This window comes from Mesorhizobium sp. M7A.F.Ca.US.011.01.1.1 (assembly GCF_003998295.1).
GTDB lineage: Bacteria > Pseudomonadota > Alphaproteobacteria > Rhizobiales > Rhizobiaceae > Mesorhizobium.
On the sequence record NZ_RZRT01000001.1, the window covers coordinates 1 to 56497 of the forward strand.

52 protein-coding genes and 2 tRNA genes (1 of these 54 cut by a window edge) are annotated in these 56497 nt (G+C 62.7%); 24 read left to right on the plus strand and 30 right to left on the minus strand.

Going from position 1 to position 56497, the window contains the following annotated elements:
* Window positions 1–109: 109 nt before the first annotated feature.
* The 7 genes from sufA to EOA13_RS00035 all read right to left on the minus strand — a co-directional run bounded on the left by sufA (window position 110) and on the right by EOA13_RS00035 (window position 7204).
* Complete coding sequence (gene sufA, locus EOA13_RS00005; protein WP_127288638.1) at window positions 110–490, minus strand: Fe-S cluster assembly scaffold SufA; 381 nt, start codon at window positions 488–490, stop codon at window positions 110–112.
* A gap of 103 nt (window positions 491–593) precedes the next feature.
* Complete coding sequence (locus tag EOA13_RS00010) at window positions 594–986, minus strand: SUF system Fe-S cluster assembly protein (protein WP_127288640.1); 393 nt, start codon at window positions 984–986, stop codon at window positions 594–596.
* A 21-nt stretch (window positions 987–1007) separates the two neighbouring features.
* Window positions 1008–2252 (minus strand): cysteine desulfurase, encoded by a 1245-nt coding sequence (locus EOA13_RS00015; RefSeq protein WP_127288642.1) that lies wholly within the window; start codon window positions 2250–2252, stop codon window positions 1008–1010.
* A 5-nt stretch (window positions 2253–2257) separates the two neighbouring features.
* A complete protein-coding gene (sufD, locus tag EOA13_RS00020) occupies window positions 2258–3526 on the minus strand; it encodes a Fe-S cluster assembly protein SufD (protein WP_127288644.1) in 1269 nt (422 codons plus the stop codon).
* Window positions 3527–3551: 25 nt separating this feature from the next.
* Window positions 3552–4307: a Fe-S cluster assembly ATPase SufC gene (sufC, locus tag EOA13_RS00025; RefSeq protein WP_127288646.1), complete on the minus strand. Its 756-nt coding sequence runs from the start codon at window positions 4305–4307 to the stop codon at window positions 3552–3554.
* A gap of 27 nt (window positions 4308–4334) precedes the next feature.
* Window positions 4335–5852: a Fe-S cluster assembly protein SufB gene (sufB, locus tag EOA13_RS00030; protein WP_127288648.1), complete on the minus strand. Its 1518-nt coding sequence runs from the start codon at window positions 5850–5852 to the stop codon at window positions 4335–4337.
* A 188-nt stretch (window positions 5853–6040) separates the two neighbouring features.
* Window positions 6041–7204, minus strand: coding sequence for a cysteine desulfurase family protein (locus tag EOA13_RS00035; protein ID WP_127288650.1), 1164 nt, complete (start codon window positions 7202–7204; stop codon window positions 6041–6043).
* Window positions 7205–7439: 235 nt separating this feature from the next.
* Between EOA13_RS00035 and EOA13_RS00040 the strand changes: the two genes are divergently transcribed.
* Both EOA13_RS00040 and EOA13_RS00045 read left to right on the plus strand, forming a co-directional pair.
* A complete protein-coding gene (locus tag EOA13_RS00040) occupies window positions 7440–8114 on the plus strand; it encodes an alpha/beta hydrolase (RefSeq protein WP_023669128.1) in 675 nt (224 codons plus the stop codon).
* A gap of 21 nt (window positions 8115–8135) precedes the next feature.
* Window positions 8136–8786 (plus strand): FMN-binding negative transcriptional regulator, encoded by a 651-nt coding sequence (locus EOA13_RS00045; protein WP_127288652.1) that lies wholly within the window; start codon window positions 8136–8138, stop codon window positions 8784–8786.
* An 11-nt stretch (window positions 8787–8797) separates the two neighbouring features.
* Here EOA13_RS00045 and EOA13_RS00050 read toward each other — a convergent pair whose 3' ends face one another.
* Both EOA13_RS00050 and EOA13_RS00055 read right to left on the minus strand, forming a co-directional pair.
* Complete coding sequence (locus EOA13_RS00050; RefSeq protein WP_127288654.1) at window positions 8798–9628, minus strand: phosphatase PAP2 family protein; 831 nt, start codon at window positions 9626–9628, stop codon at window positions 8798–8800.
* A gap of 63 nt (window positions 9629–9691) precedes the next feature.
* Window positions 9692–11335: a glycosyltransferase family 39 protein gene (locus EOA13_RS00055; RefSeq protein ID WP_127288656.1), complete on the minus strand. Its 1644-nt coding sequence runs from the start codon at window positions 11333–11335 to the stop codon at window positions 9692–9694.
* A gap of 287 nt (window positions 11336–11622) precedes the next feature.
* Here EOA13_RS00055 and tyrS point away from each other — a divergent pair, with 287 nt between their 5' ends.
* Window positions 11623–12876, plus strand: a complete 1254-nt coding sequence (tyrS, locus tag EOA13_RS00060) for a tyrosine--tRNA ligase (RefSeq protein WP_127288658.1) — start codon at window positions 11623–11625, stop codon at window positions 12874–12876.
* Window positions 12877–12882: 6 nt separating this feature from the next.
* Here tyrS and EOA13_RS00065 read toward each other — a convergent pair whose 3' ends face one another.
* Window positions 12883–16263, minus strand: a complete 3381-nt coding sequence (locus EOA13_RS00065) for a DUF3971 domain-containing protein (protein WP_127288660.1) — start codon at window positions 16261–16263, stop codon at window positions 12883–12885.
* Window positions 16264–16358: 95 nt separating this feature from the next.
* Between EOA13_RS00065 and EOA13_RS00070 the strand changes: the two genes are divergently transcribed.
* Window positions 16359–16826: a peroxiredoxin gene (locus EOA13_RS00070; protein ID WP_127288662.1), complete on the plus strand. Its 468-nt coding sequence runs from the start codon at window positions 16359–16361 to the stop codon at window positions 16824–16826.
* Window positions 16827–16977: 151 nt separating this feature from the next.
* Window positions 16978–18282 (plus strand): M23 family metallopeptidase, encoded by a 1305-nt coding sequence (locus EOA13_RS00075; RefSeq protein WP_127288664.1) that lies wholly within the window; start codon window positions 16978–16980, stop codon window positions 18280–18282.
* 49 nt (window positions 18283–18331) lie between these two features.
* Here EOA13_RS00075 and EOA13_RS00080 read toward each other — a convergent pair whose 3' ends face one another.
* Together EOA13_RS00080 and EOA13_RS00085 are read right to left on the minus strand one after the other, a co-directional pair.
* Complete coding sequence (locus tag EOA13_RS00080; protein WP_127288666.1) at window positions 18332–19561, minus strand: amidohydrolase; 1230 nt, start codon at window positions 19559–19561, stop codon at window positions 18332–18334.
* Complete coding sequence (locus EOA13_RS00085; protein WP_127288668.1) at window positions 19548–20726, minus strand: M24 family metallopeptidase; 1179 nt, start codon at window positions 20724–20726, stop codon at window positions 19548–19550. Before EOA13_RS00085 ends, EOA13_RS00080 begins: the two co-directional genes overlap by 14 nt.
* A 223-nt stretch (window positions 20727–20949) precedes the next feature.
* Between EOA13_RS00085 and EOA13_RS00090 the strand changes: the two genes are divergently transcribed.
* The 5 genes from EOA13_RS00090 (at window position 20950) to EOA13_RS00110 (ending at window position 25881) form a co-directional block, all read left to right on the plus strand.
* The gene (locus EOA13_RS00090; RefSeq protein ID WP_127288670.1) at window positions 20950–22116 is read left to right on the plus strand and encodes an ROK family transcriptional regulator; all 1167 of its coding nucleotides are present in this window, start codon (window positions 20950–20952) and stop codon (window positions 22114–22116) included.
* The gene (locus EOA13_RS00095; RefSeq protein WP_127288672.1) at window positions 22113–22877 is read left to right on the plus strand and encodes an ATP-binding cassette domain-containing protein; all 765 of its coding nucleotides are present in this window, start codon (window positions 22113–22115) and stop codon (window positions 22875–22877) included. Before EOA13_RS00090 ends, EOA13_RS00095 begins: the two co-directional genes overlap by 4 nt.
* A 38-nt stretch (window positions 22878–22915) precedes the next feature.
* The gene (locus EOA13_RS00100) at window positions 22916–23956 is read left to right on the plus strand and encodes a sugar ABC transporter substrate-binding protein (RefSeq protein ID WP_127288674.1); all 1041 of its coding nucleotides are present in this window, start codon (window positions 22916–22918) and stop codon (window positions 23954–23956) included.
* A gap of 145 nt (window positions 23957–24101) precedes the next feature.
* Window positions 24102–25097 carry an ABC transporter permease gene (locus EOA13_RS00105; protein ID WP_013532177.1) on the plus strand — a complete coding sequence of 332 codons (996 nt, stop codon included), beginning with the start codon at window positions 24102–24104 and terminating at the stop codon, window positions 25095–25097.
* Window positions 25098–25110: 13 nt separating this feature from the next.
* A complete protein-coding gene (locus EOA13_RS00110) occupies window positions 25111–25881 on the plus strand; it encodes an SDR family NAD(P)-dependent oxidoreductase (RefSeq protein ID WP_127288676.1) in 771 nt (256 codons plus the stop codon).
* Between the two features lie 61 nt (window positions 25882–25942).
* Here the strand turns inward: EOA13_RS00110 and EOA13_RS00115 are convergent.
* Window positions 25943–26018: transfer RNA gene (locus tag EOA13_RS00115), tRNA-Val, on the minus strand.
* A gap of 216 nt (window positions 26019–26234) precedes the next feature.
* Here EOA13_RS00115 and EOA13_RS00120 point away from each other — a divergent pair.
* Window positions 26235–26311 (plus strand) — tRNA-Asp (locus EOA13_RS00120).
* 128 nt (window positions 26312–26439) lie between these two features.
* On the opposite strand, the gene rbsK is transcribed toward EOA13_RS00120, so the two are convergent.
* Genes rbsK through ugpC form a run of 3 tightly spaced genes read right to left on the minus strand, consistent with a single transcriptional unit; the run spans window position 26440 to window position 28906 of the window.
* Window positions 26440–27369: a ribokinase gene (rbsK, locus tag EOA13_RS00125; protein WP_127288678.1), complete on the minus strand. Its 930-nt coding sequence runs from the start codon at window positions 27367–27369 to the stop codon at window positions 26440–26442.
* A gap of 4 nt (window positions 27370–27373) precedes the next feature.
* Window positions 27374–27826: an RbsD/FucU family protein gene (locus EOA13_RS00130; RefSeq protein ID WP_127288680.1), complete on the minus strand. Its 453-nt coding sequence runs from the start codon at window positions 27824–27826 to the stop codon at window positions 27374–27376.
* 21 nt (window positions 27827–27847) lie between these two features.
* Window positions 27848–28906 (minus strand): sn-glycerol-3-phosphate ABC transporter ATP-binding protein UgpC, encoded by a 1059-nt coding sequence (gene ugpC / locus EOA13_RS00135; RefSeq protein WP_127288682.1) that lies wholly within the window; start codon window positions 28904–28906, stop codon window positions 27848–27850.
* Between the two features lie 289 nt (window positions 28907–29195).
* Between ugpC and EOA13_RS00140 the strand changes: the two genes are divergently transcribed.
* The 3 genes from EOA13_RS00140 (at window position 29196) to EOA13_RS00150 (ending at window position 32994) form a co-directional block, all read left to right on the plus strand.
* Window positions 29196–30860 (plus strand): sugar ABC transporter substrate-binding protein, encoded by a 1665-nt coding sequence (locus tag EOA13_RS00140; RefSeq protein ID WP_127288684.1) that lies wholly within the window; start codon window positions 29196–29198, stop codon window positions 30858–30860.
* Between the two features lie 88 nt (window positions 30861–30948).
* Window positions 30949–32070, plus strand: a complete 1122-nt coding sequence (locus EOA13_RS00145) for a sugar ABC transporter permease (RefSeq protein ID WP_127288686.1) — start codon at window positions 30949–30951, stop codon at window positions 32068–32070.
* Between the two features lie 6 nt (window positions 32071–32076).
* Window positions 32077–32994: a carbohydrate ABC transporter permease gene (locus EOA13_RS00150; RefSeq protein ID WP_023810291.1), complete on the plus strand. Its 918-nt coding sequence runs from the start codon at window positions 32077–32079 to the stop codon at window positions 32992–32994.
* Window positions 32995–33142: 148 nt separating this feature from the next.
* On the opposite strand, the gene EOA13_RS00155 is transcribed toward EOA13_RS00150, so the two are convergent.
* Both EOA13_RS00155 and EOA13_RS00160 read right to left on the minus strand, forming a co-directional pair.
* Window positions 33143–33886 carry a creatininase family protein gene (locus EOA13_RS00155; protein WP_127288688.1) on the minus strand — a complete coding sequence of 248 codons (744 nt, stop codon included), beginning with the start codon at window positions 33884–33886 and terminating at the stop codon, window positions 33143–33145.
* A gap of 3 nt (window positions 33887–33889) precedes the next feature.
* On the minus strand, window positions 33890–34456 hold the full coding sequence (locus EOA13_RS00160) for an SIS domain-containing protein (RefSeq protein ID WP_127288690.1): 567 nt from the start codon (window positions 34454–34456) through the stop codon (window positions 33890–33892).
* Window positions 34457–34634: 178 nt separating this feature from the next.
* On the opposite strand from EOA13_RS00160, the gene EOA13_RS00165 reads away from it, so the two are divergent.
* Entirely contained in the window at window positions 34635–35657 is a 1023-nt protein-coding gene (locus EOA13_RS00165) for an aldo/keto reductase (protein WP_127288692.1), read from the plus strand.
* A gap of 85 nt (window positions 35658–35742) precedes the next feature.
* On the opposite strand, the gene hupB is transcribed toward EOA13_RS00165, so the two are convergent.
* The 4 genes from hupB to EOA13_RS00185 all read right to left on the minus strand — a co-directional run bounded on the left by hupB (window position 35743) and on the right by EOA13_RS00185 (window position 41231).
* Window positions 35743–36015: a DNA-binding protein HupB gene (hupB, locus tag EOA13_RS00170; RefSeq protein WP_023810287.1), complete on the minus strand. Its 273-nt coding sequence runs from the start codon at window positions 36013–36015 to the stop codon at window positions 35743–35745.
* A gap of 298 nt (window positions 36016–36313) precedes the next feature.
* Window positions 36314–38725, minus strand: a complete 2412-nt coding sequence (gene lon, locus EOA13_RS00175; protein ID WP_023810286.1) for an endopeptidase La — start codon at window positions 38723–38725, stop codon at window positions 36314–36316.
* 304 nt (window positions 38726–39029) lie between these two features.
* Complete coding sequence (gene clpX, locus EOA13_RS00180) at window positions 39030–40304, minus strand: ATP-dependent Clp protease ATP-binding subunit ClpX (protein WP_013532190.1); 1275 nt, start codon at window positions 40302–40304, stop codon at window positions 39030–39032.
* Between the two features lie 297 nt (window positions 40305–40601).
* On the minus strand, window positions 40602–41231 hold the full coding sequence (locus EOA13_RS00185) for an ATP-dependent Clp protease proteolytic subunit (RefSeq protein ID WP_023810285.1): 630 nt from the start codon (window positions 41229–41231) through the stop codon (window positions 40602–40604).
* Window positions 41232–41569: 338 nt separating this feature from the next.
* Here EOA13_RS00185 and EOA13_RS00190 point away from each other — a divergent pair, with 338 nt between their 5' ends.
* Both EOA13_RS00190 and EOA13_RS00195 read left to right on the plus strand, forming a co-directional pair.
* Window positions 41570–42160, plus strand: coding sequence for a hypothetical protein (locus EOA13_RS00190; protein WP_127288694.1), 591 nt, complete (start codon window positions 41570–41572; stop codon window positions 42158–42160).
* A gap of 49 nt (window positions 42161–42209) precedes the next feature.
* Window positions 42210–43589: a pyridoxal-dependent decarboxylase gene (locus EOA13_RS00195; protein WP_127288696.1), complete on the plus strand. Its 1380-nt coding sequence runs from the start codon at window positions 42210–42212 to the stop codon at window positions 43587–43589.
* 23 nt (window positions 43590–43612) lie between these two features.
* Here EOA13_RS00195 and EOA13_RS00200 read toward each other — a convergent pair whose 3' ends face one another.
* Window positions 43613–44716 (minus strand): FAD-dependent oxidoreductase, encoded by a 1104-nt coding sequence (locus EOA13_RS00200; protein ID WP_127288698.1) that lies wholly within the window; start codon window positions 44714–44716, stop codon window positions 43613–43615.
* A gap of 102 nt (window positions 44717–44818) precedes the next feature.
* Here EOA13_RS00200 and EOA13_RS00205 point away from each other — a divergent pair, with 102 nt between their 5' ends.
* Window positions 44819–46069, plus strand: a complete 1251-nt coding sequence (locus tag EOA13_RS00205; protein WP_127288700.1) for a cytochrome P450 — start codon at window positions 44819–44821, stop codon at window positions 46067–46069.
* Between the two features lie 323 nt (window positions 46070–46392).
* Complete coding sequence (locus tag EOA13_RS00210; RefSeq protein WP_127288702.1) at window positions 46393–47277, plus strand: AraC family transcriptional regulator; 885 nt, start codon at window positions 46393–46395, stop codon at window positions 47275–47277.
* Window positions 47278–47329: 52 nt separating this feature from the next.
* On the opposite strand, the gene EOA13_RS00215 is transcribed toward EOA13_RS00210, so the two are convergent.
* From EOA13_RS00215 to EOA13_RS00240, 6 genes are all read right to left on the minus strand, one after another.
* The gene (locus EOA13_RS00215; RefSeq protein WP_127288704.1) at window positions 47330–47680 is read right to left on the minus strand and encodes a cupin domain-containing protein; all 351 of its coding nucleotides are present in this window, start codon (window positions 47678–47680) and stop codon (window positions 47330–47332) included.
* A gap of 6 nt (window positions 47681–47686) precedes the next feature.
* The gene (locus tag EOA13_RS00220; RefSeq protein ID WP_127288706.1) at window positions 47687–48967 is read right to left on the minus strand and encodes an O-acetylhomoserine aminocarboxypropyltransferase; all 1281 of its coding nucleotides are present in this window, start codon (window positions 48965–48967) and stop codon (window positions 47687–47689) included.
* Between the two features lie 159 nt (window positions 48968–49126).
* Window positions 49127–49648: a CoA-binding protein gene (locus EOA13_RS00225; RefSeq protein WP_127288708.1), complete on the minus strand. Its 522-nt coding sequence runs from the start codon at window positions 49646–49648 to the stop codon at window positions 49127–49129.
* Window positions 49645–50421 (minus strand): AAA family ATPase, encoded by a 777-nt coding sequence (locus tag EOA13_RS00230; protein ID WP_127288710.1) that lies wholly within the window; start codon window positions 50419–50421, stop codon window positions 49645–49647. The genes EOA13_RS00225 and EOA13_RS00230 overlap by 4 nt, the downstream gene beginning before the upstream one ends.
* The gene (locus tag EOA13_RS00235; RefSeq protein ID WP_027162400.1) at window positions 50421–50843 is read right to left on the minus strand and encodes a VOC family protein; all 423 of its coding nucleotides are present in this window, start codon (window positions 50841–50843) and stop codon (window positions 50421–50423) included. Before EOA13_RS00235 ends, EOA13_RS00230 begins: the two co-directional genes overlap by 1 nt.
* Window positions 50844–50853: 10 nt before the next feature.
* Entirely contained in the window at window positions 50854–51675 is an 822-nt protein-coding gene (locus EOA13_RS00240; protein WP_127288712.1) for an enoyl-CoA hydratase, read from the minus strand.
* Between the two features lie 150 nt (window positions 51676–51825).
* Here EOA13_RS00240 and EOA13_RS00245 point away from each other — a divergent pair, with 150 nt between their 5' ends.
* The 4 genes from EOA13_RS00245 to rpsI all read left to right on the plus strand — a co-directional run bounded on the left by EOA13_RS00245 (window position 51826) and on the right by rpsI (window position 54546).
* On the plus strand, window positions 51826–52278 hold the full coding sequence (locus EOA13_RS00245; protein WP_127288714.1) for a PaaI family thioesterase: 453 nt from the start codon (window positions 51826–51828) through the stop codon (window positions 52276–52278).
* Window positions 52279–52428: 150 nt separating this feature from the next.
* The gene (locus EOA13_RS00250; protein WP_245490271.1) at window positions 52429–53262 is read left to right on the plus strand and encodes a class I SAM-dependent methyltransferase; all 834 of its coding nucleotides are present in this window, start codon (window positions 52429–52431) and stop codon (window positions 53260–53262) included.
* Between the two features lie 335 nt (window positions 53263–53597).
* Complete coding sequence (gene rplM, locus EOA13_RS00255) at window positions 53598–54062, plus strand: 50S ribosomal protein L13 (RefSeq protein ID WP_013532205.1); 465 nt, start codon at window positions 53598–53600, stop codon at window positions 54060–54062.
* 1 nt (window position 54063) lies between these two features.
* A complete protein-coding gene (gene rpsI / locus EOA13_RS00260; RefSeq protein WP_023810272.1) occupies window positions 54064–54546 on the plus strand; it encodes a 30S ribosomal protein S9 in 483 nt (160 codons plus the stop codon).
* A gap of 156 nt (window positions 54547–54702) precedes the next feature.
* Here rpsI and EOA13_RS00265 read toward each other — a convergent pair whose 3' ends face one another.
* Window positions 54703–55602 carry a LysR family transcriptional regulator gene (locus EOA13_RS00265; RefSeq protein WP_127288718.1) on the minus strand — a complete coding sequence of 300 codons (900 nt, stop codon included), beginning with the start codon at window positions 55600–55602 and terminating at the stop codon, window positions 54703–54705.
* Between the two features lie 91 nt (window positions 55603–55693).
* Here EOA13_RS00265 and EOA13_RS00270 point away from each other — a divergent pair, with 91 nt between their 5' ends.
* Window positions 55694–56497: the 5' portion of an aldo/keto reductase family oxidoreductase gene (locus tag EOA13_RS00270; protein WP_127288720.1), read on the plus strand. Its footprint extends 69 nt past the window's final position; 804 of the gene's 873 nt are visible here — the first part of the coding sequence; it begins with the start codon at window positions 55694–55696; its stop codon lies beyond the right edge, outside the window.

Genomic DNA, 56497 nt, shown 5'->3' on the forward strand with positions numbered 1-56497 from the left:
CGCCTACCAAGTCTCCCTCCCCCTTGTGGGGAGGGATTAAGGGTGGGGGTATTCGTAGAGCGCAAGCCAGTCATATGCGATCACCCCTGCCGCTTACGGGGCTGGAAGATCAGGCCGAGGCGCGTGCTTCTGCCAGCGCCTTCAGGTCGGCCGGCTTGAGTTCGACGGATTCGCCGCAACCGCAGGCCGAACTCTGATTCGGATTGCGGAATGTGAAGCCGGTGCGCAGCGTCGTCTGCTCGAAATCCATCTCGGTGCCGAACAGAAATAGCGCTGCCTCAGGCGCCACATAGACATGCGCGCCATCGCGCTCGATATGGTCGTCCTTGGTGTTGGGCTCGGTCACCAGATCGACCGTATATTCCATCCCGGCGCAGCCGCCCTTCTTGATGCCGAGGCGGATGCCGTGCGCGCTGTCGCGGGTGGCGACAATCTCGCGCACCCGGTCGGCGGCCTTTTCGGTCATCGTGATGACGGCGAAGCGTCCCATTCGTTTTCCTTCCATTCCATGCAGGTTCAAGGCCTGCCGAATGATTCCTCACCTAAAATGGTGAAGTTTTATCCCTGGCGCAAGTGCACCAGCCTCTGTCGCGCTAGTACCAACCCACCGCCACCTGCGCCTCTTCCGACATGCGGTCGGCCGACCATGGCGGGTCGAAAGTCATGTTGACCTCGACGCCGGACACGCCTTCGACGGCGCCGACGGCATTCTCCACCCAGCCGGGCATTTCGCCGGCGACCGGGCAGCCGGGAGCGGTCAGGGTCATGTCGATCTTGACCGACCGGTCGTCCTCGATTTCGATCTTGTAGATCAGGCCGAGTTCATAGATATCGGCTGGGATTTCCGGATCGTAGACGGTCTTCAGCGCCGAAACGATGTCGTCGGTCAGCCGCGCCAGCTCGTCGGCTGGAATGGCCGATCCCGAAACCAGCGCATTGGGCGCTGTTTCCGGAATGGTCTCGGCAGCGATGCTTGCATCATCCATGGTCGTCACCCAAAAAAATCATCATCCGAAGAATTTGCGCGCTTTTTCAAGCGCCTCGGCCAAAGCGTCGACTTCGGCCCTGGTATTATACATGCCGAACGATGCCCTGCATGTGGAGGTTACGCCGAAGCGTTTCAACAGCGGCTGGGCGCAATGCGTGCCCGCGCGCACTGCAACGCCCTGCCTGTCTATCACCATCGACACGTCATGCGCATGAATGCCTTGCAGCTCGAACGAGATGATGGCGCCCTTGCCGGGCGCATCGCCGAAGATGCGCAGCGAATTAATGGCGCGCAGCCGCTCATGCGCGTAATTCTTGAGATCTTCCTCATGCGCGGCGATGCGCTCGCGGCCGACCGATTCCATATAGTCCAATGCAGCACCCAGCCCGATCGCCTGGACGATCGGCGGCGTGCCGGCTTCGAAACGGTGCGGCGGCTCGTTGTAGGTGACGATGTCTTCCGTCACCTCCTCGATCATCTCGCCACCGCCCATGAAGGGGCGCATGCCCTGGAGAATGTCCTTCTTGCCGTAGAGAACGCCGATTCCCGAGGGGCCATAGACCTTGTGGCCGGTGAAGACGAAGAAGTCGCAGTCGAGATCCTGCACATCGATCGGCATATGCACGGCGCTCTGGCTGCCGTCTACAAGGACGGGAATTCCACGCGCATGCGCAATGCGCACGATTTCCTTGATCGGCGTCACCGTGCCCAGCGCATTCGACATCTGCGTGATGGCGATCAGCTTGGTGCGGTCGGTCAGGCGCTTCTCGAATTCCTCGATGTGGAAGACGCCGAGATCGTCGACCGGCACCCAGACCAGTTTCGCGCCCTGCCGCTCGCGGATGAAATGCCATGGCACGATATTGGAATGGTGCTCCATGATCGACAGCACGATCTCGTCGCCCTCGCCGATGTTGGGCATGCCATAGCCATAGGCGACCGTGTTGATGGCCGAAGTCGTGTTCGAGGTGAAGACGATGTTGTCGGTGCTTGGCGCGTTGAGGAAGCGGCGCACCGTCTCACGGGCCTTTTCGTAGGCGTCGGTCGCCGCATTGGAGAGGAAATGCAGGCCGCGATGGACGTTGGCATATTCCTGGGAATAGGCGTGCTGGATGGCGTCGAGCACCGCCTGCGGCTTCTGTGCCGAGGCGCCATTGTCGAGATAGACCAGCGGCTTGCCATAGACTTCCCGCGACAGGATCGGGAAATCGCGGCGGATCGCTTCGACGTCGTAGAAATCTCCGATCTTGCCTGGAGCGTTCATCAGGGTCACCCGTGTGCCACGAACCAGCCGTCGAGCCGTGCTTCCAGCGCCTCGACAATCGCCTCGTCGTCCAGTTCCTCGATCACCTCCGCGACGAAGGCCTTCACGAGCAACCCCCGCGCGCTTTTCTCGTCGACGCCGCGCGCCATCAGGTAGAACAGATGGTCGTGGTCGATTTCGGTAACCGTCGCGCCGTGGCCGCAAATCACATCGTCGGCGAAGATTTCAAGCTCGGGCTTGGTCGAGAACTCGCCATCGTCCGACAGCAGCAGCGTGTTGCAGGCCATCTTGGCGTTGGTCTTCTGCGCATATTGATGGACGTTGATGCGGCCCTGGAACACACCGCGCGCCTTGCCCGTCACCACATTGCGGATCACTTCCGTAGAGGTCGTGTGCGGCACGGCGTGGTCGAGCACCATGGTCACGTCTGTGTGGGTGTCGCCGGCCAGCAGGTTGATGCCGCGAAGCTTGAAATCGGCGCCTTCGCCAGTCGTCCTGACCATGATCTCCTGGCGCACGAGCTTGCCGCCGGCGTTCATGACGAACAGCGTCAGTTTCGCATTCTTGCCGATATGGGCCTTGAACTGCGCCAGATGCGTCGCCGTTTCCGGCTGCTCCTGGACGACCAGCCACGTTACCTCGGCGCCCTCGTTGAGCACGATCTGACTGACCGAGCTGCTCAAGGCAGCGCCATCACCCGTCTGCCGTTCGACGATGACGGCCTTGGCGCCGGCGCCGACGCGCACGGGCAGGCGCACATGCGTCTGGCCGCCGGCCTGCAGGTTCTGCAGTTCGATCGGCTTTTCCAGCTTCGTCCCATCGGCAATATCGATGAAATAACCATCGGCGACGAAAGCCGTGTTCAGCGCGCCGATGGCGTCGTCGCTGCCATAGGGATCGAGCCCCGGTGCGATGCTGCCGTCGATCAGCTTTTCCGAAAGGCGCTGGAAGGTGACGCCTTCGAGGACAGGCACCTTCGCGTCGGACTTGCCGTTCAGGATCGACACCACGGCAGAACCCTCGACGATCGGTGCGATGGCTTTAGCCATGGCGGCCGGGTCGAAGTCCGGCACGGTATTCAGCAACCGGCGCAGGTCGGTATAGTGCCAGGATTCGACGCGCCGCGTCGGCAGGCCGTGCTTGATCGTCTCGATGGCGTCGTCGCGCTTCAGCATCACCGCGCCGTCGCCCGGCAGCAGCGACAATCGGTCGCCGAACGCGTCGATCAACGCTGTTTCGGCCGGTGTCCGCTGGGGCTGTGCGTGCATATTCATTAGTTTGACCTTGCCCTCTGGCATCTCACGCTGCTTCGCCGATCACGCCGGCATAGCCATTGGCTTCCAAATCGAGCGCCAGCGACTTGTCGCCTGACTTGATGACCTGGCCCTTGTAGAGCACGTGCACGGTGTCGGGCACGATGTGCTCAAGCAGGCGCTGGTAATGGGTGATGACCAGGAACGCCCGGTCCGGCGCCCGCAGCGCGTTGACGCCGTCGGACACGATCTTCAGCGCATCGATGTCGAGGCCGGAATCGGTCTCGTCGAGCACGCACAATTTCGGCTCCAGCAGCTTCATCTGCAGGATCTCGGCGCGCTTCTTCTCGCCGCCGGAGAAGCCGACATTGAGCGGCCGCTTGAGCATCGCCATGTCCATGCTGAGCGAGGCGGCGGCTTCCTTCACCCGCTTCAAAAATTCCGGGATCTTCAGCGGCTCCTCGCCACGCGCCTTGCGCTGCTCGTTCATCGCCACTTTCAGGAATTCCATGGTCGCGACGCCCGGTATCTCCATCGGATACTGGAAGGCGAGGAAAATGCCTGACGTTGCGCGCTCGGCCGGATCCATTTCGAGGATCGACTGGCCGTTGTAGAGGATGTCGCCTTCGGTCACTTCATAGTCCTCGCGGCCGGCGAGGATGTAGGACAGCGTCGATTTGCCCGAGCCGTTCGGCCCCATGATCGCGGCGACCTCGCCGGCTTGCACCGTCAGGTTCAAGCCGCGGATGATTTCGGTGCCGTCATCGACGATGCGGGCATGCAGGTTTCTGATTTCAAGCATTTTTTCGTTTCCTGAATATATATCCGGTCAGCCGACCGAGCCCTCAAGCGAGATGCCGATCAGCTTCTGCGCCTCGACGGCGAATTCCATCGGCAGTTGCTGGATGACATCCTTGACGAAGCCGTTGACGATCAGCGCGATCGCTTCCTCTTCCGGGATGCCGCGCTGCATGACGTAGAATTTCTGGTCCTCGGAAATCTTCGACGTCGTCGCCTCGTGCTCGAACTGCGCCGTCGAATTCTTGGCTTCCATGTAAGGCACGGTGTGCGCGCCGCACTGGTCGCCGATCAGCAGCGAGTCGCAGTTGGTGAAATTGCGGGCGTTGGTCGCTTTGCGATGCGCCGAGACCTGGCCGCGATAGGTGTTCTGCGAGAAGCCGGCGGCGATGCCCTTGGAGATGATGCGGCTCGACGTGTTCTTGCCGAGATGGATCATCTTGGTGCCGCTATCGACCTGCTGGTAGCCGTTCGACACGGCGATCGAATAGAATTCGCCTTGGGAATCGTCGCCACGCAGGATGCAACTCGGATATTTCCAGGTGATGGCCGAGCCGGTCTCCACCTGCGTCCACGAAATCTTGGAGCGATGGCCGCGGCAGTCGCCGCGCTTGGTGACGAAGTTGTAGATGCCGCCCTTGCCCTCGGCGTCGCCGGGATACCAGTTCTGCACCGTCGAATATTTGATCTCGGCATCGTCGAGCGCCACCAGCTCGACGACCGCCGCGTGCAATTGGTTCTCGTCGCGCTGCGGCGCCGTGCAGCCCTCGAGATAGGAGACGTAAGCCCCCTCCTCGGCGATGATCAGTGTGCGCTCGAACTGGCCGGTGTTCTTCTCGTTCATGCGGAAATAGGTCGACAGCTCCATCGGGCAGCGCACGCCCTTGGGCACGAAGACGAACGAGCCGTCGGTGAACACAGCCGAATTCAGCGTGGCGTAGTAATTGTCGGAGGTCGGCACGACCGAACCGAGATATTTCTTCACCAGCTCCGGATGCTCGCGGATGGCTTCCGAGATCGAGCAGAAGATGACGCCGGCCTGCGCCAGTTCCTTCTTGAAGGTGGTGACGACGGAGACGGAATCGAACACGGCGTCGACAGCGACGCGGCCCGATTTGTAGACATTATCGCTGACCTCCTCGAGCTCCGAGGCATCGGTCTTCTGCACACCGGCGAGGATTTCCTGCTCCCGCAGCGGAATGCCGAGCTTCTCGTAGACCTTCAAGAGTTCGGGATCGACGTCGCTGAGCGATGACGGACCGGGCGTACTCTTGGGCGCGGCGTAGAAGTAGATGTCCTGGAAATCGATCTTCGGATAGTGGACGCGCGCCCAGGTCGGCTCGTCAAGCGTCAGCCAGCGGCCATACGCTTCCAGACGCCATTCCAGCATCCAGGACGGTTCGTCCTTCTTGGCCGAAATGAAACGGATGATGTCTTCGCTGAGGCCCTTGGGGGCCTTATCGACAGCGATTTCAGTCTGGAACCCGTATTTGTATTGGTCGACGTCGATCCTTCGGACCCGATCGATCGTGTCCTGCACAGCAGGCATATGCGTTCTCCATCCACGCCGGGGTCAAGGCCCGACAGTTTTCAAACTATGGCACCGCCAAAAATGAACGCCGAAGAAGCGGTCGCGGCAGCGTAAGTTTCATATAGTGCGTCTCGACCGGAAATTCACCCGGCCAGCATGAAACGCACGGCTCTACCAGGCCGAAAGGCCCGAAATTGTCCAACCGCTCACGCGGCCTTTTCCCTATCCGCCCTGCGTGCAGCGATTCCCGTCAGCGCAACGCGAAACAACTCGATGTCTTCCGCGCCGGTCGCCGGTCCGATGGACACCCGCAAGGCGCCGAGACTGTCGCCGTATCCCATGGCTTTCAGCACATGGCTCGGTCCGACCTTGCCAGACGAACAGGCAGAGCCGGCCGACAGCGCTACACTGGCCAGATCGAAGGCGATCTGCGCGGTTTCGGCTTTGACGCCTGCAATAGCGAAGAATGCCGTATTGGCAAGCCTTGGCGCACCGGTTCCGAAGATTTCCGCGTCCGGCACCAGCGATTTGACGATGGCCTCGATCTCGTCGCGGCGCTGGCGCACCGCATCCATGGCCGACAATCCGGCAAGGGCCTCGCGGGCGGCCGCGCCAAAACCGGCAATGGCAGCGAGGTTTTCGGTGCCGCCGCGATGGCCCTTCTCCTGGCCGCCGCCATTGATCAACGGCTTCGGCATCATCAAATCCGAAGCTGCGACGATGGCGCCGACGCCCTTGGGGCCACCGATCTTGTGCGAGGACAGAATCAGATAATCGGCGTAACCTGTTGATAGATCGATCGGAACACGCCCCGCGGCCTGCACGGAGTCGACAACGAGGATACCGCCCGCCGCCTTGACGATCCCGGCGATGCGATCGATCGGCTGGATGACGCCGGTTTCGTTGTTGGCGGCGTGGATGGCGACCAGCGGCAGGCCTTCGCTCTTGTCATGACCGCCGAGCGCCGACGCCAAGGCGCCGAGATCGGCGATGCCGTTGGCGTCGACGCCGATCCGCGTCACCTGCGCTGCCGGGAACCGTCCGCCGTTCAACAGGCAGGGGTGGTCGGCCTCGGACACATAAAGCCGGCTCATGCGCACCGTGCCGCGCCCCATCTGCCAGTCGGGTGACAGCAGCGTCGAGGCGGCTTCCGTGGCACCGGAGGTGAACACGACATGCTCCGCCTTGGCGTTGACGAGCGCCGCCACGTCACGCCTGGCGGTTTCGATCAGGCGGCGGGCCGCACGCCCCTCGGCGTGAACCGATGACGGGTTGGCCGCGACGTCAAGGGCCGCGACCATAGCCTCGCGGGCCGCGGCAAGCAGCGGCGCACTGGCATTATAATCGAGATAGGCGCGTTTTGCGGCCATTTTCGTCCGTCAAGTCCCGTCAGAAGCCATTCCGATGTCGTATGGCGTTATTTCCTTGAAATTCCAAGGCGAGCCGTCCTATTTACGCGGCTTGCGGCGCGGGTGGCCGGCTCAATGTCTTGCCACCCAGTTTTGAACAATTCTAAACTAGCTTCTAAGAAGACGCTCGCCCTGCGTCAAGGCCAGAGGAAACGTTCCAGGCACCGCGCGTTCGTATTACCAAGTGGAGTATTTTATGCCTGAGGTCATTTTCACCGGTCCTGCCGGCCGCCTGGAGGGTCGCTATCAGCCTTCCAAGGAAAAAAGCGCGCCGATTGCCATCGTCCTGCACCCGCATCCGCAATTCGGCGGCACGATGAACAACAAGATCGTCTACGACCTCTTCTACATGTTCCAGAAGCGGGATTTCACCACGCTGCGCTTCAATTTCCGCGGCATCGGCCGCAGTCAGGGCGAGTTCGACCACGGCACCGGCGAGTTGTCGGATGCCGCCGCGGCGCTGGATTGGGTGCAGTCGCTGCATCCCGATTCCAAGAGCTGCTGGGTCGCCGGCTACTCCTTCGGCTCCTGGATCGGGATGCAGCTTCTGATGCGCCGGCCGGAGATCGAAGGCTTCATCTCGATCGCGCCGCAGCCCAACACCTATGATTTCTCGTTCCTGGCGCCCTGCCCGTCATCGGGCCTGATCATCCATGGCGATGCCGACAAGGTCGCGCCGCCGAAGGATGTGCAGGGCCTGGTCGACAAACTGCACACGCAGAAGGGCATCACCATCACGCAAAAGACGTTGCCCGGCGCCAACCATTTCTTCGCCAACGATGCCGACCTGCTGCTCGAGGAATGCGCCGACTATCTCGACCGCCGGCTGGCCGGCGAATTGTCGGATCCGCGCCCGAAGCGGCTGAGATAGACAAGGAAAGAACGGACGGCGATGTACGAGCCTCCTCATTTCAGGGAAACGCGGCCGGAAATCCTGCACGGGCTGATCCGGACGCATCCGCTGGGCCTGTTGGTTTCCAACGGACCCGAGGGGCCGGTCGCCAACGCCATCCCGTTCCTGCTCGACGCCGAAATCGGGCCGAACGGCAGGCTGCGCGCCCATCTGGCGCGGGCCAACCCGCAATGGCGCCTGCTGGCCGACAACCCGGCATCACCTGTGCTGATCGTCTTCCAGGGCAGCGATGCCTATGTGACGCCGTCCTGGTACGAGACCAAGCGCGAGACCGGCAAGGTGGTGCCGACCTGGAATTATGCCATCGTGCAGGTTCGCGGCACCGTCAAGGTGATGGATGATCAGGACTGGCTGGCGCAGCAGATCGCCGATCTGACGGCGTCGCAGGAAGGCGCTCGCCAAGCGCCCTGGGCAGTGACCGACGCGCCGGAGCCGTTCATCCAGTCGCAGATCAAAGGCATTATCGGGCTGGAAATCGAGATCAGCGAAATCCACGGCAAGTGGAAGGTCAGCCAGAACCGGCCGGTCGCCGATCGCGTCGGCGTTGCCCAAGGGCTCGAAAGCGAAGACCACCAATCGCCCGGCATGGCCGGCCTGGTCAGATCCTATGGCGGGCTGGACGGCAACTGAACTTCGAATGCTCAGGCAGCCTTCCTTGTCGGTCCGATCAGCCGAAACGTCCTCTTGCAGACCGGCAGTCCCGACGGCATCGGACGAAAGATGAAGCCGAGCCGGGCAAAGACCAGCCCACAGGCAAGCGCGAAGGCGCAGCCGAGGCCGAAGCCGGCGACGGTGTCGCTGGGATAGTGCGCGCCAACGAAGATACGGGTCGAGGCGATGCAGGCGGTGATCGCCAGGGCGATGTACCAGCGCCGCGGAAACAACAGCAAAGCGACCCCGAACACCGCGCCCATCGTCGTGCCATGGCCGGATGGAAAGCCGGCGAAGCGCGCATCGAAGGCGAAGGGGTGCAGGGTAAGCACGCCAAAGTCCTCGAAATAGAGCGGGCGAGCCCGGCCGATGGCATATTTCAGCACATTGACGGCGAGCCCCGACAGGCCGGTGGCGCACAGCACCAGAAAAGCCAGGCAGGTCCAGTTGTAGAGCAGCATCAGCGAGCGCCGGGAGAGGCTTCGCCAATCCGTCAGGTTCGCGGCGACAAGCAGAAGCACTGACGGAATGAGATACCAGCCACCCAGGCCGAACTGGGTGAAAAAGTCGGCAGTCCGGGCAAATCCCGCCGACCACTTACCGTGAAGCATTCCGGCCGGGGTGTCGAGACGAACAAACGCCGCCGCCGTCAGCAAAATCCAGACCAGCACCCAGACCGACCACAAAACGTTCGGGTATCTGGCCGGACGGGTGGCAAGGCGGCTTTTGGCGATCTGCATCGTATCGCGAAAATTGTCGAGCGACCGGCGCCCTACCCCAAGGAGCAGGCTCGAAACGGGCGGGCGTGATTTCACCAGCATAGGAAATTCGACCCCATTGTTGCCGTCATGGGCATCGGCGAGCCGTCACTTGGTTACACCCCGTCACTGGGTTACACGATAGAGGCCGAGCGACAGCTTGTCTCCCGATGAATAGTTGAGGCCGTCGACCTCGGCAACGCGGTTCGCCGACTTGCCTTGCGCCGCCAGCAACCCATTCAGTTTCTGCTCGTCACCGACCTGCGCCAGCGCCAGGGCGCAGGCAGGATCGCCGAGCAGATGCTTGGCGACGCCATCGACATCGGTCAGGACGGTCTTGGTGCCGACCAGGAACACCAGGCTCGGCTCGTGATATTCCGCCGAAGCGAGCACCGTGGTGTCGCAAGGCCTGTTGGCCTGGAACGCCGCCTCGATCGCCGGGCTCAGCCAGATCGGCCTCAGCGAAGGCGCGATGACGCCGAACAACAGCCCATAGGTGATGCCCGCGCAAGCCGCGACGGCGCCGATGCGAGGAAGCGGAACCTGCAACTCCCGCGAGAAGGCAAGGTAGCCCGCCCCCAGTGCTGCCGCGGCTGCCGGAATGCTCCACCAGGAGAAGGCGCCGGTGAGATAGATCGGCGCTCCGACGCAGACCGCCGCCAGGCCAAGGCTGACCACGGCAAGACCGAATGCGGTCGACCACCACAACCAGTCCTGCCAGCGCCTGAGCGGCGCATTCGCCTCCTGCGGCGGCAAGGTCAGCAGCCAGCCGATCAGCAGCGCCATGCCGGGATAGGCCGGCAGGACATAGTGCGGCAGCTTGGTCGGGATCAGCTCGAACACCAGCCAGAACGGAATGTACCAGGCGAGGCAGAAACGCAGCCGCGGATCGTCACGCAGACGGTTGAGGGCCTGCAGCCCGGCGCCGACCGCGATCAGACCGAACGGCCACATGAACAAGGAATAGGTCAGCATGTAGAAGCCCGGCGGCAGGCCGTGCGATTCCTCGCCCGAGGCGACCTTGGCCATCATGTCCTTGCCGACGGCATCACTGAGGAACGCGCCGCCGCTCTTCCAGGTGATGAGGGCGACCCAGGGCAGCACGATGAGCAGCACCAGGGCGACACCGCGCACGAGCTTCAGCTTCAGGAGCCAGCGCCAGTCGCGCTCGAAGGCAAACAGGGCGGCGACCGTCAGCACCGACAGCAGCGGAGCCACCGGCCCCTTGATAAGGATTCCAAGGCCTTGAGCGGCCCAGAATATCCACGGCAGGTGGGCGGCTACCGGTTCGTTGCGGCGCGATGCCAGATAGATCTGGGCGAGTGCGCCTTGCGCCGCCACGCAGCAGGCCAGCAGCATGGCGTCGGTCTTGGCGTCACGGCCCTCGAAGGCTGTGGCGAAGATCGCCGCCATCATCAGGCCGGCGGCGAGACCGGCATTGGCCCCGAACAGCTTGGTGCCCGTCCAGGCGATGCCGACGACGGCCAAGGCAACGCCAAGCATGGAGACGAGGCGGTAGACCCAGATCGGCGCCGCCGCCCCCTCGCCGCTCAGCGCCACGGCCGCCGATTGCAGCCAGTAGATGCCGATCGGCTTCTTGTAGCGCGAGGCATCCTGAAAACGGATGTCGACATAGTCGGAGGTTTCGACCATCTGCTTCGTGGCCTGGACAAAACGGGATTCGTCGCGGTCGATGGGTGGAAGGCTCGCCAGTCCGCTGAACGTCATCAGCACGCTGAACAGAAAGAGAAAGAGATAGTTCCTGTTCATCGCGGAGCTTTCCGGATCTGATCTGCGGGATGGCCCCGTCGCGGCGCCTCAGGCCCTGCCCTGCGCGGCGCCTCAATACGCCAGCCCAAACGACGAAGCAAGGATTCGCAAACGCCATCCGCGCGGGCCGCAAAACCGGAAACCACTTTTGCTGATCGCGAGTTCTTTGTTGAAGCGCGATCAGACGCAAAACCGGAAACCACTTTTGCTGATCGCGCTTGGATGCTAAACGCCCGCGTTCATGCACACCCGAGCCACGCTGGCCGGGCGCTTTCGGGAAAGAAACAATGTCCGCCTTCAAATCCGATTTCCTGCGCACGATGAGCGAGCGCGGTTTCATCCACCAGACTTCGGATGATGCCGGTCTCGACAATATCTTCGCCAAGGAAACGGTGACGGCCTATATCGGCTTCGACGCCACCGCCAAGAGCCTGCACGCCGGCTCGCTGATCCAGATCATGATGCTGCACTGGCTGCAGCAGACCGGTCACCGGCCGATCGCGCTGATGGGCGGCGGCACCTCGATGATCGGCGACCCGTCCTTCAAGGACGAGGCGCGCAAGCTTTTGACCCCGCAGGACATCGAAGACAATCTAGCCGGCATCCGCCGCAACTTCATGCCCTACCTCAAATTCGGCAGCGGTCCGAACGACGCCATCATGGTCAACAACGCCGACTGGCTGATGGAGATCAACTACGTCAATTTCCTGCGCGACGTCGGCCGTCACTTTTCCGTCAACCGCATGCTGGCGTTCGATTCCGTCAAGCTGCGGCTCGATCGCGAGCAGTCGCTGTCGTTCCTCGAATTCAACTACATGATCCTGCAGGCCTATGATTTCGTCGAGCTCTACAAGCGTCTCGGCTGCCGCCTGCAGATGGGCGGCTCCGACCAGTGGGGCAACATCATCAACGGCATCGATCTCGGCCGCCGCATGGAGGACGCGCAGCTCTATGCGCTGACGACGCCGCTGCTCACCACCTCGTCGGGCGCCAAGATGGGCAAGTCGGCTTCGGGCGCAGTCTGGCTCGATGCGGAGATGCTGAGCCCCTACGAATTCTGGCAGTATTGGCGCAACACCGAGGATGCCGACGTCGCCCGCTTCCTGAAGCTCTACACGACGCTGCCGCTGGACGAGGTGGCGCGGCTCGAACGGCTCGGCGGATCCGAGATCAATGAGGCCAAGAAGATCCTCGCCACCGAGATCACCGCCCTGCTGCACGGCCGTGCAGCCGCCGAGCAAGCCAGCGATACGGCGCGCAAGACGTTCGAGGAAGGCGCGCTCGCCGAATCGTTGCCGACCGTCGAGGTTGACAAGGCCGTGCTCGAAGCCGGGGTCGGTATCCTGTCGCTGCTGGTCACTGCCGGACTGGCGGCATCGAACGGCGAAGCGCGGCGGCATGTGCAGGGCGGTGCCGTGCGCCTGAACGACGAGCCGGTGAGCGACGAGCGCCGCCTGGTGACTCCTCAGGATTTGAGTCCGGAAAACGTCGTAAAACTTTCTCTGGGAAAGAAAAAACACATTCTGGTCCGACCTGCCTGAACTCGATCACCGGTACTCGAAGATCGACCTGAATATTCCGGGCGCGATCACCGACAGCGGATTGATGTCCAGCAGCGGCTTGTTGGCATTGCCCCTGAGCCGGTAGGTGACGCCGATCAGGCCACGGTCGCGGCCATTGCCGAGCAGCGCGCCAACGATGGGCAATTCGCCGAAGATGCGATTGAGGCCATAGACCGGCATGAATGTGCCGGTCATGTCCATGTTGTTGTTCTGGTCGTAGAGCGTGCCCTGGAACGTCGTCCCGATGCGCGGTCCGCGCAGCACGCCATTGGCCAGTTTCAGATAGCCGCTGCCCTTGTCGATCTCGGCGTAACCGCGTTCGAACTTCACCCGCGACGTGTCCAGCTTGCCTTTGACCGCCTGGTTGAGACTGCGGTTGTCACCGGCCGGCGTGGTCGAGACGATGGAGGCGAGTTTCGGTTCGTTGACGACGAAAAAGTTGCTGGTGTCGACCTTGCCCTTGAGCGATCCGTCACTCGGCCCCGCCAGCGCCAGGGTGATCGTTCCGCCTTCCATATGCTCGTAGATGTTGAGGAACCTCAGAATGGCGCCGGCGTCCGCGGACTGCATGTTGAGCGTGCGCCGGCCGGCGCCGGTCGTGTTGCTGATCGATATGGCCGCACCTGAACTGGCCGTGGCGCTGACCTTCAGCCCGTTCACCCGCGAGCCGGCCGCGCTGTAGTCGAGCTTCAGATTGGACAATTGCTCGTCGTGGAAACCGGTCAGCCGGTCGACATCGGCGCTGACGGAAATGGCGTCGGAACCGGTGGTCTTGGTCGCCGTGTCGACGTCCGAGGTGAACTGCTTGATGAGCGAGCGGGCATCGAGCGCGTTGCCCGATATGTCGACCGCATAGCCCTTGCCGGATCGCTTCACCGACACGGCAACGTCGTCGCCCCTGTTCAAGGTGACCTTGCTGAACCGCGCCGACGACAAGGCGCCGTTGACCAGCACGATGCTGCCGTCGACGGAGAACGTCTTTCCGTCGAGGTCGAAATCGGACAGCGTCATGGTCTCCCCGGACCTGGTCATGACGAAGGTGACCTTGGCGGGAACCCCTGCCCCCTTGCTCCAGCCGGCCCAGGGAATGTCCAGCCTGGCGTTGGTCAGATCGGCCGAGACGTTCTGATCGCCGCCGCCGTTCTTGTCGATCGCCACCTTTACCGTTCCGGCAAGCAGCGGCTTCAGGCCGGGCATGGCGGCGGCGCGGATCTTGTCATCAAGCACCAGGGCCACCTTGCGGCTGCGCGCCGGCCCGTCATCCCTGAGCGGCTCGATCAGATCGAGTTCGGCCGGAATGCCGTTCAGCAACGCCTTGGCGGAGATCACCGCCTTCTCGGGATCGACCGTGATCGAACCGTCGGCATCCGTCACGATCTGGCCCTCGAAGGGCTTGGCCAAGGACATGCCGCTGTAGTCGAGCGACACCAGCCAATCGAGCTTCGAGGAGTCGACACCGGACTGCAGCGGAATATCCGCCTTGACGTGGCCGGTGACGCTTCCCGACAGGTCTTCCGGCAGGATGCCGACATGGCGCATGGCGTTGATCGGCTCGTAGGATGCGAGTTCGGCGACGGCCGACGCTTCGCCGTCGACGTCGATATCGAGCGCGCCGACGACCGGCGGGCGGTTGGCCGCCTTGACCGTCAGCGTGCCGTTGCTGGCCGCCACGGTGCGGCCGCTGGGCATGTAGACGGTGCCCGAGGACAGGGAGATATCGACATCGTTGCCGTGGAAACCGACGACACCGACCGCGTCGCGTATCGGCGGGATGCGGCCGGCGGTGTCGAAGCGCGATCCCTCGATCTGGAAGCGGCCGAACACCTCATCGGCCGAAAGCGGCACGCCGTTGCCAAGCCGGCCCGGCACAACCTGGAACTGAAGGTTGGCGTCGACGACACGGCCGCCGAACAGATTGGCCAGCACCCAGAGCCGGGCATTGCGCGCCGAAAACCACGGCCATAGCTGCTTGACGTGAGAGACCTGCATGTCGTGGATGTTGAATGCCAGATTGATCCCCGGCACTTTGCCGTCGACGAACGCCACGGCAGCGGTGCCAAGCACCTCGCCGGAGCCGGCGGACCGAAGCGCGATCTGCTCGGCGACCAGTTTGTGGCTCACCGTATTGTAGACCCCGGCAATCCGGGCGAGGAAGGTGAGCGCCGGCTCGGGCGACTCCGAAGGCGCAAGCGACGACCCGTCGCTGGTCAGGTCGTAGCGATAGGAGGGTTCTTCACCCACCGCTCCGCTTGCCGGCTTCGGCCCGATCGACCCGGCGAAATCGAATGTCGAGCGGCCGGTCTTCAGCAGCAATCTGTCGATCTGGATCTTGTTGCTGCCCGCAACCAGCGTCGCATTGATATCGACGTCCGCCGGCAGCAGTCCTCGCGTGCCGAGATCGAGGACAGAACCCGTCGACGACAAAGCGGCGGTCAGCCGCGATGCGTTAGCGCCGAACCCTTCCGATCCCGTCAGCTTCAGCGCGACGGTTCCCAGCTTGCCGGCAGCAGCCGCCATGTCGCCGGTATCGGCCACATCGACGCTCGCATCCAGTGCCCTGACGCGGTGCGCCGCGATATCGCGGGAGGCGGAAGCGGCAACGGTAGCCGTCCTGCCGTCGATGTCCGCCGTGGACGAGAACTGCATGCCGCCCGGGCCTGACTGCACGACGGTGGCGTCGGTGATCTTGACGAGCTTGATCGCTCCGGTTTCGGGCAGCACGAATTCGACATTGCGAAGGTCGATCCGGCGCAGCGAATCCTCCCGCACGGCATCGAGTGCGTGGTTGATGTTTCCGAACACCGCGGCGGACAGCTTCTCCGGATCGATAAGGCCGTCCGCATTGCGCAGGCCGGCGGTCCAGTCGCCGCCGGACGGCATCGCCGCCACGACGATGCGGGCATCCGAGATCCTGGCGCTGGTCAGCCGCACATCTCCCCACAGCAGCGGGAACAGACGCACGCCGAAGCGCACGCGGCCGGCATCGGCCATCGGCTTGCCGTCCGATGTCTTCAAGCTGACGTCGCTGACCTGGAGCGCGATGAAACTCGAACCGTCGAGCGTGATGCGTGCAGGCCCGACCGCGACATTGACATCGACGCCCGCCAGTTTCTCGAGCGCCGTTTCCGCCTCGGTGCGAAGCCGGTCGGCTCCGATGCCGGAGGCGCCAACCAGATAAACGAGCATGGCGGCCAGCAGCACGAAAGCGACCAAACCGGCGAACAGTCGCGACAGAATGCGAAAACCGCGTCCGATCGACGCCTGACCGAGCGGCGGCACACGGCAGGCGGACGGAAAGGTCCCCAGGTCGGTGATCTCATCACGCCTGAACCGGATCTTCTCGTGCTGCGGTCGCTCCTGATCCACGCAATTTTCCGTTGTACGAACTCGATCGTGGACGAATCCCCGTCCGACACTATATCGGTGTGGCTTCGCGCGTAACCTCAAACAAGGGCATCGGTATGGCTGACCTCGACGTAGGCGATCTCGCGCCGCAATTCGACCTGCCGCGGGACGGCGGCGGATCAGTCAGCCTTGCCGCATCGTCCGGCAAGCCCATCGTGCTCTATTTCTATCCGCAGGACGACACAACAAGCTGCACGCAGGAGGCGATCAGCTTCTCGCAGCTGAAGCCAGACTTCGAGAAGGCCGGCGCCGTGGTGATCGGCCTGTCGCCCGACCCCGTCAAGAAGCATGACAAGTTCAAGTCGAAATACAATCTCACCATCGACCTCGCCGCCGACGAGGAGCGCAAGGTGATCGAGGCCTACCATCTGTGGGTCGAGAAATCGATGTATGGCCGCAAGTATATGGGCGTCGAGCGCGCGACGTTCCTGATCGGCCGCGACGGGCGGATCGCCAGGATTTGGCGCAAGGTCCGCGTCAAAGGCCATGCGGAAGAGGTGCTCGAGGCCGTTCGTGCGTTTTGAGATTTTGCCGGCGAGGCCGGCCCGGTTTACCTTACAACCTTGCGCACGCCTGGCGGGCAATCCCTGCGGACAAGTCGGCGCTGCAAGCCTTTGTTAACCTTAATAATGTGTAGTCAAGCTGTCGTGGTGTCGTAAACGAAAGCTTGGTCCCGTGAACGCAACCGGTCAGTCCGCAGTCTTCGGCAGGCGTAAGGAGCCCCATACGGTCATCATCGCCCGGGGCAACGAGATCAGGCATTTCACGATCCGGCCGTGGCTGGCGGCCTTTATCGGCTCGGCGCTGGCCGCCATTGCCATAGGCTACCTCATGGCCACCTCCTATCTCGTCCTGCGCGACGATTTGATCGGCGCCACCACGGCGCGCCAAGCGCGCATGCAACAAGCCTATGAAGATCGAATTTCGGCGCTTCGCGCCCAGGTCGACCGTATCACCAGCCGGCAGTTACTCGACCAGCAGCTGATGGAAACCAAGGTCAGCGAACTGCTTGAACGGCAGAGCCAGTTGAGCCAGCGTCACGGCCGCCTTGGCCCGCTGCTCGAACGCGCCGAGAGCGAAGTCGGCGCAGCGCCGGCCGAATATCCGGCAGCGGTTGCGAAGCCGGACAAACGCGCCGAAGTGACCGGCAGCATCAAGGAGCCCGCGACGAATTATGCGGTCGCCAGCCTGAGCGCCGATCCCGGCGCCGGCGACACAAGGCCGTTCTCGCTGTGGTCGACCCGCTCCGATCCGCTGCCCAGCGATTCAGCCGCCGATCGTGCCGACAAGCTCTTCGTTTCGATCAACCAATCGCTGAGATCCATCGAGAGCGATCAACTGACCCGCATCAGCACGCTTGCCGACAATGCCTACAAGAGCGCCGATGCCATCACCCAGGCGCTCGAGGCGGCCGGACTGCCCGTCGACAGCGACTTCGGCAAGGGCGACAGCGATGTCGGCGGACCGCTGATCCCGCTCGACAGTTCGATGATGTTCGACAGCAAGGTCAAGGAGTTGGACGAAGCGCTTGACGCGCTCGACCATCTCAAGAAGGAAGCGCGCCAGCTGCCGCTGACCAACCCGGCGCCGGGCCACTCCGTCACCAGCCCGTTCGGCGTGCGCACCGACCCGATCCTTGGCACCGCGGCACTGCATTCCGGCATGGATTTCAGGGCGCCGATCGGCATGGCCGCCAAGGTCACCGCGCCCGGCACCGTCACCAAGGCGGGCTGGAACGGCGGCTATGGCCGCATGGTGGAAGTCGACCACGGCAATGGCTTTGCGACACGTTACGGGCATCTCAGCGAGATCGACGTCACCGTCGGTGAGAAACTGGACGCCGGCGCCGTCATCGGCAAGACCGGCAGCAGCGGCCGCTCGACCGGCCCGCATCTGCACTACGAAGTCCGTCACAATGGCGAAGCGATCGATCCCTTGCGCTTCCTCACGGTCGGCAAGAAGGTCGCCCAGTATCTGTAAGCGATCCTGGGCTCCTGCCCCATGCGCCGATGACCATCATGATGGTTGACTAAGGCGCTTCCATCGACAGAAACGCCGTCGCTGCCGCAACCAGGGTGGCCGCACCGACCTTCAACGCGGCCTCGTCGACACGAAACCGGGCGTGATGGAGCGGAAAGACCGATCCGATCTCCTCGTTTCGGATTCCCAGCCGAAAATAGACCGAAGGACGTTTCTCGCTGTAGTAGCCAAAGTCGTCCGCGATCGTCCATCCGGGCGTGTTGAGGATGTTGTCGGCACCGATGCAGGCCTTGGCGCTGGCGGCAATCAGTTCAGTCATCTCGACATCGTTGACGACACCCGGTTCGCCCTTGTGGATGTCGACCTCGACACGCGCGCCGTGGCTGGTCGCTACCCCATCGGCTATCGTACGAACGCGGCGCCAGGCCCGCTCGCGGGTGGCGTCGCTGCCGCTGCGGATGGTGCCTTTCAACGCGACCTTGCCGGCGGTGACATTATAGGCGTTGCCGCCATTGATGGCGGTCACGGAAATCACCAGCGGATCGTACGGGTCGGTCTCCCGCGAAACGATCTTCTGCAATTCGCTCACCAGGGAGCAAGCCACGGCCAACGCATCGACACCCTCATGCGGTTTTGCCGCGTGCGACGCCGAGCCGATGACGGCCACATCGAACGTGTCGCAGGCCAGAGTGTAGGGACCGGAGCCGACGGCGATCTTGCCGGTCGGTGTGTACGGATCGACGTGGACGCAGATGGCAGCGTCGATATCGTCGAGAAGCCCCTCTTCCACCACCCGCCTGCCGCCCGACGGTTCGTCCTCCTCCGCCGGCTGGAAGATCAGGCGAACGGTACCGCCAAAACTCTCCCGCGACTGGTGAAGATGCGCGGCGACCGCGAAAGCCATCGATGCATGGGCGTCGTGACCGCAGGCATGCATCACGCCTGGATTCGTCGATGCATACTCGACGCCGGACTCCTCCTCGATCGGCAAGGCATCGATGTCGGCGCGAATGGCGATCTTTCGATTTGACGGCTTGCCGGTGCCGACAATATCGACGGCAAGGCCAAAGCCGGCGACGTCGCGAATGTCGGCAATTCCCTGATCCACCAGCATCTGCCTGAGATAACGCTGCGTGCCGGCCTCTTGGTTCGAGAGCTCGGGATTGCGGTGCAGATGGCGGCGGACCTCGATCATCCGATCGAGAATTCCGGCGGCGATATCGGTCGTCACGGTTTTCGCAACACCACCCGCCGTGGCCGAACCCTCAGGATTTGACATGGATCTCTCGCGGGAACTTCGTCAGGGTCTCATGGCCGGTTTCGGTGACCAGGATGGTCTCGCTGATCTCGATGCCCCAGCCGTCCATCCACATGCCGAGGATGGAATGAACGACATTGCCCGGTTCAAGCACGGTCTTGTCGCCCGGCCTGAGGCTGATCGTGTGCTCGCCCCAATCCGGCGGATAGGCAACCCCGATGGAGTAGCCGATGCGCGATTCCTTCTTCAGTCCGTAGCGCTGGATGACCTTGCGCCAGGCGGCTTCGACGGCTTCGGCTGATGTTCCCGGCCTGACCGCGTCGAGCACCGCATCCATGCCCTCGATCACCGCTTTTGCCGTGTCCGAAACATTTGTCGGCGTCTTGCCAAGCTGCATGGTCCTGGCGAGGCCGGCGGCATAGCGGCGGCAGACGCCGGCAAGTTCCAGCGCGATCGTCTCGTTTTCCCCGAACCGCCTGTCGCTCCACATGATGTGCGGCGCCGAGGCATTCTCGCCACCGAGGATTGTCGGTGGAAGCGCGGTGATGTCGCCGGCAAAATCCGGGCTGCCCGCAATCTGCGCCGCCTGGATGGCGGCGATGGCATCGCATTCGCGAACACCCGGCGCAATCACCTCGAAGGTCCGCGTGACGGCCGCTTCGGCCAGGGTCGATGCCTTGCGCAAATACGCGATCTCGGGCGCCGATTTGACCGCGCGGATCCAGTTCACCAGCAGGTCGGCATCGTGCCATTTTGCGTTGGGAAGTCCGGCGACAAGCCGGGCGTGCGCCTTGGGGGAGAAATAATAGGCTTCGAGTTCGATGCCGATATGTCTGCTCCCCCAGCCCCTGGCGACGATCCAGTTTGCGATCCAGTCCATCGGATGGCGATCGACGCGCTGAACATGATCTTCCGGAAAGCCGACCACGTTTTCCGGTTTCATCCAGGCGGTCAGAAGACCGCCGGCCGCATCCATGGCGCGCCCGATCCAGACCGGCTCGACCTCCTCGATTGGAACAAGCACCACCTGCGGCGTGTAGAACGACCAGCCGTCATAGCCGGTGATGTAATGCTGGTTGGCAACGTCGTTGACGATCAGCAGTTCGAGATCGCGCTTCGCCATCTCGGTGCGGATCTTGCGAAGCCGCTGTTGGTACTCGTCGCGGGCAAACGGCAATTCGATCATCTTTGCTCCATGCTTTGTCAGATCAACGGTCGCGGGTTTCGTTCACCATTGAAGAGGTTTCACCATGGCGGCAATCGGCCAGGACGAGGCGTGGGCAGGTCCTGAACGGAATAGGCCCTCCACGGCCTTCCCCCTGGAAAAGCTCGCCATGAATTGTTTTTGAATTCCATTTGACTGAATAAATAAGCAGTGCGAAGCTATCCTCTCCTAAGGGGCGCAAGGGATGGCACTGCGGGGGACCAATCAGGAGTTCGGGCGGCCGTACAACCGGCGCATCGTGCTTGAGTCCATCCGCCTGCACGGGCCGATCGCGCGCGGCGAGATCGCCCGGCGCGTCGGCCTCACCGTCCAGACCGTATCGACCATCGTTCGCGAACTGGAAGATCAGGGCTACATCCTGTCGCTGCGCGAAGAGCCGAAGGGACGCGGCCTGCCGCCAGCGACGCTCCGGATCAACCCCGAGGGCGGCTATGCCGTCGGCATCCACATCACTCCGCTTGGTATCAGCGCCGCCTTGATCAATCTGAGCGGCGACGTGATCGAGAGCATCTACCGCGAGGCGCCGAACGCGATGCCGGACCATGCCTTCGAGCTGATCGGGGCGATGGTGGTGGAATTGACCAGACTGCGGGCTGGCGGACGGGTGCTGGGCGTCGGCATGGCCCTGCCTGGCCCATTCGACGTGGAGTCCATGAGTTTCGTGGGGCCGACCACCATGACCGGCTGGAAGGATGTGGCGCTGCGCGAACGGCTGGCGGCCTCCACCGGATTGCCGGCCTTCTTTGAAACCGATATGGCCGCGGCCGCCATGGGCGAGCGCCTCTACGGCCTCGGCGCCCAGTTTTCCGAATACTACTATCTCTATTTCGGTGTCGGCCTTGGCGGCGTCATGGTTCATGACGGCAGCGCCTTGCGCGGCGCCTGGGGAAATGCCGGCGAGATCGGGCACATTCCCGTTATTCCCGGCGGCGAGGCCTGCCCGTGCGGCAACAGCGGCTGTCTCGAAAGATATTTGTCGCTCGAGGTACTCCGGCGCTGGAACGGCAGCGAGGCGGATTGGGTCGCCGAAGTCGCACCGATCTTTCACAACGCCGTCGCCGTCATCGAGAACCTGTTCGACCCGGAGACGGTCATCCTCGGCGGGCTGGCGTCCACCGACCTGCTCGAAATGCTGGCTGGTTCGGCCGGAGGCCTGCACAACTCCGTCTCGGCCCGCAAGGACCGCACGACGCCCCGGGTTGTGGTGGCGCGCGGCGGACAGCATTCCGTGCTGCGCGGCGCCGCCGCCCTTGCGGTTTCCGGGGTGCTGTCACCCCGCTTCGGGCAGATGTTCGCGGCCGAACGCGAACGCGAGCGCGACCTTCTCAAAGGCAGGGAGATTGCGGCATGAGTGAACCCCTGCTGGTCCTCGACAACGTCACCAAGAACTATGGCGCGATCGAAGCGCTCAAGGGGATCAGCTTCTCGATCGGCAAGGGCGAGGTCGTGGCGCTGCTGGGCGACAACGGCGCCGGCAAATCGACACTGGTGAAGATCATATCGGGCGGACTGGAGCCGACCTCCGGGCGCATGCTGTTCGAGGGCAAAGAATTCCTTGCCAAATCACCGGCCGAGGCCAAGGCAGCCGGCATCGAGACCGTCTACCAGGACCTGTCGCTGTGCACCAATGTCGACGTGGTCGCCAATTTCTTCATGGGCCGCGAAATCACCAGGAAGGTTTTCGGCATTCCCGTGCTCGACGAGCGCGCCATGGAAGCCGTCGTCGGAAAGGCGCTGGCCAGTGCCGGCACCCGCATTCCCTCGCTGCGCGCCAATGTCGAGCACCTTTCGGGCGGCCAGCGGCAAGCCATCGAGCTCAACCGTTTCGTGCATTGGGGCGGCAAGCTGGTGCTGCTCGACGAACCGTTCGCCGCCCTCGGCGTCGAACAGACACGGCGCGGCCTCGACATGATCCGCCAGGTGGCGAACCAGGGCATCGGCGTCGTCATCATCACCCATATCATGCAGCAGGCTTTTCAGGTCGCCGACCGGATCGTGGTGATCCGCCAGGGCGTCGTGGCCGGCGATGTCGCACGCAATAAAACAAGTCCCGATGCGGTGATCAACATGATCACCGGTGAGACGCTTGCCGGTGCCGGACCGACAGGCTGAGGGACAAAGAGGGGTCCGGCTTAAGAGGAGCGAACGACATGAAGCGACTACTTCTTGCTGTCTTCGGTATCCTGGCACTGGCCTTTGCCACGCTCACGCCGGCATTCGCCCAGTCCAAGGGTATCGTCTACTATATGGTGCCGACCCTGCTGGACGAGTTTCAGACCGGCTCGGTGAGCGCGCTGGAACTGTTCCTGAAGCAGACCGGCTACGAGATGAAGACGCTGAACGCCGACAACAAGACCGACGCCCAGCAATCGCAGATGAACGATGTCATCGCGCTGAAGCCGGCGGCCATCATCCTGGCGGCAGTTGACTTCAATGCGCTGAAACCGTCGATCGAGGCCGCCCGCGCCGCCGGCATCCCGGTGGTCGAGTTCGACCGCCAGATCACCTCGACGCAATCCGACTTCACCTCTGTCGCCGGAACGGTCGAGATCGGCTACGTCGCCGCGGACCAGGCCGAGAAGCTGCTGAAAGCCAAGAACGGCTCGGTGAAGGGCAAGGTGCTGCAGGTGCTCGGCGATCCCGGCGATCCCTATACGCTCGACATCCAGAAGGGCTTCGAGGAGAAGATGAAGGCGTTTCCGGACGTCAAGATCATCTCGCTTCCGGCCATGCAATGGGAAGCCAGCAATGCCGGCACAATCGTTGCCGACCAGATGCTGGCGAACCCCGACATCGACCTGATCTTCAGCCATGCCGCGCATCTTTCGGTCGCCGCCGTCGCCTCACTCGAGGCAGCCGGCAAGAAGCCGGGCGACGTTATGCTGATGAGCTCGAACGGCGCTCCGGTCGGCCTCGACCTGATCCGCAAGGGCTGGCTCAACGCCGAAATCGAGCAGCCGCTCTACGCGCAGGCCGCGGCTGTCGCGATGTTCATGGACAAGATCGTCAAGAAGCAAGAGATCAAGCCCGGTGAATACGACGTGCTCGGCTTGAAATCGGCCGTGACCAAGGAAGCCTGGGGTCCGAACATCAAGATCCCCGGTGCCGCCATCACCAAGGAAAACGTCGACAATCCGGCCTTCTGGGGCAACCAGAAGCCACCGACGGACACCGTCAAGTCGGTCGAATAGTCATTGAAAGCGCTCCGGGCCATAGCGGCCCGGAGCCTGCCCTTTCACAACGCCGCGTCCGAAAGGATGCCGTGGCGAATTTGAATCCGCGCCTGAATCCGACGAAATCGATTTGATTTCGCGGGGGCGCCAACCGGATCTGCCCATGAACCCGCGCACACGCAAAGCCCTGGAGTTCGTTCTCGACAACCTCGTCTGGTTCATGCTGCTGTTCGTGCTGGTGGTCTTCTCCATCTTCGTCCCGAACTACTTTCAGCTCGGCATTTTTGCCAACATCATCGAGGCTTCCAGCGTGCTCGGCGTCATGTCGATCGGCCTGGCGCTGGTGATCATCGCCGGCCACATGGATCTGTCGGTCGAATCCGTCGCAGCGCTCAGCGCCATGGCGGTCGGCATCCTGTTTTGCTCGTCGGGCATCGGCATGGGCGTGCAGTTGCATCCCGAATGGCTGATGGTTCCGGTTTCGCTGCTGCTGGCGCTGGCCGTCGGCGGTCTCATCGGCGCCTTCAACGGCTATCTGGTGGTCAAGGTGAAGATGAGCGCCTTCATCATCACCTTGGCGTCCTACATCTGGGTGCGCGGCCTCGTGCTGGTCGTGTCGGGCGGCCGCTCGGCGCAGGACCTCGCACCGGCCATCCGTTGGTTCGGCATCCAGCGCCTGGTCGGCCTGCCGCTCACCGCCTGGATCGCGGTTGGCTGTTTCGTGGTCTTTTCGCTGATCATGGCCAAGACGCCGTTCGGCCGGCATCTGGTGATGATCGGCGGCAACGAGACGGCGACCTTCCGCGCCGGCATCCGGGTGAACCGCAATCTCATCATCGCCTTCGTTCTCGCCGGCGCCATTGCCGGCCTTGCCGGCTGGCTGCTGGCGATCCGCACGTCGGGCGCCACCGCCAATCTGGGCGTCGGCCTGCTGTTCAACGCCTTCGCCGCCGTCGTCATCGGCGGGGTCAGCCTCAAAGGCGGTGTCGGCACCCTGCCCGGCGTCTATGCCGGCGTGCTTTTGCTCTCGGCCATCAACACGGCGATCAATTTGATGGGCCTGCCGGCCAATTTCACCCAGGTCATTCATGGCCTGCTGGTGCTGGCCGCCGTGCTGCTCGACGCTTTCAAGCAAACCATCCGCCAAAGACTCGCATGACAGGACGGCTCGCATGACCGGACGACTGAAAGACAAGGTGGCGCTGATCATTGGTAGCGCCCGCGGCATCGGCAAGGGCATCGCGCTGCGCTTTGCCGAAGAAGGCGCGAGGCTGGTGCTGGCCGACACCGAGGTCGAGGCCGGGCAAGCCACCGCGGACGAACTGGGCGCCCCCTTCATCCGCACCGACGTCTCGCAAATGAGCGACGCCGAGGCCGCCGTGGCGCTGGTGCTCAAACTCCATGGCCGCCTCGACGTCATCGTGCAGAATGCCGGCATCTATCCCTGGCAGCTGATCGAGAACACCAGCGCCGACGACTGGGACCGCGTCATGGCGGTCAATCTGCGCGGCACCTTCAATGCCAGCCGCGCGGCCCTGGTGCCGATGAAGGCGCAAGGCTTCGGCCGCATGCTCTACACCTCGTCCATTACCGGCCCGCATGTCACCAGCCCGGGCCATGGCCACTATTCGGCCAGCAAGGCCGGCATCAACGGCTTCATCCGCGCCGCCGCACTGGAATTCTCCGGCTACGGCATCACCGTCAACGGCGTCGAGCCCGGCAACATCCTGACCGAAGCCATCGAGCTGCATCGCGGCGCGGCTTACATCAAGAACATGGAGGACTCGATTCCGCTCGGCCGCCTCGGCAGCCCGCGCGACGTCGCCAACGCCTTCCTGTTCCTCGCCTCGGACGATGCCAGTTATATCACCGGCACGACCATCGTCGTCGATGGCGGGCAGTTGCTGCCGGAGGGCAATGATTTTCGACTGTTGCCGCCGTGAGTGCAGCACGAACCAGACGACTCGGTTCCGTGTCTGGCAACAGTTTGAATGGACTATGGAATGGTGGGCGATGACGGGCTCGAACCGCCGACATCTTCGGTGTAAACGAAGCGCTCTACCAACTGAGCTAATCGCCCGCTCCGGGCGGGACCTTTAAGCGGTCAGGATCGGCTTCGCAAGGCCAAATGAGCGCAGGACGCCCCGGTTGGATGCCGGTTTTGCCAACAAAACGCCGGCTGTCAAAAAACCTTCTCCTGTTTGCTGTTATGCTGTCCTGTCACGCTTGACACCCGGTGGCGAACCCCTTATCCAGCGCCCCAACGACGAACACGGCTGACACGTGTTCGCCATGCGCGGGTGTAGCTCAGTTGGTTAGAGTGCCGGCCTGTCACGCCGGAGGTCGCGGGTTCGAGCCCCGTCACTCGCGCCATTTCTCTCAAGGGATACAATCCCTTGGCTTCGGAGAAATGTCGACATTGATTGTCAAAAATGTTGTCTTGCAAGAGACTGAGGAAGCTCAGGTCCTTTCAGCCTGTGCCTACGTCTGGCCCCGCAAGATTACCTTCCCGCCAGCAGCGCCTCGACCTCCTGCAGCGTCGGCATCGACGGCGCGGTGCCTGGGCGGGTCACTGAAATTCCGGCGACGGCACAGGCGAAGCGCACCGCTTGCAGCGGCTCCACGCCCCGCGACAACGCGGCGGCCAGGCCGCCATTGAAGGCATCGCCTGCCCCCGTGGTTTCGGCCACCGGCCCGGCACTGACGGCTGGAACATGGTCGGAGCGGGTCTTCGAGTGCAAAAGCGCGCCCTTGTCGCCCAGCGTGACGATGACCGTGCCGACGCCCTTTTCAAGCAGCTTATCGGCAGCACGCCGCGCCTCTTCGACCGAGGACACCTTCATCCCGGTCAGTTCCTCCGTCTCGGTCTCGTTGGGTGTGAGGTAATCGCACAGCGTGTAGATGCGGTCGGGAAGCTTTGCCGCCGGGGCCGGGTTGAGGATCGTCGTCACCCCTGCCCCACGCGCGATCTCCAGCGCCCGCATGGCTGCTTCGATCGGCTGTTCGAGTTGGGTGACAAAGACGCCGGCACCGCCGATCAGCCCGGCATTGGCCTCGATATCGGCTGGTGAGATCAGCATCGCGGCACCGGGGCTGACGATGATGGCGTTGTTGCCGGTGGTCTCCTCGACGAAGATGTAGGCGGCACCGGTGTAGCTTTCCGGCGTATCGATGACGGCATTCTTGACGCCCGCCTGCGCCCAGGTCTGCCTGGCCATGTCGGCGAAGGGATCGACGCCGAGCCGGGTGAGGAAGGTGACGTCGGCGCCGAGCTTGCCGGCGGCCACGGCCTGGTTCGAGCCCTTGCCGCCCGGCCCCAGCGTGAAGGATGTGCCGAGGATGGTTTCGCCCATGCGCGGCTGCCGCTGCGCCCTGTAGGCGGTGTCGGCGACGAACACACCCAGGATGACGACCGGCTTGCTCGAAGCCATGCCGCTACTCCGCATCCGGCGGCACGACGCCCTTGCGGAAGGCGAAGCAGCCATAGAAGCGGCGCTCGCCGGTCTGGATGACACAATAGGCCTGCTTGGCCCGCTCGTAGAAGGCGTAGCGCTCGACCGCGATCATCGGCCAGGACTTGCCCTCGGCGTTGTCGACTTCCTTTTGCACTTCGCTTTGCACGGGCGGAATTTCGCTGGGCTTGCCGACGATTTCCATGCGCGCGGCCGAATCGTCGACGAACGTGTCCAGCGGGTAGAGCGACAGCACCGCCTTTGCTACCTCGGCCGCCGAGGCATCGATGCGCAGCACGCGGCCGAGCGCGGTCTGGCGCGCCACCGAATCGGACGGAAAATTGGTGTCGGCGATGATCAGATCATCGCCATGCCCCATTGCCCGCAATGCCTGCAGCACGTCGGCATTGAGCAGCGGGTTGATGCCTTTGAGCATGGTATTCCTCGTGAGTTGGGATCAGAGACGCTTGCCGGTCTCTGCGTCGAAAAGATGGATCTGGTCGAGCCTTGGCTTCAGCTTGAGCGTGTCGCCCGGCTTGAAGTCGTGGCGCTCGCGAAACAGCGCCACCATCTCGCCTTCGCCGAAGCGCAGGAACACCAGCGTTTCCGAGCCGGTCGGCTCGACCACCGAAATCTTCGCCGGCACGCCATCGGGATGGATCTCGAGATGCTCCGGGCGTACGCCATAGACGACCGCCTGGCCGTCCTGCGCGGCATTGCCTGGTGCAATCGGGAACAGCGTGCCAGCGATATCGACACCAGGCTTGTCGCCCTTGCGCATCACTCCTTTGAGCAGATTCATCGAAGGCGAACCGATGAAGCCGGCAACAAACAGGTTGGCCGGTCTGTCGAACAGTTCGAGCGGCGCGCCGACCTGCTCGATGCGGCCGTCGCGCATGACGACGATCTTGTCGGCCATGGTCATGGCTTCGATCTGGTCGTGGGTGACGTAGATTGTGGTGGTCTTAAGCCGCTGGTGCAGTTCCTTGATCTCGGTGCGCATCTGCACACGCAGCTTGGCGTCGAGATTGGACAGCGGCTCGTCGAACAGGAAGACCTGCGGATTGCGCACGATGGCGCGGCCCATGGCCACGCGCTGGCGCTGGCCGCCGGAAAGCTGGCGGGGATAGCGCTTCAGATAGGGATTGAGGTCGAGGATGTCGGCGGCGCGCTTGACCCGCTCGGCGACCACGGCCGGATCGGTTTTCCTGAGCTTGAGCGCAAAGGCCATGTTCTGCTCGACCGTCTTGTGCGGATAGAGCGCATAGTTCTGGAACACCATAGCGATGTCGCGCTTGGCCGGCGGCAGATGATTGACGACGCGGTCGCCAATGGCGATCGTACCGGCGGAGACGGTCTCCAGCCCGGCCACCATCCTGAGCAGGGTGGACTTGCCGCAACCCGAAGGGCCAACCAGCACCACGAACTGTCCGTCTGCGATATCGACGCTGACTTCGTGCAGAACCTTGACCGTTCCAAAGGCCTTGGCCACCTTGCTGATCGCGACTTGCGCCATATCTCCCCCATCGGCTCCATTGGCCGTAGGCGCAGAAGCTAACCAACGCGACCTGCCAGGGCAAGTCGGTCTCTTATAGATAAAAACCCGCTCTCGTTGACACGGCGTTTGGTTGTGAGAATAGTGGCAGGCGCCGGTCAAAATGTTGGTACCCGATCCGCAGGGAATTTCAATCGACGCAGGGTGGGGTCCTGCCTAATTCGTTTCCGAACCGGGGAGCATCGTTGGCGCTCCAGCGTCCGACAGTTGGCCGATTTATTCACACTGAATGTTCTGGGAGGAATAGGCGATGAGAACGGGTCTTTACGACAAACTGGTTCGAGCCGGCGCCACAAGGCGCGATATATTGAAGGGTGCGGCCAGCATGGCCGCGATCGCAGCCGCATCCGGCGCCGGACTTGGCGCCTTGACGCGCCCGGCCTCCGCGGCAAGCGAATTGCGCACAAAAATCCTGCAGATCCCCGGCGTCGGCAAAGGCCAGCCGACGGACGCCGATTTCCAGAAGGTCGGTGAACTCTGCCTGGAGGCGACCAAGGCCAATGTCAAGGAAGGCGAATTCGCCGGCGTCGAGCTGACCTTCATGGGTCTCAACAACCAGAACCTGCACAATGTGCTGTTCCGCGGCTTCCTGAAGCCATGGGAGACCTACACCGGCGCCAAGATCAACTGGATCGACCTGGCGCAGGCCGATTACAACGCCCGCCTGCAGCAGTCGATCGCGACCGGCACCGTCGACTTCGACATCATCGAAATGGGCGCGCCGTTCGAAGGCGATGTCTGCGGCAAGGGCCTGACCTCGGAAATGCCCGACTGGGTCAAGACCCAGATCGATTTCGACGATTTGGTCAGCTATCTGAAGCCGCCGGTCGGCACCTGGGACGGCAAGCAATACCGCGTGACCGTCGACGGTGACGCGCACAACTTCAACTACCGCACCGACGTGTTCGCCGATGCCGACCTCGCCAAGGCCTGGAAGGACGGCGGCGGCGAAGGTGAATGGGGCGTACCGAAGACCTGGCAGCAGGTTCAGGCGGCGACCAAGTTCCTCAAGGGCAAGAAGCTCAAGGACCAGGACGTCTATGGCTATCTCGACGCGCCAAAGCCCTGGGGCGGCTTCGGCTTCTATTTCCTTGGCAGCCGCGCCACCGCTTATGCCAAGCACCCCGACGACAAGGCCTGGCTGTTCGACGCCGACACGATGAAGCCGCGCGTCAACAATCCGGCCTGGGTGCGCGCCATCCAGGACGTCATCGACGCGCTGCCCTCCGAACCCGCCGACCAGATCAACGCCGATCCGAACACGACCGCCTTCCAGCAGTTCCTGGCCGGCACCGGCTCGATGGTCACCTGGTGGGGCGATGTCGGCTCCAACGTCAAGACCAACGACTCTTCCGTCGTCGGCGACGTCACCGGCTTCTCGATCCTGCCTGGCTCGGACGATGTCTATAATGCGAAGACCGGCGCCTGGGACAAACTCGCCAGCGGCCCGAACTATGCGCCCAACTGCGCCTATCTCGGCTGGGGCGTCTATGTCATGGCCCGCGTCGATGCCGACGAAAAGAAGAAGAAGGCGGCATGGTCCGCCGCCGCTCATCTCGGCGGCAAGGACCTGTCGATCTGGACGGCGATGTATCCATCGGGCTTCCAGCCTTACCGCAACTCGCATTTCGACATTCCCGAATGGGTGGCGGCCGGCTACGACGAGGCGTTCATCACCTCCTACCTCAAGTCGGAATCCGACAGCTACAACCATCCGAACGCGGCGATCGAGCCACGCATCCCCGGCATCTTCCAGTACTACAGCGCCGCCGAGGACATCCTGGCCAACACTTTCGCCGGCAAGATGAAGGCGCAGGAAGGCGCCGACGCCATTGCGGCGGCCTGGGAGAAGCTGACCGACCAGATCGGCCGCGACAACCAGATCAAGCTCTACAAAGCTTCGCTCGGCATGTAGGCTGGCCTATGAACCGTGGTCCGGCGGCAACGCCGGACCACTTTAGACCGGCTCCGGCTCCTCGAGAGCCTTCAAACGGGCGAGATTTGTGGCTGACCAGACTTCGACCGCGAACCAGTGGCCGGCAGATGCCGGCCCTTCCGATCTGATCTCTCCAGGCCGCAAACGGTTCGGCTGGGCGCTGATGGCCGTTGCGACGCTTGGCCTGCTGGCGACGATCGTGCTGGAGATCCTCTACAAGGGCAGCGCCGATACGATCGGCTTCGAGACCTGGCGCCCTGTCGTCTATGCCTATGTTCTGTGGGGCGTGGCGATCGGCGTCGGCCAGGTGCTGACGCGCGGCGAGGACGGCCAACGTGCCCTGTTCCTGCTGCCGGCGCTGCTGTTCACCATCGCCATGGTGATCTTCCCGACGCTGTTCGGTTTCTACATCGCGCTCACCGACTGGAACCTCAGTTCCTTCAGTGGCCGCAAGTTCAACGGGCTCGACAATTTCTGGCAGATGCTGGCCGATCCCTACTACCGCAACGCGCTGTTCAACATGGTGCTCTATGTGCTGGCGGTGGCGGTCGAATATGTCATTGCCTTCGGCCTGGCGCTGCTCCTCAACGCACAGATCCGGGCGCGAAAATTCTTCCGCGTCGTCTTCCTGATGCCGTTGATGCTGTCGCCGGTCGCGGTGTCGTGGATGATCGGCAAGTCGCTGATGGAATACCGGTTCGGACCGGCCGCAACGCTGGCCCGCCATCTCGGCTGGGAAAATCCGGCCTTCTTCTCGGACCCGATCATCGCGCGCATATCGATCATGATACTGGATGCCTGGACCTTCATTCCGTTCATGATGATCATGCTGCTGGCCGGGCTGCAGGCGATGTCGCGCGAGGTGCTCGAAGCCGCACGCGTCGACGGCGCCAGTGCGTGGCAGACCTTCTGGCAGGTCACTTTTCCGCTGATGCTGCCGGTGTCGGTGACGGCGGTGATCCTGCGCATCATCTTCAAGCTGAAGCTTGCCGACATCATCATTACGGTGACGTCGGGCGGCCCGGGCGGCGCCACCGATTCCGTGTCGAGCTTCATCTACCGCGAATATCGCGACCGTTCGAATGTCGGCTACGGAACCATGCTGGCGATGGCCTATCTGGTGATCATCGTCGTGTTCGTCACGTGGCTGTTGAAATTCGCCAATCGTTTTGTCCGAAATGTGAATTGAGCTGAGATGAGCGTTCAGACCACCGAATATGTCGCCTCAGAGATCCGCTCGCCGGCGAGCTTCCTCGCCAGCCGCGTCTTCATCTATGGGGCGCTGGCCTTCTGGGCGTTCATCTGCCTGTTCCCGATCTACTGGACGATCACGACCTCGTTCAAGACCGCGGTCGACGTCACCCAGGGCCATCTCATCCCCTTCGTCGACTTCCAGCCGGACTGGAAGGGCTGGCGCTCGCTCGGTCTGTCGCCGGACTCGATCTTCCAGACCTCGACGGTGCGCGAGGAGTTCCTCAAGCGCTTCATGAATTCGGTGATCACCTCGGTCGGCGCGTCGAGCCTCGCCATCGTCATCGGCAGCCTCGCCGCCTACGGGCTCACCCGCTATCGCTATCATTTCGCCTGGTTCAGGAACGAGGATATTTCGTTCTTCTTCCTGTCGCAGCTGATCCTGCCGCCGGTGGTGCTGGCGCTGCCTTTCCTGGTGCTCTACCGGGAGGTCGGCCTGCTCGACACGCGCGTCGGGCTGATCCTGCTCTACACGCTGATGGTGCTGCCGATCGTGATCTGGATCATGCGCGACCAGTTCAACTCGATCCCGGTCGAGCTCGAGGAAGCAGCGCTTGTCGACGGGCTGTCGATCTGGGGCGCCTTCTTCCGCATCGTCATGCCGATCGCGCTGCCGGGCATGGTCGCCGCCTTCATCCTGGCGATGGTGCTGTGCTGGAACGAGTATTTCTTCGCCGCCCTTTTGACCTCGACCGACGCCAAGACGATCCCCGTCATGGTGGCAAGCCAGACCGGCTCGCAAGGCATCAACTGGTGGTCGATGGCGGCGCTCGCCACGGCGGCCATCGCGCCGCTCGCCGTCATCGGCATCGCATTGGAGCGCTATCTGATCATGGGCATGACCGCGGGAGCGGTGAAGTAGGGCGAGTGGCGCCAGGCTCCATCACTTCGTCATCCTAGGGCGGAGCAAGCTGCGGTCACGGCATGGATCCTAGGGTCTCCGCGACGTCGCTTCGCTCCTGCTTCGCCCTAGGATGACGAACTACCAAAGCCGCCCGACAATCTCGTAGCTAGCTCCTCAGGATCGTGCGCAGGTGATCGCGGATCATAGCCACGCCCTTCTGCCCAAGCTCCGCCGAAGCATCCGTGGCGCTCGCCGTGTACCAGCTCTTGTTGTCCTCGAAGTGACCGGCATCGACAGCCTCCGGGCATAGCGCCAGCATCAGCGATGTCTCGCCGATGCCGGCATGGTCGAACGGGTACTTGCCGTTCATGTCAGCCGGCATCAGCGGATGAACCTGTACCCAGTTGAAGAAATTTTCACCCGCGGCGTGCCCGGAATAGTAGTCGGCCATCGCTTGCGAACCCCACCAGCCCTCGCCGCGCTCCTTTTCGAGGAAGCGGAAGATCGCCTGGCGGCCGGCGGTCTTGAACGCCAGATCGGTCGGCATGCCGGCGGCGAAATTCTCGGTCTGGTGGTGGATGATGGCGTGGATGTTGCGAAAGCCGATGCGCAGCAGGCTGTAGAACAGCTCCTCGCCGAACGGCGCCAGCGCATTGCCGCCGACCTGCACCGAGCCGCTGCCTTCCGGCGGCGCCACCGCGTAGCTCGCCGCACCGTAGTAGAAGGGTGGCAGGATGACGACGTCCCTCTCCTTTTCGAACAGCTCCAGCGTCTTGACGACGGCCAGCGTGTCCATGCCGACGGCCATGTGCTCGCCATGGTATTCGAGCACGCCAAGCGGCAGAGCGACCGGCCAATTCTCGGCGATCGCCCTGCGGATCTGGTGTGGCAGCATCAGTTCGTAGCGCATGATCTATTCCATGTTGGTGTGGCGGGCGCGCATCGCTTCGGGCGACGCGCCACTCAATTCCCTGAGCTTCAGCACCATCACCTCGAACAGCAGGAACAGCGCGCCTTCGAACACCGAGCCCATCGGCAGGACCGATGTTTTTTGCGCCCCCTGATCGTTGGCCATGGTCTGCGCGGGAATGAGCAGGGTGAAGTCGGCAAGCCTTGCCGCGCTGGCTTTGGCCTGGGCGGTCAACAGGAGATTGGCTGCACCTGCTTGGCGCGCGATCTGCATCAGGGTCAGCACGGTCGAGGTCTCTCCCGGCCCGGAGCTGACCAGGAAGACATCGCCCTGCCCCAGCGGCGGTGTGTTCATGTCGCCGACCACGGAAACCGGCAGGCCCAAATGGTAGAGCCGCATGGCAAAACCCTTGACCTGCAAGGCCTCGCGGCCGCAGCCATAGACGACGATCTGTCGCGCGCCGGCCAGCATTTTGCAGGCGGCGTCGATCCGGCTTTCGTCGATGCGTGCCAGCACGCCGCCGAGCTCCTCAAGCGCGGTCTCGAACAGGCTTTTGCTCTTGTTGCTCACCGCAAACCTGCCATCAAAAATCACCCCTGGGATTTGCCGCTCTTGCTGCTACGAACAGCTTGATTTCGTTCATGCTAGCAACCGCGAAAATGCGTGTCCAACGCGCAGCGATGCTTTTGCCTGATCACAGGCGTGATAGTGTCATGTCAGACAAATCAAGCGAGGCAGACGGCAGCATATGAAGACACGGCATTTCGACCGCATCGGCAATGGCGGCATCAGTTTCACCGAGCTCGGCTTCGGCACGGCGCCGCTCGGCAACCTCTACCGTGCCGTCTCGGACGAGGACGCCAACGCCACGCTGGAGGCCGCCTGGGCGACCGGCTGCCGCTACTACGACACCGCGCCGCTCTATGGGCTCGGCCTCTCGGAAACGCGGCTCAACCCGTTCCTGCGCGGCAAGAAGCGCGACGACTATGTGCTGTCGAGCAAGGTCGGCCGCATCATGCGCGCCTGCCCGCCCGAAGAGCGCACCGGCATCGGCAAATTCTTCGACACGCCGTCGCGCCGCGAAGTGTACGACTACAGCTATGACGGTGTCATGCGCTCGTTCGAAGCCTCGCTTGAGCGCCTCGGCGTCGACCGGATCGACATCCTTTTCGTGCACGATGTCGACATCTTCACGCATGGCAGCAAGGAAGCCTCCGACCGGCGCATCGAGGAGTTCATGCGCTCGGGCTATTACGGCTTGCTGTCGCTGCGTGACCAGGGCGTGATCAAGGCGTTCGGTGGCGGCATCAATGAGTGGCAGGTTGCGCAGACACTGGCCGAGCGCGGCGACTTCGACCTGTTCCTGCTGGCCGGGCGCTATACGCTCCTGGAACAGGAGGCGCTGACGTCCTTCCTGCCGCTCTGCCAGGCACGCGGCATCGGCATCGTTCTCGGCGGCCCCTACAACTCCGGCATCCTGGCGACCGGACCGAAGCCCGGCGCCTACTACAACTACTCCGAAGCACCTAAGGACATACTCGATCGGGTCGCCGGGATCGAAAACGTCTGCAAGCGCCATGGCGTGCGGCTGATCGAGGCCGCCCTGCAATTCCCGCTGCTGCACCCTTCGGTCGTCTCAGTGGTCCCCGGTGGCCAGCGGCCGAGCGAAGTCGAGAGCAATCGCTCGCTGCTCGATGCGAAACTGCCCGCGGCGCTTTGGGCCGATCTCAAGAAGGAGGGTCTGATGCGCGCCGAGGCGCCGACCGCATAAGCCGGCCGCCGTCGCGTCAGCGTCTGGCACAAAAATGAAAAGCCGGGCAAGCCCGGCTTTTCTGGTCTCTGAAAAGAAAAAACGCTTAGTTGACTGCGTCCTTGAGGCCTTTGCCGGCCGAGAACTTCGGCACGGTACGCGCCGGGATCTTCACTTCGGCGCCGGTCTGAGGATTGCGGCCGGTCGAGGCGGCACGCTTTGACACGGTGAAATTGCCAAAGCCGACAAGCCGGACATCGCCGCCCTTCTTCAGTTCGCCGGTGATGGTGGAAAATACCGCATCGACCGCCGACTGCGCGTCACCCTTCGAAATGCTCGCGGCGTCGGCGACAGCGGACACCAGTTCGTTCTTGTTCATAAAAATTCCCTTCCATGAGAACACCGGAACTATCGACTCATCCGGCAGGAAACGGACTTTAGAAAGAAGCGCTCCCGCAACCAAGTCGAAAAGGCAGGAAAAAAGCGGAAAAAGCCCGGAAATGCTGGGTTTTTCACATGAAAAAGCCGGGCTCGAGGCCCGGCTCTCCGTTTGTGCGCTGCAACCTTGACGAAAACCAATGCATGGCCCTGAAAACCGTAGCCGGTTTTCGGCAGGGGCCATGCACAAGTCTGAGCGTTAGAGCGTCCTTTGTGCGTCCAGATGGACGCCCGGAGCTCTAATGCGCCAGGGACTTTCCAGCGTCGTCGGCACTGTCTGTCGCGGCCGGCGGATTGACCGGTTCGACCCATTCGATCGGCTCCGGCATACGCACCAGCGCGTGCCGCAACACCTCGCCGACACGTGAGACCGGAATGATCTCCATGCCGTTCTTCACATTGTCCGGAATCTCCGCCAGGTCCTTGGCATTGTCTTCCGGGATCAGCACCTTCTTGATGCCGCCGCGCAGTGCGGCGAGCAGCTTCTCCTTGAGCCCGCCGATCGGCAAAATGCGGCCGCGAAGCGTTATCTCGCCGGTCATCGCCACATCCGCCCGGACCGGAATACCCGTCAGTACCGACACAATGGCTGTCGCCATGGCAGCACCTGCCGACGGGCCGTCCTTCGGCGTGGCGCCTTCCGGCAAGTGCACGTGGATGTCGCGCTTGTCGAACAGCGGCGGCTCGATGCCGAAATCGACGGCGCGCGAGCGGACATAGGAGGCCGCCGCCGAAATCGATTCCTTCATCACGTCGCGCAGGTTGCCGGTCACCGTCATGCGGCCTTTGCCGGGCATCATGACGCCTTCGACCGTCAGCAGTTCGCCGCCGACTTCCGTCCAGGCAAGACCTGTGACGACACCGACCTGATCGTCAGCCTCGACCTGGCCGAAGCGGTAGCGCTGCACACCAAGGTAATCGGAAAGGTTCTCCGCCGTGATGCTCACCGTCTTCTTCTTCGTCTTCAGGATTTCAGTCACCGCCTTGCGCCCGAGCTTCATCAGCTCGCGCTCCAGGCTCCTGACGCCCGCTTCACGGGTGTAGGTCTGGACGATGGCGCGGATCGCGTCCTCACCGACGGAAAACTCCTTCGGCTGCAGCGCGTGATCGCGGATAACCTTCGGCATCAGGTGCCGCTTGGCGATCTCGATCTTCTCGTCCTCGGTGTAGCCGGCGATACGGATGATCTCCATGCGGTCCATCAAGGGCGCCGGGATGTTCAGCGTGTTCGCCGTCGTCACGAACATGACGCTCGACAGATCGTATTCGACCTCGAGGTAATGGTCCATGAACGTCGAGTTCTGTTCCGGATCGAGGACCTCGAGCAACGCCGATGACGGATCGCCACGGAAGTCCTGGCCCATCTTGTCGATCTCGTCGAGCAGGAAGAGCGGGTTGGACTTCTTGGCCTTCTTCATCGACTGGATGACCTTGCCGGGCATCGAGCCGATATAGGTGCGCCGGTGGCCACGGATCTCGGCCTCGTCACGCACGCCGCCAAGCGCCATGCGGATGAATTCGCGACCGGTCGCCTTGGCGATCGACTTGCCGAGCGAGGTCTTGCCGACGCCGGGAGGGCCGACGAGGCACAGGATCGGCCCCTTCAGCTTCTTCTGGCGGCTTTGCACAGCGAGATACTCGACAATGCGCTCCTTGACCTTGTCGAGGCCGAAATGATCGGTGTCGAGCACGTTCTGCGCAAAAGCCAAGTCCTGCTTGACCTTGGAGTTCTTGCCCCACGGAATCGACAGGATCCAGTCGAGATAGTTGCGCACGACGGTCGATTCAGCCGACATCGGCGACATCGTCCGGAGCTTCTTCAACTCGGCTTCCGCCTTTTCGCGGGCCTCCTTGGAGAGCTTGGTCTTCTTGATGCGCGCCTCGATCTCGGCGGCCTCGTCGCGGCCGTCCTCACCTTCGCCGAGTTCCTTCTGGATCGCCTTCATCTGCTCGTTGAGGTAGTATTCGCGCTGCGTCTTCTCCATCTGGCGCTTGACGCGCGAGCGGATGCGCTTCTCCACCTGCAGGACGGAGATTTCGGCTTCCATGAAGCCCATAGCCTTTTCCAGCCGCTCCTTGACCGAGAGCGTGGCCAGCATTTCCTGCTTCTCAGGGATCTTGATGGCGAGATGCGAGGCAACCGTGTCGGCGAGCTTGGAATAGTCGTCGATCTGGCTGGCAGCACCCACCACTTCGGGCGAGATCTTCTTGTTCAGCTTGACGTAGTTCTCGAAGTCGGTGACGACCGAACGCGCCAGCGCCTCAACCTCGACCTCTTCCTCTTCCGGCTCGACCAGCGCCGCGGCGCGGGCCTCGTGGAAGTCGGGACGGTCGGTGAACGAGACGATTTTCGCACGCGAAGCGCCTTCGACCAGAACCTTGACGGTGCCGTCGGGCAGCTTGAGCAATTGCAGCACATTGGCGAGCGTGCCGATGTCGAAGATGGCATCGGGCTCGGGATCGTCGTCGGCGGCATTCATCTGGGTGGCAAGCAGGATCTGCTTTTCCTGACCCATCACCTCTTCCAGCGCCTTGATCGACTTCTCACGCCCGACGAAGAGCGGCACGATCATGTGCGGGAACACCACGATGTCGCGCAGTGGGAGAACTGCGAAGACGCCGTCGCTGGGTGCCTTGGATACTTTGGCCATTGTCCAACCTTTCATGTCGCGGCCGCCAATCAGCCAACCGCGAATCTTATATTAACGACCGGGGATCGTTCCGCCTACCACCGTTTGTGACGGGAGTTTTACAGCACAGAAATCGGGCACCTCGGCCTTCTCCAGTTAGTTGGATGCACGACCCCCAAAGATCAAGGGGCGCGTCCAAATCCGCACTTCCAACCCATCCGCGAGTGACACATTTGCGACGCCAAGCCGTACGCCGCGCAAAACCCTGCGCGACAGCAAAACGGCGCCTTGCGGCGCCGTTCCAGAATTTCGCTGCGGGCTCATGTCAGGCGCTGACATTGCCCTTCTTTTCCTTCTGCTCGGAGTAGATGTAGAGCGGCCGGGCACTGCCGGTCACCACCTCCTCCGAAATCACCACTTCGCGCACGCCTTCGAGCGCGGGAAGCTCGAACATCGTGTCGAGCAGGATCGCCTCCATGATCGAACGCAGGCCGCGCGCGCCGGTCTTGCGCTCGATGGCGCGCTTGGCGATCGCCGAAAGAGCGTTCTCGTGGAAGGTCAGGTCGACATTCTCCATCTCGAACAGCCGCTGATACTGCTTGACCAGCGCGTTCTTCGGCTCGGTCAGGATCTGGATCAGCGCCGGCTCGTCGAGGTCTTCAAGCGTCGCCAGAACCGGCAGACGGCCGACAAATTCGGGGATAAGACCGAATTTCAACAGATCCTCGGGCTCGACCAGGCGGAAAACATCGCCAGTGCGGCGATCCTCCGGCGAAGCGACGACCGCGCCGAAGCCGATCGAGGTCTTGCGGCCACGATCCGAGATGATCTTGTCCAGCCCGGCGAAGGCGCCGCCGCAGATGAACAGGATGTTGGCGGTGTCGACCTGCAGGAACTCCTGCTGCGGGTGCTTCCTGCCGCCTTGCGGCGGCACGGAGGCGACGGTGCCTTCCATGATCTTCAAGAGCGCCTGCTGCACGCCCTCGCCCGACACGTCGCGGGTGATCGAGGGATTGTCCGACTTGCGCGAAATCTTGTCGATTTCGTCGATGTAGACGATGCCGCGCTGGGCCCGCTCGACATTGTAGTCGGCCGATTGCAAAAGCTTCAGGATGATGTTTTCGACGTCCTCGCCGACATAACCGGCTTCGGTCAGCGTCGTCGCATCAGCCATGGTGAAGGGCACGTCGATGATGCGGGCCAGCGTCTGCGCGAGCAGCGTCTTGCCGCAACCGGTCGGGCCGATCAAAAGGATGTTGGACTTCGCCAGTTCGACATCGTTGTTCTTGCCGGCATGCGCGAGGCGCTTGTAGTGGTTGTGGACCGCCACCGACAGCACGCGTTTGGCATAGGGCTGACCGATGACATAATCGTCGAGAACCTTGAGAATCTCCTGCGGTGTCGGCACGCCTTCGCGCGACTTCACCATCGAGGTCTTGTTCTCCTCACGGATGATGTCCATGCAGAGTTCGACGCACTCGTCGCAGATGAAGACCGTCGGACCGGCGATCAGCTTGCGCACTTCGTGCTGGCTTTTGCCGCAAAACGAGCAGTAAAGCGTGTTCTTGGAATCGCCGCTGTTGTTGCCGACCTTGCTCATTTTCATGTCCTTTCATGGCCGCCCGCCGATGGTCTGGCTGAAAGGGCGCATACTCTATCTATCGCGGGAATCCGCCGCCGCCAGTGTGTCCCGGCTCCCGCAACGCATTCCGTACGAAACACAAATCAGAAAACGTGGCAATGATTCGCGACAACCCCGCATAAAGCTAAGCCGCCGAAACTCAACATAGCCTTAACGTAGGCAATCCTGCCCCCCGAGGGAACAGCCAATTGTGGCCGAAATGCCGCAAGACACACCAAAAGCGCGTGATGCCGCCATCCAACTGCCAATAAGCCCTTATGCCACAGCGCCTTCAGGCGGCTCGCGCGACGAAATGACCTTGTCGATGAGGCCGAAATCCCTGGCTTCGTCAGCGGTCATGAAATGGTCGCGGTCGAGCGTCTTCTCGATCTCTTCGTAGCTCTTGCCGGTGTGCTTGACGTAGACCTCGTTGAGGCGACGCTTCAGCTTGATGATATCCAGGGCATGGCGCTCGATGTCGGACGCCTGGCCCTGGAAGCCGCCGGAAGGCTGGTGAACCATGATGCGGGCGTTCGGCGTGGCAAAGCGCATATCCTTGTGGCCGGCGGTCAGGAGCAGCGAACCCATCGAAGCCGCCTGGCCGATGCAGAGCGTCGACACGGCCGGCTTGATGAACTGCATGGTGTCGTAGATCGCCATGCCGGAGGTGACGACGCCGCCCGGCGAATTGATGTAGAGGTTGATTTCCTTCTTCGGATTCTCGGCTTCGAGGAACAAAAGCTGCGCGCAGACCAGCGTCGCCATACCGTCCTCGACCGGACCGGTGATGAAAATGATGCGCTCCTTGAGGAGACGCGAGAAAATGTCGTAGGCCCGCTCGCCGCGATTGGTCTGTTCGACCACCATCGGAACGAGGTTCATGTAGGTTTCGACGGGGTTCTTCATCAGTTGTCTCTTATCTCGCGGTGGGATTCCGGCGCCGGGAATGCTGGCGGATCGGGCAGAATCGGTTCTGGATCGTTATTCCGTAAATAGGATGCCGGCTCATCCTTGTGCAAGGCCGACCCCTCCTAGCCATCTGGGTAAGTCGAATCAAGCTTTCTGACCAACGATTCGCGGCGGCGGATGCTTCCGCGGGTCCGGAGCCGCATGGCCGGCCGCGCAAGGTAGCAGTTTCTTAACCGCGTCACTTAACGAAATGCGCCGAAACCGCTTTTCTCCGAAACGGCTTCCTTTACAATTCAACGTTGAACCTATGCGTAGAGTTCAACAGGGGGAGTGTCATGCCCGGGAAAACCGCATGCTTCACCATCGCCGGGCTGACCATGCTCGGCACGATTTCGCAGACGGCGGCCGGCGGCCGCGCCGTCGAATGTTATGAACCGGTCCGCAGTCCGGCCGTCTACGACACGGTCTATGAAGACGTGATGATCAGTCCGCCCGGCCAGCAGGTCGACTATATCGCCCCTATCTATGGCACGCGCGAGCGCGTCGTGATGACCGTTCCGGCGCAAGTGACCTACCAGATCGTGCCGGCCGTCACCCGCACCGTCTACCGCACGGTCCGGGTCGATGGCGGCGGCTACTCCTGGGAATGGCGCGTCATCCATGGCCGCAAGGTGCTGTGCAAGGTATGGCACAAGGCGCGCTACGAACGTGTTGCCAAAACCGTGGTGATCCAGCCCGAACGCACGCGGCGCGTGGTCATCCCCGCACAGTACGACAGGATCGCCCAGGAGGTGCTGGTGCAGCCCGAGCAAAGGCGCGTCATCGATGTCCCCGCCTCCTACCAGACCGTCGCGCGCCGCGTGCTGGTTCGCGAAGGTTCATCGGGCTGGCGGCGGGTGCATATTCCCAGGCATTGCCAGGATTAGCGAGCATAGCGTAACCTGCGTCGCAGCGGATCTCCGTAGGGCTGAGGGCATGCGCAACCTGGAAATTTCCAATCAGGAATTGTCAGACCTTGCCGAAGAAGCCTTGGCGCTTGCCAAAGGTTACTGGGCCTCCCTCGAGGAACGTCGGACGTATCCCACGACCAGCGGCAAACAGACGACCGAACTGTTCTCGCGGCCTTGGCAGGAGAGCGGCCGCGGACGGGAAGTCTTGCAGGATTTCAAGTCGATCGCGGAGCATGTGCGGCCTTCAACCGGCAGATTCTTCGGTTATGTCGTCGGCTCCGGCGAACCGGTCGGCGCGCTGGGGGAGCTGCTGGCTGCGGTGCTCAATCAGAATGTGACGTCGTGGCGGTCGGCTCCGGCTGCGACATCGATCGAACGCGCCGTGGTCGGGTGGTTGGCGGAGGCTGTCGGTTGCCCCGGATTTACAGGCAGCCTGTGCGGCGGCGGCTCGACGGCGAACCTCATGGCCCTGGCGATGGCGCGGGAAGCGAAGCTACCAGCCAACGAAACAGGCGTGCGGCCCTGCGTGATCTATGCTTCCGAGCAAGTGCACATGTCCATTCCAAAGGCCGTCGCGCTGTTGGGGATCGGTAGAAAAAATCTCCGTTTGATCCCTGTCGACGACAAATTCAGGATGCGGACGGATGCCCTCCAGGCGGCTATCGCCGTCGACCGCGAGGCCGGAAACATGCCCATCGCCATCGTGGCCACGGTCGGCACCATCATCTCCGGTGCGATCGATCCCCTTCCCGAGATTGCAGACATCGCCCGGAGGGAGGCGCTGTGGATGCACGTCGACGGTGCCTACGGAGGGCTGGCGGCTCTTGCGGCGCCGGAAAAGTTCCAAGGGTTGTCTTCGGCGGACTCGCTGTCACTGGATGCGCACAAATGGCTCTATCAGCCACTCGATTGCGGCTGCCTGCTCTATCGTCACCCGGACATTGCGCGAAAGACTTTTTCGCACAGCGACGACTATGTCAGGATACTGAGCGATGACCCTACGGAAGCATTTGCGTTCTTTGAGGAGTCGATCGAACTCTCTCGACGCTTCCGTGCGCTGAAGCTCTGGATGTCGCTGCAGTATCACGGACGCCATGCCTATCGCGAAGCCATTGCCCGCGATCTCCACCATGCCCAGATGTTGGCGCAGGCAATCGCGTCGCAGCCGGAGTTGGAACAGCTTGCGCCCGTATCGCTAAGCGCAGTCTGTTTCCGCCACCGCTCAAAGGACAATGAAGCGATCCTGCGCCGCGTGATCGCGCGCGGCCGGGTGTATCTGTCGAATGCGACGATCAACGGCCATTTCGCGCTGCGCGCGTGTTTCGTCAATCACCGAACGACCCCAGATGACGTGCAGGCGATTGTGTCCGAAGTCATTGCCGCCGCAGACGAAATCAATCGCTGAGTGAGTCTTCAACCTGGCGGCGTTCAGGCCACTTCCGCCCGCAGCCATGTCTTCAGGCCGGCGATGTCGCCGTCGCCCACCGCCGCCGCAACGCGCCGGCCGACGGCGGCGCCGAACTTGTAGCCATGGCCGGAGCAGGCCGAGACGATCAGGCATTTTCCTCGCTCGTGAGCGAAGAACTTCTCATCTTCGGTGAAGGTGTAGGCGCAGGTGACCACCTCGGTCACCCTGTATTCCTCGATCCGGGCGATCGGCGGCGAGAACAGGTTGCGGATTGCCTCGCCCTCGCCCGCCACCGGCTGGCGGTTCCAATCGGCATCGCTGGTCGGCACCCTGTGCAGCCCGGATCCGAATTTCATGCCGGCGCCGCCCGAAGGCGGGATCACGTAGCCATCGACAGCACCGCCGACATCGAGGACGACCGGTGCCGCCCGCCAGGCGGCCTTGAGGTCGGCCGGCGGTTCGACATAGGCAAGTGCGGTTCGATAGGTCTTCAGCTCGCCGTCCAGCTCCGGAAACAGTTTCAGCACCCAGGCGCCGGCGGCGACAACGATGCGGTCGGCCTGCATGGTCTCGCCGCTTTCGAGCACGATGTGGCCGGCTTCCGCGTCGACTTCGACGACCTTGCTATTTTCGTAAACATTGGCGCCGTTGGCGCGCAGCCAGTTTGCCAGGCCGGAGGCGATCTTGCGGCAATGCAGCGCGCCGCCTTCGGTCGAAAAATAGGCATAGCGGAATGAGCCGGCTTCGAGAAACGGCCAGCGTTCCACGGCTGCGTCCGGCTCCAGCAATTCGAACGGAAAATTGCCTTCTTCCAAGCCCTCGCGATATTCCTCGGCCTCGTCGCCCGGTTCGCGCGAAACGCAGACAAATCCGCGCGCATCAAGATGGCTTTCGCCGAGATCGGCCCACATCTCGTCCCAGGCCTGGTAGGCTTCGGTGATCAGCCGGCCATAGCCGGTCCCGGCGCGGTAGGCGCGGCGGATGATGCGATGGTGGTCGCCCGACGCAGCCAGCGGGTTGGGGATCGGCCCCTGTTCGACGATTGACACGCTGTGGCCGGCCTTGACCAGCGACCACGCCGTGGAGAGACCGGCAATGCCTGCGCCGACAACGATCACATTCATCAAATCAGACTTTCCGCAGCCGGTCGGCTGGCTCAACGCATTGGATTGCGGCGCCAACATAGGGTCTGGAACCAGGCTGGCAAGCCGCGCTACTGGTCCGGCATGAGCAAATTGACGCCACCCGCCCTGGCCTTTGATCCAGCCACTCGCCGCCTGCGGTTGGACCCGCACGAGCCGGACTTTTTTCAAAACCCTTATGAAGCCTATGCCCTGCTGCACGGCGCATCGAATGCCTTCTTCTGGGAGGAGTTCGGTTTCTGGTGCTTTGGCGGCTTCGACGACGTCAACCGCCTGCTGCGCGACCGCCGCTTCGGCCGCCAGAACCCGGCCGGCATTCCAGACAGTCGCGGCATTGGACAGGACCGCACCCATCTCAGGGCCTTCGACGGGCTCGAAGCCAATTCGATGCTGGAACTGGAGCCGCCGGTGCACACGCGGCTGAGAACACTGGTGAACCGCGCCTTCGTCTCGCGCCAGGTCGAGCGGCTGCGACCGCGTGTCGAGGCTTTGGCCAACGAGTTGATCGACCGTTTCGAACCAGGCAAGACGGTCGACCTGTTGCCTGCTTTCGCGGCGCCCTTGCCGATCACCATCATTGCCGAAATGCTCGGCGTGCCGGTCGAAATGGGGCCGCAACTGCTCGACTGGTCGCACCAGATGGTTGCCATGTATATGCATGGCCGCACCCGCGCGATCGAAGAGACGGCCAACCGCGCCGCGCGCGAATTTGCGGATTTCCTCCGTGGCTGCGTCACCGAACGACGCAGGAATCCCGGCGACGACCTTTTGTCGCTGCTGATCTCGGCGCAGGAGGATGGCCAAAAGCTGTCGGAGGACGAGATGGTGTCCTCGGCAATCCTGCTGCTCAATGCCGGCCATGAAGCGACCGTGCACCAGACCGGCAATGCCGTCCGCTCGATCCTGGCGCAAGGGGGCGATGTCAGCCGCTTCTTCGGCTCGCCCGAGACGACCGCGGCAACGGTCGAGGAATGCCTGCGGTTCGACGCGCCGCTGCACATGTTCACGCGCTACGCCTATCAGGAGATCGAAGTCTCGCCCGGCATCGTCGTGCAGCCGGGGCAGACGATCGGGCTGCTGCTTGGCATGGCCAATCATGACCCGCGCGCCTTCGCCGATCCCCTCGCTTTCCGGCCCGACCGTGCCGACCAGAAGAACGTCTCCTTCGGCGCCGGCATCCATTTCTGCATCGGCGCGCCGCTCGCCCGGCTCGAATTGCAGGTGTCGCTGAAAACCTTGTTCGAACGGCACCCGAAGCTGCATCTTGCCGAAAGGCCAAGCTTCCGCGACACTTACCACTTCCATGGGCTGGAAACGCTCGCCGTCGGCTTTTGACGAAGCGCGGGTTGGCCGCCGGCCTATTTTCGACCATAGCACCGGCCGCAACCACAACGTCGGCTCACCGGATCGTGCGCTCACCCTGTGCGCTGCCTTGCCCGCGAAGTGCCGACGCAGAGCATCGGCCAGGAAGGGCTCGATCTCCTGGGGCGCAGTATTATCGCGACGATATCTCCGACGCGAACATCAAGGCACAGGATGCCTACGTCTTGACCTTGCACCGCTGGCTGGCACCTGTTGATCCATGCCAAATCGCAAGATCGGTCGAGCGCGACATATCCGGAAAGGGCTAGCTGGGTGTCGCCACGGAGGAAGAGACGTTGAAGGCCGCACTTGAAAACTACCAGGTCCGAATGCAGCGGGTGCTGAACCATATAGACCAGCATCTGGATGACGACCTGGGCCTGGAGGCGTTGAGCGGCGTCGCGGCGTTCTCGAAATACCATTTCCACCGGCAGTTCACGTCCACCTTCGGGGTGTCCGTGCATCGCTATGTCCAGCTCGCCCGCATGAAGCGTGCTTCGTACAGGCTCGCCGAAAGTGACGCCCAAAGCGTCACCGACATAGCCATGGATGCCGGCTACGACGCGCCGGATGCCTTCGCCCGCGCCTTTCGGCAACGGTTCGGACAATCGCCTTCGTCGTTCCGGAAGTCTCCCGATTGGGGGTCGTGGCTCATGGCCTTCGGGCCCCTCGAAAAAGCAAGGAACACGCTCATGCAGATAATCTTTGAACACGACGACGTGACGATCCGCGATGTGCCTCCGACGCCGGTGGCGATCATGGAGCACCGCGGAGACCGGGCGACGCTCCAGGACACCATCCAGCGGTTTATCGCCTGGCGTAAGGCCGCGGGCTTGTCACCCGAGACAAGCCCGACCTTCAACGTCTTCCGTTCCGAAAGGGAGCCCGCAGTCCCCGCTGACTATAGCATGGACATTTGTGCCGGGACCGACCAGCCGATCGAGGCGAATGACGCGCAGATGAAGGCTGGCGTGATCCCGGGCGGACGCTGCGCGGTGCTGCGCTACCCCGGCAACACCAACAATCTCGAACCCGCAGCACTTTACCTTTATCGTGAATGGCTTCCGGCCAGCGGAGAGGAAGCACGCGACTTTCCGATCTATTGCCAACGACATCTGTCCCACTTCCAGGAGGGACCGCTACGCGAAGTGGTCGTTGAACTCTTTCTGCCTCTGAAATAGCTCGGCAGGACAGCGGTTTGCCGCTTCCGATCGCGATCATGGCGACGCGAGATCAGAGCTTGATCACATACTCCTTGCGAGTCGTTTCAAGCACTTCCCAGCTGCCTTTGAAGCCGGGCCTCAGCACGAAGCTGTCGCCGGTCCGAACGGTGCGCGCTTGCCCACCGTCCTCCGCGATCACCGAAACGCCGGACAGGATGTGGCAGAACTCCCACTCGTCATAGACGATGCGCCATTTGCCCGGGGTCGATTCCCAGATGCCGGCGTAGAGGCCGCCGTCGCGCTCCTCGACATTCCAGGTGCGGAATTTGGGCTCGCCCGAGATCAGCCGGTCCGGTGCCGGCGCGCCCTGTTCGGCGTCGACAGTGTCGACGCCGATGGCAAGAAATTTTGACTCGCTCATGATCGGTCAGACCTTGGCAAGCGCCTGTTCGAGGTCGGCGACGATGTCGTTGACGTCCTCGATGCCGATCGAAAGCCGCACCGTGTCCGGTCCTGCGCCGGCCTTGACCTTCTGCTCGTCGGAAAGCTGGCGGTGCGTGGTCGAGGCCGGGTGGATGACCAGCGACTTGGTGTCGCCGACATTGGCGAGGTGCGAGAACAGTTCGAGCGCCTCGACAAATTTGACGCCGGCGTCATAGCCGCCCTTCAGCGCGAAGGTGAACACGGCGCCGGCGCCAAGCGGTGAGTACTTCTTCTGCAACGCGTTGTTCTTGTCGCTGGGCAGGCCGGGATAGTTCACCGAGGCGACCTTGGGATGGTTGGACAGCCAGGCAGCAACCGTCACGGCGTTGTCGCAGTGACGCTGCATGCGCAGCGGCAAGGTTTCCAGGCCGGTCAGGATGAGGAAGGCGTTGAACGGCGAGATCGCCGGGCCAAGATCGCGCAGGCCGAGCACGCGCGCGGCAATGGCGAAAGCAAAATTGCCGAAGGTTTCGTGCAGGACGAGGCCGCCATATTCGGGGCGCGGTTCCGACAGCATCGGATATTTGCCCGACTTCGACCAATCGAAGGTGCCGCCATCGACGATGGCGCCGCCGATCGAGTTGCCATGGCCGCCGATGAATTTGGTCAGCGAATGGACGACGATGTCGGCGCCATGCTCGATCGGCCGGATGAGGTAGGGTGAGGCCAGCGTGTTGTCGACGATCAGCGGCAGGCCGTGCCCGCGCGCGATGTCGCCGATCTTCTCGATGTCGACGAAGGTGCCGCCCGGATTGGCGAGGCTCTCGATGAAGATCGCCTTGGTCCTGTCGTCGATCTGGCTTTCGAAGGTCGAGATATCGTTGGTGTCGGCCCAGCGCACCTCCCAGCCATAATTCTTGAAGGCATGGCCGAACTGGTTGATCGAACCGCCGTAAAGCTTGTTGGCGGCGACGAAATTGTCGCCCGGCTGCATCAGATTGTGGAACACGATCACCTGCGCCGCATGGCCGGAGGCGACCGCAAGCGCCGCCGTGCCGCCCTCGAGGGCCGCCATGCGTTCTTCGAGCACCGCCTGGGTGGGGTTCATGATGCGGGTGTAGATGTTGCCGAAAGCCTTCAGTCCGAACAGCGAAGCGGCATGGTCGGCATCGTCGAAGACGAAGGAGGTGGTCTGGTAGATCGGCGTGGCACGAGCGCCGGTCGCCGGGTCGGGCTTGGCGCCGGCGTGGACGGCGAGCGTGTTGAAACCTGGCGTGCGGGTCACTGAAAACCTCCCTGAAAAACCTTCTGAAATTCGCCGGGCATTCTTGGCGAAGCCCGGCCTCGAATGCAAAGAAGAAAATACCCTTCCGTGCAGGACCTTCTATCAAGCGGCAGGAAAATACGGCGTTTGCCGGAATAATTTTGCGCTTTCGCCCCTCGCCTATTTCTGGCGGACGCCGAAACTCTGGAATCCGGAGCGCATCAGTGGCTTCTTCGACGACAGCACGCCGGAGTTGACGCCGGTCCAGCCGATCTCGCCGGACAGCTTGCCATATTCGATCTTGGGGCAGCGGTTCATCACCACCTTGATGCCCGCCGCCTCGGCGCGTGCGGCGGCCTCGTCATGGCGCACGCCAAGCTGCATCCAGATGACTTTCGGCAAGGGATCGAGCCGCAACACCTTGTCGACGATGCCGGGCACCGCCGCCGGCGCGCGAAAAATGTCGACCATGTCGACCGGCTCCGGAATATCGGCGAGCCTGGCATAAGTCATCCGACCGAGTATCTCCTTGCCGGCCTGACCAGGATTGATCGGGAACACCGAAAAGCCCTTGGCCAGCAGATATTTCAGCACGAAATAACTTGGCCGCACATCATTGGCGGATGCGCCGACCATGGCGACGGTCTTCACCGAATTGAGGATGCCGGCGATGTAGGTGTTGTCGTAGCTATCGTGGATCATGCCTCGTCCTCATACAACGCCTCCTCGAGAAAGCCATCCGGGTCATTGCTAAAATCGCGCAGCATGCGGAAGTGGTCCGTGTCGCGAAAGTCGGCGGGCTCCAGCCCGAGCCGGCTGATGCGGAACAGCCGTGCGCCGGGACAGGCCATCAGCAATGGCGAATGCGTCGCCATGATCACCTGCGCGGTGCCCGACCGGTCCATGCGCCGCAGCATCTTGAGCAGTTCGATCTGTCGCGACGGCGAAAGCGCGCTCTCGGGCTCGTCGAGGATGTAGATGCCTTGCCTGCGGCAGCGCTCCTCGAAAAAGCGGATAAAACCCTCGCCATGCGACCAGGACAGGAAGTCCGGAGGTGCCCCGCCAGACTCCAGCGCCGCCTGATCGAGATAGCGGGCCACGGAGTAAAAGGATTCGGCACGAAAGAACCAGCCGGCAGTGACTTTCGGCAGCCAGTGACCGCGGAAAGTGTCTGCAAGTGCTGCGCCACTCTTGTCGATGGCGCCGGCATGGTCGACCGGCCTGTAGCCCTTGCCGCCTCCGGCTTCGTCATAGCCGGCCAGTGCGCCGATCGCCTCGAGCAGCGTCGATTTGCCGGTGCCGTTCTCGCCGACAATGATGGTGATCGGCGTGGTGAATTCGAGCTCGAACTCATGGCCGCGAAACAGCGGCAGGTTCCTGGGATATTTCTCCCAGTCCGCCACGCGCTCAGCGTCAAGCAGGAAGCGCTTCAGATAGGGAGCCTTTAGCCGCGTCAGTTGCTTGCGATGGGCCATCAGCCGGGGAGCGAAATCGTGCCGTCTTCCGCGATCGGAAAGGCCGGATTGTGCGCCACTTCCCAGACATGCCCGTCGGCGTCGGCGAAATAGCCGTACCAGCCGCCCCAAAAGGCCCGGCCGGCCGGCTTGACGATGCGGCCGCCGGCTTTTTCCGCCCTGGCGAGCACGTCGTCCACTTCGGCGTCGGAACGGGTGTTGTAGGCGAGGTAGACCGCCGATGGCGCCGCGGCGAAGGCGATGCCGGAATCCTCTTCTGCGCTGGCGCGCGGGAACAGGCCGAGGATGACGCCGCCCATCTGGAAGAAAGCGACCCCGTCGGTGATGCCGGCATGCCGCTTCAAGCCCATAGCCTCGTAGAAGCGCACCGCACGGTCGAGATCGTCGGTGGCGATGGTGATGATGGAGATACGCGGTTCCATGGTGCTGCTCCTATTCGTCCGTCCATTCCGGCTTGCGCTTGCCGATGAAGGCGCCGATGCCTTCCTCGGCGTCGCGCGCGAGCATGTTTTCGACCATGATCCGACCGGTATAGGCGTAGGCGTCCGCCAGCCCCATTTCGGCCTGCGCGTAAAACGCCTCCTTGCCGGTCTTGATCACCAAAGATGATTTGGAAGCAATGGTTTGCGCGTATTTGGTGACGATCTGATTCAAATATTCGCGCGGCACGACGCGGTTGACCAGGCCGAACTCCTTGGCGGTCGCCGCATCGATCGTCTCTCCGGTCAACAGCATCTCCATCGCCTGCTTACGCGAGACGTTGCGCGACAGCGCCACCATCGGCGTCGAGCAGAACAGGCCGATGTTGACGCCCGGCGTGCGGAAGGTCGCCTCATGCGAAGCGATCGCCAGGTCGCAGCTGGCGACCAGTTGCAGCCCGGCGGCGGTGGCGAGGCCGTCGACTTCCGCGATGACAGGCAAGGGATGCCGCACGATCGCCTGCATCAGCGTCGCACAGGCCGCAAACGTCTCTGCGAAGAAGGCCTTGCCATGATCGGCGTCAGTGCGGCGCGCCGTCATTTCCTTGAGATCATGGCCGGCGCAGAACACCTTGCCGGCTGCCGACAAAACGATCACGCGAACCGCCTTATCGGCCTTGGCGCGCTCGAGTTCGACCGTCAGCGCCGCCATCACCGCCAGCGACAGGGCGTTGGCGGGCGGATTGGCGAGTGTGAGGCGCAGCACGCCCTTGTCCAGTCGTGCAACAACCGGACCCTCAACGGCGGCAGGCTTGATGGCAACGATTTCGGCCATGGATAAGGTCTCCGCGATTCCGCTGGGGCTGCCAGAGTATCTAATACCGGATCAGGTTTCGTCCAACACCGATCGCTTGCACCAGGGGACGAAGATTGTCAGAAATGCCGCGCCGCGCCCATACAGGTAGGCCAAAAACGAGAGACCGACATGCCCGCCCAAACCAATTTGAAGCCGGTGCTGACCGCGCAACAAGTCAATGCGCTGATGGAGACCGTCTATCCGCAGCTCAATGAGCAGTTCAAATATTTCGAGGCGATCGACGTGTTCCCCGGCGGCTGCACCGTGCGGCTCAACGCCGGCGAGCGGCACTTGCGTCCGGGCGGAACGGTCTCCGGCCCGTCGCTGTTCACGCTGGCCGATATCGGCGGTTATGTCTGCGTGCTGTCACATGCCGGGCCGGATGCGCTTTCCGTGACCGTCAACCTCGACATCAACTTCGTGCGCAAGGCCGAGGCCGGACCGATCGACGGCCATTGCCGCATCCTGAAGCTGGGAAAAAGCCTGATGGTGTTCGATATCGACATCGTTGCCGGCCCGGACGGACACACGGTGGCGCACGCCACGGGGACGTATTCGATCCCACCGAAGCGGAACACATAACGCCGCTGCGCGGACACGGTGCAGCAGGATGGTGTGATGGTCCTCGGTTTGGACGAAGCAGTTGGACCAGGCCAACGAGAAAGCTTCCCACTGGGCAAGCAACCGACTAATCTTGGCCAGAATCCGCGGTCGGCACCCGAGACTGAGCCCTTGGCAACGAACTCCACCTCTACCGGACACGAAGCCAGCGATCCGGGATGGCTTGATTTGCACTTCGAGTCTTCGCGTCCTGAGTATGAACAGGCGCTGCGTGAGATAGGCATTCAGCCGGGTTGGGCGGTTCTGGATGCCGGCTGCGGTGGCGGCAGCTTCTTACCTGTCCTGCGTGACCTGGTTGGCCCGGGCGGAACGATAGATGTGATTGACCTGGCACCCGAGAACATCGCGCGGGTGAAAGGCTGGATACTGGGCGTTGGGCAGGAGCCGACCATCCGCGCCCAAACTGGCAACGTTCTGGAATTGCCCTTTATCGACGCTTCCTTCGACTGTGTATGGTCGGCCAACGTCATGCAGTACCTGACCCCGAGCGAGTTTGCTCAAGCGGTCCGGGAAGCTTGCCGTGTCCTGAAACCCGGTGGGACCTTGGCTATCAAGGACTTCGACTCGACTCTGCTGCATATCCTGCCGATCGACCGGGGCGTTCTCTCGCGTTTCATGACGATCCGCTTGCAGGCGTTCCGCGACAAGGGGGTACTGGGAACCGATTGCGGGTCGACGCTGCCCGCTCGCCTTCGGGACGCCGGCGTCACACCTTTGTGGCGTAAGAGCTGGCTCGTGGAGCGCTGGGCGCCCGTTTCGTCTTTCACGCGCGCGTATGTCGCCGATCTCCTGGCTTACTTCGCATCCGTTTCAACCACTTACGACCTCAGTCAGGCCGACCGGAGCTATTGGCAGCGCCTGGGCCAAAATCCGTGCGAACTGCTCGACCAGCCTGACTTCTGTTATCGAGAACTCTTTGTCCTTACGGTCTGTCGTATGACGTAAAGGCGTTGCTTGGACCTGGGACAAGCGACGCACTATTGGGTGATCCCAACCCGCTTCGGCCGACGGCAGCTACCTCGTCTCGGTTCCGTTACGCCGAACCCTTCGATGTGGTAAAATAATACCTTTCTATTAAGCTATTGTTTTTGCTTGTTTTTGCGCACTAGCCTGCTTTTCCTATGCCTTGACGCAATCACCCTCCTCGCCTATAAGCTCCTCACGAAGCAGCGGCCCGCAAAGGCCGCCGTTTTGTTATTGGCGGCGGGCAGCGTCCTTCCGACAATCCAAGCAACAAGAAACGCCTTCTCTTATGAAGGTCAGAACCGAGAGCAGAAAACATGACAACCTTTTCGCAGAAGCCTGCGGATGTGGTGAAGAAGTGGATCCTGATCGATGCCGAAGGTCTCGTCGTCGGTCGTCTGGCCACTGTCATCGCCAATCATCTTCGCGGCAAGCACAAGCCGACCTTCACCCCGCATGTCGACGACGGCGACAACGTCATCGTCATCAATGCCGACAAGGTGGTGTTCACCGGCAAGAAGTTCACCGACAAGGTCTATTACTGGCACACCGGCCACCCAGGCGGCATCAAGGAGCGCACCGCGCGCCAGCTGCTCGAGGGTCGTTTCCCCGAGCGTGTCGTCGAGAAGGCCGTTGAGCGCATGGTCCCGCGTGGCCCGCTCGGCCGTCGCCAGATGAAGAACCTGCGCGTCTATGCAGGTGCCGAGCATCCGCATGTCGCCCAGCAGCCCGTCGTGCTCGACGTGGCCAAGCTGAACGCCAAGAACAAGAAGGTCGCATAAGATGGCTGAGCTTTCCTCGCTCGCAGAACTGGGCGCCGCCACCGGCAACACCAATACCCAGCCGGCGGCCCCCGTCCACGTCCAGAAGCTCGACAAGTCGGGCCGCGCTTATGCCACCGGCAAGCGCAAGAACGCCATTGCGCGCGTCTGGGTGAAGCCGGGTTCCGGCAAGATCATCGTCAACGACAAGGAATTCGCGACCTATTTCGCGCGTCCGGTCCTGCAGATGATCCTCAACCAGCCGATCATCGCCTCCAACCGCGCCGGGCAGTACGACATCGTCGCGACAGTTGTCGGCGGCGGTCTCTCCGGCCAGGCTGGCGCCGTGCGTCACGGTATCTCCAAGGCGCTGACCTACTACGAGCCGACGCTGCGCGCCGTGCTCAAGAAGGGCGGCTTCCTGACCCGCGACAGCCGCGTCGTCGAGCGCAAGAAGTACGGCAAGGCGAAGGCCCGTCGTTCGTTCCAGTTCTCGAAGCGCTAAACGCTCCGCAGCTTCAGACCATCGAAAGGCCGCCTCCGGGCGGCCTTTTTGTTTGCGGCTCGGCAGTCACCCTATCCGCGCCTGCGGCGCGACCTCCCCTCGATGGGGAGGTCGGCGCGTAGTGCCGGTGGGGTGATGGCGCCGTCACAAAACAGGTCAGGCCTTGCCGCCCTTGATATAGTCGATGAACGCCCGCAGCGGGGCCGGAACCAGGCGTCGGCCGGGATAATAGAGGAACGGTCCGGGAAAACTCGGCCACCACGGTTCGAGAATGGGTTCAAGCGCGCCGCTTTCGAAGTAAGGGCGAAGCCAGCCCTCGAAGAGGCCGATGATGCCGGTGCCGGCTATGGCGGCGTCGACGGCAAGATCGGTCGCTCCGCCGATCCGCACAATCAATGGCCCTGTCGGATCGACCCGCACCACCTCGCCGTCGCGTTCGAATTCCCATGGCAGCATCGCACCGCTGGCAAAGCGGCCGCGCACGCAGGAATGGCCAAGCAGGTCGCTCGGATGTTGCGGCCGCCCATGGCGATCGAGATAGGCAGGGCTGGCTGCGGTGGCGAAATGCTGCACGCGCGGTCCTATCGGCACCGCGATCATGTCCTGTTCCAGCCGCTCGTCGTAGCGGATGCCCGCATCGCACCCAGCCGCCAGCACATCGACAAAGTTCTCGTCGGCGATCACCTCCAGCCGGATACCGGGATAGGCCGCGAGGAAACCCGGGAGGATGTCGGGCAATATCAGCCGCGCCGCACTCACCGGCACGTTGAGACGCAGCGAGCCTGCCGGCCTGTCGCGAAAGCCGTTCACCACGTCCAGCGCCGCCTCGACCTCCGACAGTGCCGGGCCGAGCCGCTCCAGCAGGCTGAGGCCCGCTTCGGTCGGGACAACGCTGCGCGTTGTGCGGTTGAAAAGCCTGACACCGAGCTGTGCCTCTAGACGACGCACCGCCTCGCTCAAGCCCGAAGCGCTGCCGCCGCTGGCACGCGCGCCGTCGCGAAAGCCCCCGGCGCGCGCCACAGCCACGAAGGCATTCAGATCACTGAGGTCCATCATTGTTCGTTATTCCGCACAGCCTGTGTGGATTGTACCCGATTATCACGAGATTGAGCAGCGCCTATCTCTGTCTCCTCAAAGGAGATCAACCATGTCCAATATTCGACAGGCCGGCACCTTCACCCTTGGTAGTCACACCGTAAAGCGGCTTGGCTACGGCGCGATGCAGCTCGCCGGGCCCGGCGTATTCGGGCCGCCCAAGGACCATGACGCGGCATTGGCCGTGCTGCGCGAGGCCGTTGCGCAGGGGATCGACCACATCGATACCAGCGACTTCTACGGTCCGCACGTCACCAACCGGCTGATCCGCGAGGCGCTGGCGCCCTACAAGGACGATCTCGTCATCGTCACCAAGATCGGCGCCCGGCGCGGCGCGGATGGATCGTGGTTGCCGGCCTTTTCTGCCGAAGCGCTGACCCAGGCGGTGCATGACAATCTCAGCAATCTCGGGCTCGAGGTGCTCGACGTCGTCAACCTACGCATCATGTTCGATACCCATGGCCCCGCAGAGGGATCGATCGAAGCGCCGCTCACCGTGCTGGCCGAGCTTCAACAACAGGGCCTGGTCAGGCACATAGGGTTGAGCAACGTGACGCCGGCCCAGATCGCGGAAGGACGTGAGATCGCCGAGATCGTCTGCGTCCAGAACCAGTACAATCTGGCGCATCGCGGCGACGATGCCCTGATCGACGATCTCGCCCGCGACGGTATCGCCTATGTGCCGTTCTTCCCGCTCGGCGGTTTCAACCCGCTGCAATCCTCCACCCTGTCGGAAGTCGCAGCGCGCCTCGGCGCCGCCCCGATGCAGGTCGCACTCGCCTGGCTGCTGCGCCGCGCGCCCAACATCCTGCTGATCCCGGGCACATCGTCAGTGGGGCATTTGCGGGAGAATCTC

Excerpts from the sequence above, each read along its gene's own strand:
- EOA13_RS00090 (WP_127288670.1), top strand. The coding sequence starts at position 20,950 with ATGGCACTGCGGGGGACCAATCAGGAGTTCGGGCGGCCGTACAACCGG.
- EOA13_RS00240 (WP_127288712.1), bottom strand. The coding sequence starts at position 51,675 with ATGGCCGAAATCGTTGCCATCAAGCCTGCCGCCGTTGAGGGTCCGGTT.
- EOA13_RS00015 (WP_127288642.1), bottom strand. The coding sequence starts at position 2,252 with ATGAACGCTCCAGGCAAGATCGGAGATTTCTACGACGTCGAAGCGATC.
- EOA13_RS00055 (WP_127288656.1), bottom strand. The coding sequence starts at position 11,335 with ATGAACAGGAACTATCTCTTTCTCTTTCTGTTCAGCGTGCTGATGACG.
- EOA13_RS00195 (WP_127288696.1), top strand. The coding sequence starts at position 42,210 with ATGCGCAACCTGGAAATTTCCAATCAGGAATTGTCAGACCTTGCCGAA.
- ugpC (WP_127288682.1), bottom strand. The coding sequence starts at position 28,906 with ATGGCGCAAGTCGCGATCAGCAAGGTGGCCAAGGCCTTTGGAACGGTC.
- clpX (WP_013532190.1), bottom strand. The coding sequence starts at position 40,304 with ATGAGCAAGGTCGGCAACAACAGCGGCGATTCCAAGAACACGCTTTAC.
- EOA13_RS00205 (WP_127288700.1), top strand. The coding sequence starts at position 44,819 with ATGAGCAAATTGACGCCACCCGCCCTGGCCTTTGATCCAGCCACTCGC.
- sufB (WP_127288648.1), bottom strand. The coding sequence starts at position 5,852 with ATGCCTGCTGTGCAGGACACGATCGATCGGGTCCGAAGGATCGACGTC.
- rplM (WP_013532205.1), top strand. The coding sequence starts at position 53,598 with ATGACAACCTTTTCGCAGAAGCCTGCGGATGTGGTGAAGAAGTGGATC.
- hupB (WP_023810287.1), bottom strand. The coding sequence starts at position 36,015 with ATGAACAAGAACGAACTGGTGTCCGCTGTCGCCGACGCCGCGAGCATT.
- EOA13_RS00080 (WP_127288666.1), bottom strand. The coding sequence starts at position 19,561 with ATGTCAAATCCTGAGGGTTCGGCCACGGCGGGTGGTGTTGCGAAAACC.
- EOA13_RS00130 (WP_127288680.1), bottom strand. The coding sequence starts at position 27,826 with ATGCTCAAAGGCATCAACCCGCTGCTCAATGCCGACGTGCTGCAGGCA.
- EOA13_RS00085 (WP_127288668.1), bottom strand. The coding sequence starts at position 20,726 with ATGATCGAATTGCCGTTTGCCCGCGACGAGTACCAACAGCGGCTTCGC.
- sufA (WP_127288638.1), bottom strand. The coding sequence starts at position 490 with ATGGGACGCTTCGCCGTCATCACGATGACCGAAAAGGCCGCCGACCGG.
- EOA13_RS00235 (WP_027162400.1), bottom strand. The coding sequence starts at position 50,843 with ATGGAACCGCGTATCTCCATCATCACCATCGCCACCGACGATCTCGAC.
- EOA13_RS00050 (WP_127288654.1), bottom strand. The coding sequence starts at position 9,628 with ATGCTGGTGAAATCACGCCCGCCCGTTTCGAGCCTGCTCCTTGGGGTA.
- EOA13_RS00070 (WP_127288662.1), top strand. The coding sequence starts at position 16,359 with ATGGCTGACCTCGACGTAGGCGATCTCGCGCCGCAATTCGACCTGCCG.
- sufD (WP_127288644.1), bottom strand. The coding sequence starts at position 3,526 with ATGAATATGCACGCACAGCCCCAGCGGACACCGGCCGAAACAGCGTTG.
- tyrS (WP_127288658.1), top strand. The coding sequence starts at position 11,623 with ATGTCCGCCTTCAAATCCGATTTCCTGCGCACGATGAGCGAGCGCGGT.
- EOA13_RS00035 (WP_127288650.1), bottom strand. The coding sequence starts at position 7,204 with ATGGCCGCAAAACGCGCCTATCTCGATTATAATGCCAGTGCGCCGCTG.
- EOA13_RS00230 (WP_127288710.1), bottom strand. The coding sequence starts at position 50,421 with ATGGCCCATCGCAAGCAACTGACGCGGCTAAAGGCTCCCTATCTGAAG.
- EOA13_RS00265 (WP_127288718.1), bottom strand. The coding sequence starts at position 55,602 with ATGATGGACCTCAGTGATCTGAATGCCTTCGTGGCTGTGGCGCGCGCC.
- EOA13_RS00110 (WP_127288676.1), top strand. The coding sequence starts at position 25,111 with ATGACCGGACGACTGAAAGACAAGGTGGCGCTGATCATTGGTAGCGCC.
- EOA13_RS00105 (WP_013532177.1), top strand. The coding sequence starts at position 24,102 with ATGAACCCGCGCACACGCAAAGCCCTGGAGTTCGTTCTCGACAACCTC.
- lon (WP_023810286.1), bottom strand. The coding sequence starts at position 38,725 with ATGGCCAAAGTATCCAAGGCACCCAGCGACGGCGTCTTCGCAGTTCTC.
- EOA13_RS00095 (WP_127288672.1), top strand. The coding sequence starts at position 22,113 with ATGAGTGAACCCCTGCTGGTCCTCGACAACGTCACCAAGAACTATGGC.
- EOA13_RS00100 (WP_127288674.1), top strand. The coding sequence starts at position 22,916 with ATGAAGCGACTACTTCTTGCTGTCTTCGGTATCCTGGCACTGGCCTTT.
- EOA13_RS00045 (WP_127288652.1), top strand. The coding sequence starts at position 8,136 with ATGTACGAGCCTCCTCATTTCAGGGAAACGCGGCCGGAAATCCTGCAC.
- EOA13_RS00040 (WP_023669128.1), top strand. The coding sequence starts at position 7,440 with ATGCCTGAGGTCATTTTCACCGGTCCTGCCGGCCGCCTGGAGGGTCGC.
- EOA13_RS00150 (WP_023810291.1), top strand. The coding sequence starts at position 32,077 with ATGAGCGTTCAGACCACCGAATATGTCGCCTCAGAGATCCGCTCGCCG.
- rpsI (WP_023810272.1), top strand. The coding sequence starts at position 54,064 with ATGGCTGAGCTTTCCTCGCTCGCAGAACTGGGCGCCGCCACCGGCAAC.
- EOA13_RS00215 (WP_127288704.1), bottom strand. The coding sequence starts at position 47,680 with ATGAGCGAGTCAAAATTTCTTGCCATCGGCGTCGACACTGTCGACGCC.
- sufC (WP_127288646.1), bottom strand. The coding sequence starts at position 4,307 with ATGCTTGAAATCAGAAACCTGCATGCCCGCATCGTCGATGACGGCACC.
- EOA13_RS00200 (WP_127288698.1), bottom strand. The coding sequence starts at position 44,716 with ATGAATGTGATCGTTGTCGGCGCAGGCATTGCCGGTCTCTCCACGGCG.
- EOA13_RS00010 (WP_127288640.1), bottom strand. The coding sequence starts at position 986 with ATGGATGATGCAAGCATCGCTGCCGAGACCATTCCGGAAACAGCGCCC.
- EOA13_RS00155 (WP_127288688.1), bottom strand. The coding sequence starts at position 33,886 with ATGCGCTACGAACTGATGCTGCCACACCAGATCCGCAGGGCGATCGCC.
- EOA13_RS00185 (WP_023810285.1), bottom strand. The coding sequence starts at position 41,231 with ATGAAGAACCCCGTCGAAACCTACATGAACCTCGTTCCGATGGTGGTC.
- rbsK (WP_127288678.1), bottom strand. The coding sequence starts at position 27,369 with ATGGCTTCGAGCAAGCCGGTCGTCATCCTGGGTGTGTTCGTCGCCGAC.
- EOA13_RS00190 (WP_127288694.1), top strand. The coding sequence starts at position 41,570 with ATGCCCGGGAAAACCGCATGCTTCACCATCGCCGGGCTGACCATGCTC.
- EOA13_RS00245 (WP_127288714.1), top strand. The coding sequence starts at position 51,826 with ATGCCCGCCCAAACCAATTTGAAGCCGGTGCTGACCGCGCAACAAGTC.
- EOA13_RS00140 (WP_127288684.1), top strand. The coding sequence starts at position 29,196 with ATGAGAACGGGTCTTTACGACAAACTGGTTCGAGCCGGCGCCACAAGG.
- EOA13_RS00165 (WP_127288692.1), top strand. The coding sequence starts at position 34,635 with ATGAAGACACGGCATTTCGACCGCATCGGCAATGGCGGCATCAGTTTC.
- EOA13_RS00225 (WP_127288708.1), bottom strand. The coding sequence starts at position 49,648 with ATGATCCACGATAGCTACGACAACACCTACATCGCCGGCATCCTCAAT.